The following is a 57,671-nucleotide window of genomic DNA, read 5'->3' as shown; positions in this document are numbered from 1 at the left end:
CTGATGCGTCATTTGGCCTCTCTTCTTCCAGTGTTTGCGCTCCTCTCAGCCTGTAGCAGTAAACCGACGCCGCCGCCCCCAGCGCCTCAGGGCAACCCTTTCAAAGGCGGTTTTTTGCTGGAGCCCGCTCATACGGGGCATCTGTTGAGCGGTGATTTCGCGTTTAATCCGGCGACGAGTCGCTTTGTCGATAAAATGGTGAATGAACACGGCTTCGACCGTCGGCAATTGCATGATGTGCTGGCCCAGACGCAGCGTCTGGACTGGGTCTTGCGGCTGATGGACAAACAAGCCCCCACACCGGCGGTTCCGGGGCCGTCCGTTCCTAACGGCGCCTGGCTGCGCTATCGCAACCAATTCATTACGCCGGATAACGTGCAAAACGGCGTGGTTTTCTGGAACCAGTATCAGGATGCGCTGCAACGCGCCTGGGAAACCTACGGCGTGCCGCCGGCGATCATCGTCGGCATTATCGGCGTGGAAACCCGCTGGGGCAGGGTGATGGGGAAAACCCGCATTATTGATGCGCTGGCGACGCTGGCTTTCGACTATCCACGTCGGGCCGAGTACTTTACCGGCGAGCTGGAAACCTTCCTGCTGATGGCCCGAACGGAAGGAAACGATCCGCTCAGCCTGCGCGGTTCTTACGCCGGCGCGATGGGATACGGCCAGTTCATGCCGTCATCGTTTAAAAACTATGCGGTCGATTTCGACGGCAACGGCCATGTCAATCTGTGGGATCCGGTGGACGCCATCGGCAGCGTCGCCAACTACTTTAAAGCGCATGGCTGGGTCAAGGACGGTCTGGTGGCCGTACCCGCGCTGGGTCAGGCGCCGGGGCTGAAAAACGGCTTCAATACGCGTTACTCGCTCGCCGAGTTGCAGGCCGCCGGGTTAAAACCGCTGAGCACGCTGGGCGGTTATGCCGAGGCCAGCCTGTTGCGTCTGGACATCGGCAGCGGCTATCAATACTGGTACGGCTTGCCCAACTTTTACGCGATTACCCGTTATAACCACAGCACCCATTATGCGATGGCGGTGTGGCAGCTCGGCGAAGCGGTCGCTCGCGCCAGACTGGGCGGCGCCTACTGATATTCAACGCAGTTCCGGCCCCGATTCTTTGCCCTGTAGAGCGCCGCATCCGCTGAACCATAGAGCGTATCAAAGCAGGTTTGGGACGGCGCCCAACTCACGCCGAAACTGGCCGTTACCGTCTGCTGGGGCAAAACCGGCAGCGGGGCGTCATTCAGGCTGTAATGGATACGCTCGGCGATAGCGACGGCCTGTTCAAGGGCGAAGTCATCCAGCAAAATCGTGAACTCTTCGCCGCCCACCCGGCCTACGCTGCCGCTCCCCTTGAGCACCTCCCGCACCCGTGACGTCAGCGCGCAGATCACGGCATCTCCCGTAGGGTGGCCGAAAGCGTCGTTGACCCGTTTAAAGTGGTCGATATCCAATACGATAAGCGCGGCCTGATTGCGTTTCAGCGTCTGATTGACGCGCTCAATGATCGCGCCGCGATTATAAACGTTGGTCAACGGATCGTGGCTGGCTTTGTATTCCAGTTCGTCCGCCAGTTTGTGCAGTTGCGCGTTCAGACGATTCAATTCCCTTTCTGCGCGGTCGCTGCGGGAAATCAGCCGGTGCGATTCCCTGACCAGACGTTGGTAGTGCTCGGTCAGCGTCAGCAGCGTATCCCGATAGACTTCGGCCGGCATATTCTGCTGGTTGGCGACATTGCGCGTCGCGATGAGAATATCGTATTCCGGCGTGAACAATTCAAACGCACGCATAGTCGGTTACTCCAGAACATGGCTGTGGAAGTCAAGCGCGGGAAAATCGATGTGCAACTCTTCACCGAATTCTTGCGCAATGTCGTCGTCTTTGTCGTAATACCAGTGCAACGTAATCGGCAGTCCCTGTTCCGCCGCCTGGTTCAGCGCGTTAAACAGGCTGAACAGCATTTTGGTGCTGGAACTGTTGAAGTAAACCAGCGACACATGGAATTCGATGGTCGACGGCGCGTCCGCCTGTGCGGCGGCGCTTTTTGCCGTTAACAGCCGGAGATAATCCTGAAGCCGTTCAAGCAACGGGCGATAAAACGCCGCCGCGTTTTCAGGGTAGGATTCGCCGGCCAGGGAAAGCCGATGCGTATCAAAGTAAAAATCGACGGTTGGTGTACAGGGCGTCCCTGCGATGTGGAGATTTTCCATATGAATAGTGTTCGCCATTTCAGATGATCGCCTTCAGATAAAACGTTGACAGCCCTGTTAGCGCATCCACCCGAAAGGTGAACTGCAACGGTTCGCTGGCATCGCGCGCAACGGTCAGTAATCCCATATCCGCCCCTTTGCTCCAGGCCGGCGTTTCATCGCGCAGAGAGGCTTTATAGGCGAGTTTGATTTCATCAAGGGTCATGTAACGCAACGGTTCAAGCCGGACGCGCAGTTTTTCAATATCGTCGGGGTGAACCTGATTGGCGCAAAGTAAAAAATATTTCCCGTTTTCATGACCGACGCACACCGAGCCGTGGCGTACTTCATGCGTCTGGTCGGCGGCGGTTAAAGGCGCGGCTGAATAGCGGGTGATGTTCTGTACCATTTCAACAAACGCGGAGAATAGCTTGCGGCGCACGCCGGCCGGCACCTGTTGCTTTTCAAGCTGCAAGCGCACGGTTTCAGCCAGCGAGCTGATGATGTTTTGCGAAAAATACCCGACGTAATACAACGTGATATCGCGTTGATGCGTGGAGTCGAAAAATTCGGCGTATTTGGTCTCTGGCATAATCCCGATTCACCTGATTAAATCAATGTCGAACAATGTCGGAAGCCCCAAAAGGTCAGGTCATCCCGCCTTACCTGATCGCCCTGATAGTCCCTGTGCGTCTGAAGCAACTGTTCGGCGAGGGCTTGCATGGGCCGCTGCCGCTGACTCAGCAGCAGCGCCTGGAGCCGGCGTTTGCCGAACATGGTCTGCCGCTCGCCGCCGATTTGGTCGGTCAGACCGTCGGTGGTGGTGAAAAAGAGGTCGTTGTCGTCCAGCGCTAACCGATGACAAGGCCAACGGTAATCGTAGGGCGTGTCGGTATAGCCGACGCCCGTGCGGTCGGCGGCGAGCGCCTCCAACTGGCCCGTTCGCTGTTTGAGCACAAAGGCGGCCATATGGGCGCTGGCCCAGACGAGGGTATTTTTCGTGGTATCGCAGAAGATCAGGATGGCGTCGCAGCCGTCGTTCGAGGCGGGCTGATGCCGCTTTTCGCTGCGCTGGCCCAGGGTATCCTTGATATGGCGGTTGATGCTTTGTAGCAATCGGTCGGGCATCTCCGGGCCATGTTGCGTCAGCGCCTGTTCCAGCGCCGAGGCGAAAATCAGGGTCATGAACGCGCCGGGGACGCCATGTCCGGTACAGTCCGCGACCACGGCCAGCCAGCCGTTTTGATAGGTTTTAAAGTAATAGCAGTCTCCGCCGACGCAGTCTCGCGGCTCCCATATCAGACACCAGTCCGTCAGCGAGCCGGACATCGCGCGTCGTGACGTGGTCAGCATCGCTTCCTGGATCACTCTGGCGTATTCAATGCTTTGCATGATCTGCAAATGCTGCTGCGAGTGCATGTCGGAAACCGCCTTGATCAGATCGATGCCGAGTCCGATGCCGATATATCGCTCATTTTCCGTAATGATGAAGCCGTCCGTCAGCGATTTATCCCCGATGATCACCGTTTGCGCGGCCACGTCATTCAACGAGGACGCCGCATCGACAATCAGCGGGTTTTTATCCATAAAAGCGATGCAGCTCTTTTTATCGTACAGCTCGTGATAGAAAGGGCGGGACATTTGCGACATGAAGATATGGCGGCTGATGAGCCCGAAGGGGCGGCCGTTTTCCACCACCGGCAGGCTGACCAGCTCCTTGTTTTTACTGAAGAGCTGCAATACCGCGGCGTTATCGGTGGTGGGAGAAACGACGGGAACCGGAATGCAGAGATCCAGCGCCTTGGTCGGCCCCCAGAGATAGTTTTGATCGCGTGAGACGGATAGAGAAGTCATGGGCCCTGTTTTAAAAGCTGATCATCCTTAACGGTAAAAAATAGCCGATGTTTATGAACGAATAATGACAACGCGTGGCAGGAACGGCATTATGTTATACTCCATCCAAATTGGATGACTTGTTGCGTTATTGGTCCTGCCAATTAATGGCTGCGGTAGTGGAATGGATGAAGGAACGGGGTGATATGCGGTTATATCAGCAAATAGGCGGTAACATCCGCGCGGAAATTCTGAATGGGAAATATCAGATCGGCGATCGTCTTTCTCCTGAACGCGATATCGCCGAGGCCTATGGCGTCAGCCGCAGCGTCGTGCGCGAAGCGCTGATCATGCTGGAACTGGAAAAACTGATTGAAGTGCGCAAGGGTTCCGGCGTTTATGTGATACAGATCCCCGACGAGCGGGAAAAGGATAACGCCGCCGACAGCGGTTACGGCCCGTTTGAACTGTTGCAGGCGCGTCAACTGCTGGAGAGCGAAGTGGCGGCGTTTGCGGCGATGCAGGCCACCAAGAGCGATATCGTCAAGATGCGTCAGGCCATTGAGCAGGAGAGGCTTTCTCTGGAAAACGGCAGCGTGGATGAGAGCGCGGACGAGCAGTTTCATTGCCTGTTGGCGCAGTCCACCCAAAACAGCGTGCTGGCCAATATGGTGTATGAAGTGTGGCAGGCGCGCAAACGCAGCCCGATGTGGCAGGGCATCCATTCCCATACCGATGATTTCAGCTATCAGCGGCAGTGGCTGGAAGACCATCAGAAAATCCTGCGGGCGGTATCGCGGCGGGATGCGAAAACGGCGCGTCAGGAAATGTGGCTGCATCTGGAAAATGTGAAAGATAAGCTGCTGGAGATCTCCAATATCGACGATCCGGCGTTCGACGGTTACCTGTTTGAATCCGTTCCTTCCCGCCTGGAGTCCTGACCGATTTCCGCCGTCGTCGCCCATTATCATCAAGCCCGAACCGGTCGGGCTTGGTCGGCTGGCCCATACTGAACTATAACAAAGCGGCAACCGCGGCTTTGGCGCCGTGCCGCTGAAGCGCGGCGTATGCCTGAATCAGCTGGTTAACGAAGGTTTCATTTTGCGGCAACGCGTCGCCAAATACGGCGTTCAGCGTCAGCAGCGCCCGCACGCGGGGCTCGCCGTCCTCGGTCGCGTCGACGATCTGTTGAAGCCGCTCGGCCATGGGGTCGCGCACATCGATGGTCTGCCCGGCGTCGTCAACGCCGCCGACGTAGCGCATCCAGCCGGCGACGCCCAGCAGCAGGCAGCGATAATCGCTGCCGTGGCTGATGTGCCAGCGGATCGAGTCCAGCAGCCGCTGCGGCAGTTTCTGGCTGCCGTCCATCGCGATTTGCCAGGTGCGGTGTTGCAGCGACGGGTTTTCATAACGGGTAATCAGCTGATTGGCGTAGTCCGCCAGATCGACGCCGGCAACCCGCAGCGTCGGCGCCTGCTCATTGAGCATCAGGCGGCGGGCCGCCCGGCGGTAATGGTCGTCCGTCATGCAGTCATTGATGTGCTGATAGCCCGCCAGATAGCCGAGATAGGCGAGAAAAGAGTGGCTGCCGTTCAGCATGCGTAACTTCATTTCCTCGAACGGCAGCACATCGTCGACCAGTTGTACGCCGGCGATATCCCAGTCGGGGCGACCGGCGACGAATTTGTCTTCCACCACCCACTGGATAAACGGCTCGCAGGCAATCCCGCAGGGATCGTAGACGCCCAGCGCGTCGGCAATCTGCTGCAAGGTTTCCGGCGTGGCCGCCGGCACGATACGATCGACCATGGTATTCGGGAACGCGCTATGGGCGGCAATCCATGTCGCTAATTCGCCGTCTCTGAGGGCCGCCAGTTCGAGGACGGCGCTTTTCACCACCTCCCCGTTTTCCGGCATGTTATCGCAGGAAAGAATGGTAAAAGGCGCGAGGCCGCGTTCCCGGCGCACGCGCAGCGCTTCCACCAGCACGCCCGGCGCGGAAGCCGGCGCATCCGGCGTATCCAGATCCATCTTGATGAGCGCATTTTCCCGATCCAGTTTTCCGCTGCTGCGGTCGATGCAGTAGCCTTTTTCCGTAATGGTTATCGAGACGATGGCGACCTGCGGTTCGGCCAGTTTTTCTATCACGGCGGTGATGCCTTCCAGACGGGCATGCAGCGATTCGTTGACCGCGCCGATAATGACGGCCCGATTCGCGTTAGCGCCTTTTTCCAATACGCTGTAACGATGCGCCTGTCGTCTCAGGCTGTTAAACAGGTTCTCATTACCGAACAGGCTGACTTCACAGATGCCCCAGTCGCCTCCCTGGCGATTAAGAACGCGGTCGGTCAACAGCGCCTGATGAGCACGATGAAAAGCGCCGAAGCCGATATGTACGATGCGGCTTTTCAGGATCTTGCGATCGTAGCGCGGTTGTTGAACCTCATCAGGTAAAGCGACGTTGGCGATGTTGTCCTCTTCGCCAGTCAGGGGGTCATGCAATGTGTTTTTTCCAGCGATAGTCGTTTTCATACGGGTTCTCTGAGTCTCTTTCCCTTGCCATAAAGCGGTTTGTCCGCCGTTGGAAATGCAAACCTATCAGACCAAAATGCGTGCATGGATGAAAAATACACATTATGGCGTCTTTTTCAGTAGATAATGTAAGACTTAACGCCTGAAAAGAGAATTTGTTTGTCCAAAATAGGTGATTTTTGTGTAACGGATCAACCAATTTACTATTTAATTTGACACTAAAAGCTGTTGATGTAGGCTCTGGTTGTATTTCTTTGAGAATTGGTCTGACATGAATCCGGCCTGATATAAACTTGCTCTGATATCAACAATGGCTATAGCGAAAAGGTAACTCTGTATGGAACAAACCTGGCGTTGGTACGGCCCGAAAGATCCGGTATCGCTTGACGATATCCGGCAAGCCGGGGCCACAGGCGTGGTGACGGCGCTGCATCACATTCCCAATGGGGAAGTGTGGTCGATTGACGAAATTGAAAAGCGCCAAGCGGAATTAAAGGCGAAAGGATTGGTGTGGTCGGTAGTGGAAAGCGTGCCGGTACATGAAGAGATTAAAACCCAGACCGGCGATTACCAACGGCATATCGCGAACTATCAGCAGTCGCTGCGCAATCTGGCGCAGTGCGGCATTGATACCGTTTGCTATAACTTCATGCCGGTGCTGGACTGGACCAGAACCGATCTTGAGTATCAACTGCCGAACGGCGCCAAAGCGCTGCGTTTCGATCAGATCGCCTTCGCGGCTTTTGAGTTGCACATCCTGCAACGCGCCGGCGCGGAGCGGGATTACACGGCGGAAGAGCAGGCGCAGGCCGCGGCGTATTTCAAGGCCATGAGCGAGGAGGATATTGCGCGTCTGACCGGCAATATCATCGCCGGGCTGCCGGGCGCGGAAGAGGGTTACACGCTGGATCAGTTCCGCGCCCGGCTGGCGGAATATGACGGCATCGATCACGCCGGATTGCGCGCGCATCTGGGATATTTTTTACAGCAGATTGTGCCGGTTGCGGAAGAGGTGGGGATCCGTCTGGCGATCCACCCGGACGATCCGCCGCGTCCGATCCTTGGCCTGCCGCGCGTGGTGTCGACCATTGACGATATGCGCTGGCTGAAACAGACCGTCGACAGCATCAATAACGGTTTTACCATGTGTACCGGCTCGTATGGCGTGCGGGCGGATAACGATCTGGTGCGGATGATCGAAACCTTCGGCGATCGTATCCATTTTACCCACCTGCGAGCGACCTGCCGCGAACAAAACCCCAAAACTTTCCACGAAGGCGCCCATTTGCAAGGGGATGTGGATATGGTGGCCGTGGTGAAAGCGATCCTGGCGGAAGAACTGCGCCGGCAGAAAGCCGGGGATCGTCGTCCGATCCCGATGCGGCCGGATCACGGCCATCAAATGCTCGACGATCTGAAAAAGAAAACCAATCCCGGTTATTCGGCGATCGGCCGCCTGAAAGGGCTGGCGGAAGTGCGCGGCGTTGAACTGGCGTTAAAGCGCATTCTGTTTCCCGAATTGAAACAGGAATAACGACGATCGCGATGTCCGCGCTGGCGGATATCGCAACCTTCCGCAACAGATTGAAAATACGTGACTTTTCTATCCTTCCGCCGGCCCCGCATGGGCCGGCGTTTACGTTATCGCCTGGCGCTGACTCATGACCTATATCAATGATTTTATGGCAAAAGCTATACAGCCATGCGGCGCTGGGGCATCATAAGCGCCGATGTCGGCCACGTCGCCGACGGACGATCGTTTATCACTCACCGGCGGCGTTCAGAAATGGATAACGCGGTTTCAGGAAGCCTGCCGTTTTAACATATTGGGTTATACAGGTTATGAAAAGGATATTTAACTCTCTGTTGGTGATCGTTTTTGTTTGTTTTTCTACGCTGGCGACGGCGGCGGAAAACTTGCCTCACGTTGTGATCCTGGCGACCGGCGGAACGATTGCGGGATCCGCCGCGGCGAATACGCAAACCACGGGCTATAAAGCCGGCGCGTTGGGCGTGGATACGTTGATTCAGGCGGTGCCGGAGCTGAAAACGCTGGCCGATATCAGCGGCGAGCAGATCGCCAATATCGGCAGCGAGAACATGACCAGCGATGTTTTGCTGAAGCTGAGCAAACGGGTCAATGAACTGCTGGCGCGCAGCGATGTGGATGGCGTCGTCATCACGCATGGTACCGACACGCTGGATGAATCCCCTTACTTTCTGAATCTGACGGTGAAGAGCGACAAACCGGTGGTTTTCGCGGCGGCGATGCGTCCGGCGACGTCAATCAGCGCGGATGGCCCGATGAACCTGTACGGCGCGGTTAAAGTGGCGGCGGATAAAAACGCGCGCGGCCGTGGCGTTATGGTGGTGCTGAACGACCGGATCGGTTCCGCCCGTTTTATCAGCAAAACCAATGCTTCGACGCTGGATACCTTTAAAGCGCCTGAAGAAGGCTATCTGGGCGTCATCATCGGCGATAAAGTCTATTTCCACAATCGGCTGGATAAAATTCACACCACCCGTTCCGTTTTCGATATCGCCAAACTGGAAAAACTGCCGACAGTGGATATTATTTATGGCTATCAGGACGATCCGGAATACATGTATGACGCGGCCATCGCTCACGACGTGAAAGGCATTGTGTATGCCGGCATGGGGGCAGGCACGGTGTCCAAACGCAGCGACGCCGGCATTCGTAAAGCGCAAAGCAAAGGTATTGTGGTCGTTCGCTCCAGCCGCACCGGCAGCGGCATTGTGCCGCCGGACGCCGCGCAGCCCGGTCTGGTTTCCGATTCGCTCAACCCGGCTAAATCACGTATTTTGCTGATGCTGGCGCTGACGAAAAGCTCGAACCCGGCGGTGATTCAGGAATATTTCCATCGCTACTGATATTCGTTGCGGATAAAAGATGATGGCCCCGTTATCTATTGCGGGGCCTTCTGTTTTAAGAAGCGGCTTTCATATTGCCGAGTTTTCTCGGTATGATTCAGCCATTCGTCTATATCCCTTCATCCTGAAATCTATTGGGTATAATAACCGTCTATCCGATAGCAGAATGATGTTGTTCAGTACGAGCTTGGTGAAAATAAGGAAACATCATTAGATGACACGACCCATTTTTATGGTTGGTGCCAGAGGTTGTGGTAAAACCACGATAGGAAAACAACTGGCGCAAGCGTTAGGGTATGACTTCGTCGATACCGATATTTTTATGCAACAGAATAGCAAGATGACGGTTGCCGAGGTTGTCGAGCAGGAAGGGTGGCATGGCTTTCGCCGGCGGGAAAGCCTGGCGTTGCAGGATGTGACAAAACCCGATCGCGTGATCGCCACCGGCGGCGGCATGGTGCTGGCGGAGGCAAACCGGCGATTCATGAACGACAACGGTTCGGTGATCTATCTGCGGGCTCCCGCCGAATTACTGGCTCAACGTCTGGTAAATAGCCCGCAGGCGCATCAGCGGCCAACGCTGACCGGGCGCCCCATCGCCGAAGAAATGGCCGAAGTGCTGGCGTCGCGCGAGGCGCTTTACCAGAGCGTGGCTCACCATATTATTGATGCGGCGCAGGATCCGCGCGCCGTCGTCGCGAATGTCATGCAGATTCTGCGTTTATCGATAGCCTAGCGTCATATTATTTGGATACCGCGCCTGCCGCTGGCAGGTTATTTCACCGGATAAGCCGTACTTATCGCCGAATAGAGAGTGACAGCGGCTCAACCTCCTTTTATGATGAATTTTTTCGACGATAGGTGCCTCAGCCATGCTGAATGTAAATGAGTATTTTGCCGGGAAAGTAAAGTCTATTGGTTTTGACAGCGATAGCATTGGCCGCGCCAGTGTCGGCGTTATGGAAGCAGGGGAATATACGTTCGGCACGGGTCAGCCTGAAGAGATGACGGTAATCAGCGGCGCGCTGAAGGTATTATTGCCGGGCGGAACCGACTGGCAGTTGTTCACCGCCGGCGATTCGTTTGCTGTTCCGGGGCAAAGCGAATTCAATGTGGAAGCGGCGGAACCCACATCCTATTTATGTAAGTATCTGTAGTTGACCGGGGCGGTTTCGGCCACCTGATATTATCTACAAATAAGGGCTGCTTTATTCGGGTAAAGCAGCCTTTTTACTTTTTATATTATTTTTATAATATAAAAAATCAGTCAATTAAAAAAACATCCTAAAGTTTAATTATTACCAGGCCGATGAGGTTAGCCAGAGAATAAAGGAGTAAGTTCGGCGCTCTTTATCTTACTTACCTTAAATAATTCGCGTCGCACGACAAACGTCGTCGTTTTGAACAGCGCGCCTGCGGCTTGAAGTATGCCGGGTATAAATAGTGATTTCTTATACCAGCAATGAAACGGTTTTCACTGAAAATAGTCATTTTTCTGGAAAGATAACCCAATGTTTTATCTCGGGTTATATTTAATGACTGCTTTTTGTTTTTAATACGCGATAACGCGCCACGCCTTTATTGTCAATTCGCCGTTTTAATCAACGCGCTGTTTTACCGGCTGTCTCAAGTTTCATTTTATTGTGCCGTTATGATTTGCATTCCCTTTGCATGTTGAGAGCCTCCGATGCTAAAAACGACCCGAGCCCGAATTTTGGCAGTTTGTACAACGATTGTGGTGCTGTCGCTGACAATTAACACGTTGCTTAATTACACCATCGTAAATAATGCGAATGAGAAATCCATCGACAATTTGCTGCATTCCGTCGCCAACAGCCATAGCATGGCGATTGGCGATTGGGTCGCGGCCAAAACATTGATGGTGACGTCGCTGCACGACGGCGTACTCACCGACGATAATCCTGTTGCCGTATTCCAGAAAATTGCCGCGGCCGGTGATTTTCTGAACGTCTACATGGGTTATGAGAACAAAACGGCGAAATTCTCCGATGCCGTCGGCATCCCCGCCGATTACGATCCCACCATCCGTCCCTGGTATCAGCAGGCGGTCAAAGAAGGAAAGCCTATTGTCACCGCGCCTTACGTCGATGTGTCGACCAAAGAGCTGATCGTCTCCTTTGCCGCGCCGGTAACGGAGGGCGGTTCGCTCAAAGGGGTGCTGGGCAGCGACGTGACGATGCAAAACGTGATTGAAAACGTGAAGTCAATCAACCCCACGCCTGCCAGCTTTGGGGTGCTGATAGGCCGGGACGGCACGATTATCGCGCACCCGGATGCCGCGCTGACGCTGAAAAAGATTGCCGAGATCGCACCGGATATCGATTTGAACGCATTGACGGCGGCAACGCGGCCGCTTGCCATTGATTTCAACGGCGTAACGAAACTGGTGCTCGCTCAGCCTATTCGCGGCACAGACTGGCAGATGCTGGTGGCGCTGGACAAAGCCGAAGCGACCGCGGGGATGCGCTCTTTGCTGGTGACCTCGCTGAGTACGCTGCTGGTGATCGCCTTACTGGGCTCGCTGGTCGTCGGCGTCATGATCACCTCGACGCTGAAGCGCTTGCTGCTGATTCGTGACGCGATGGACGACATCAGTCACGGCAACAATGATTTGACGCAGCGCCTGCCGGATGAAGGACATGACGAGGTCGCGCAGATCGCGCGCTCATTCAATCTCTTTATCGATAAGCTCGGTCAGGTGATGGCGCAGATCCGCGATATCAGCGCCTCGTTGCAGCTGGCGGCGGATGAAATCTCGGCCGGGAATAACGACCTGTCGTCGCGCACCGAGTCCGCGGCAGCCAGTATTCAGCAAACGGCGGCGGCATTAGAGCAGATTTCCGCGGCCGTTACGCAGTCCGCCGGGTCTGCCCGGCAGGTTAATGAAAAATCCCTGACGCTGGCGAAAGAGGCCGGGGTCGGCGGAAAAGTGGTGTCCGATGTGATTGTCACCATGGAGGATATCGTGGCGGCATCCGGCAAAATCGGCGATATTATCGGCGTGATTGACGGCATCGCCTTTCAGACGAATATCCTGGCGCTGAATGCGGCCGTGGAGGCGGCGCGGGCCGGCGAGCAGGGGCGTGGTTTCGCCGTGGTCGCCGGAGAAGTGCGTAATCTGGCGCAGCGCAGCGCGCAGGCGGCGAAAGAGATTAAAGCGCTGATTGAATCGACCGTGACCAGCGTGACGGCCGGTTCGACGCAGGTGCGTCAGGCCAGCAGCACCATGAATGAAATTGTCGGCGGGGTATCGACGGTCACGACGGTGATGTCCGAGATCACCCATGCGGCCGATGAACAGATGCGCGGCATTCATGAAATCAACCAGGCGGTCGCGCAGTTGGATTCGATGGTGCAGCAGAATGCGGCGCTGGTGCAGGAGTCAGCGGCGGCATCCGCGGCGTTGCAGTCTCAGGCCGACGATTTGACGGCGGTCATCGGCCACTTCAAAGTGTAATCATAACGCCCGCCGCGGCGGGCTTTATTTCAGCGTAAAATGGCGGGTTAGCGCTGGGCTTCTCCGCCTAGCGCTTCGATCAGATTGGCGATCAGCGCGGCCAGTTCACTGGTCATCAGAATAAAGTCGGCATCGAAACGCTGGGCAAAATCATCCCGATCGATATCGTCATTTTGCTCGCGCAGGGTATCGGAAAACTTCAGACGTTTCAGCGAACCGTCATCCGCCAGTACCAGTTGAACCCGTTCCTGCCAGTCCAGCGCCAGTTTGGTGACCAACTTGCCGGCTTCAATGTGAACGGCAATCTCATCGCAAACCAGATCCTGTTTTTTACAGCGGATAACGCCGCCATCTTCCAGAATCGCTTTCAGTTCCGCTTCATCCTGTAACGCAAAGCCCGCCGGCGGAGAGCCGGCGCGCACCCATTCGGTCATCGTCAGCTCGATTGGATTTTCCATCGTCAGCGGAACAACCGGCAAAGACCCCAGCGTCTTACGCAGCAGCGCCAGCGTATCTTCCGCTTTTTTGGCGCTGGCGGCATCGACCATGATCAGGCCGTTGACGGTATCGACCCACAGCCAGACCTGGCTGAAGCGGCTAAAAGCGCGCGGCAGCAGGCTGTGCAGCACTTCATCTTTCAGCGCGTCTTTTTCGGTTTTTTTCAGTTTGCGGTGTTGTTCCGCTTCCAACCGCTCGATTTTGGCCTGCAACGTTTGCTTAATGACCGGCGAGGGCAAGATCTTCTCTTCTTTGCGCGCGCAGATGATGATCTGGCCGTTGACGACATGCGTCAGCGCATCGCTGTGGGAGCCCATGGGCGATACCCACCCCGTTTTCATCATGTCCTGACTACCGCACGGCGTAAAAGCAAACGCGCTTAACTGTTTTTCCATCTCATCCGCAGAGAGGGCGATTTCCCGGCTTAAGCGGTAAATCATTAAATTTTTAAACCACAGCATGGTGTTATCTCTGACTGGGCGTGCCGGCTGGCACGCAGGTTCATTGAGGCAGCGGGCATAATAGCGAATTCGGCCGCTTTGTGTTGAATAAAATGAGATTATTCATTATTCAACGCGCCGACTACAGCGCGAACTCCGGCGCTAAGCGGCTGATACCTAAACCATTAATTTTTTCGACCTTGATCTGTACCGGAATACGTTCCTTCATGGCTTCAACGTGGCTGATGACGCCGATGGTTTTACCGGATGCGTTGAGGTTATCCAGCGCATCCAGCGCGGCATCCAGCGTTTCGGCGTCCAGCGTGCCGAAACCCTCATCCAGAAACAGCGAGTCAATGCTGGTTTTATTGCTCACCAGATCGGAGAGCGCCAGCGCCAGCGCCAGGCTGACCAGAAAACTTTCCCCGCCCGACAGCGTGCGGGTATCCCTGATGGCGTCGGCCTGCCAGGTGTCGATAATCTGCAATTTGAGTTCGTCGTTGATCTGACGTTGCAATAGATAACGACCGTGCAGGCGGGCAAGTTGCAGGTTAGCCAGATAGACCAGATGATCGAGCGTCAGCCCCTGGGCGAATTTACGGAATTTATCGCCTTTTTGCGAACCGATCAGTTCGTTCAGGCAGCTCCAGTCGTCATAGTGCCGCTGACTTTGCGCAATTTCGTTCAGCAATACCTGCTGATTCTGGCGATGGCGGTGGTCGGTGGTCAATTGCTGGCGTATTTCCCCCTGCTGCTGAAGATTGGTTTTTAACGCGTCGCCAAACCCGGTCAGCGCCTGCTGTATTGAGGGCAGGGCGGCGTCGGCCGCGAGTTTTTCCGGGCGCTGTTCCTGGTGCGCCGCCAGCAACTGTTCCGCCTGCTGATAAAGCGCGCGGGTTTGCTGCAACTGCTGGTACAGTTTTTCTTTCCAGTCGCGCAGTTCATTTCTTTCCTGCTCATCAAGCAGTGCGCGTTGGAATGCGTCTTCATCGGCAAAAATACTGCGCTGCAAAGCCTGGGTGAAATCTTGCGCGGCCTGTCGGCGTAATGCATCGACGCGGGTTTGCTGCTGTTCAATGCTGGTTAATTCGCCGGTGATGCGGCTCAGCGAGGATTCCGCCTGTTGGCGCTGTTCCTGCGCCTGCTGGGCGATCTGTTCATATTGCCGGCTGCGCAGACGCAGCTGGTTGCCGACCTCCGCGGTCTGTTGGTCGCCAAAAAGCTGTCGCCGCTGCTGCCGCGCCGTCGTCAGCGCTTGCAACTGAGATTCATATTGCTGTTGTAATGTCAGTCGCTGTTGTTCGCTTTCTTGCAGCGATGCCGTGAGGTGGCGGCATTCGGCCGCCAGAGCCGTCAGTTGGTTCGAGAGTTGCTGCTCCTCCTGTTCAATCTCTTTCCACTGCCGCCATTCTTCGCCGCGCTGCGTCAGCCAGAGGGATTGATCCGACGTCGCCGGCGCGCTCAGGCCGAAAGCGGTCAGGTTTTTTTCCAGCGCCGACTGATGCTCCGCCTGCTGCGCCTGCGTCTGTTGCAGGGACTGCGCCAGTTCGGTTTGCGCGGCTTTCAGCGTTTTCTGCTGCTGAGTGTTCAGCGCTATCTGCTGCATTGTCTGTTGCAGTTGGGTATTCGCCTGGGTCAGTGAATCCTTACTTTCCTGCCATTGCCGCTGTATCTGTTCATTTGCTGAAATTTGCTGTTGCATGCGCTGCTCATGCGCTTCGCGCTGCGCCAGCCATGCGGCGACTTCGGCGAATTGTTCGGGCGCGAAGTCCCCTTGTAAGCGCTTACTGACGTCTTGCCACTGTTGCAGCAAACGTTGCTCTTCCTCGTCGAGACGCGCGCGCGTTTGCTGTCGCTGCTGAAGCTGCTGCCGACATGCGGCCTGTTGCGCGTCGGTGCGCGCCAGCGCGCTTTCCAGCGCAGTAACGTCCTGCCGTAGCTGCTGCAAGCGTTGTTGCGTTTCTGAGGGCTGTATCGCCTGATAACGCTCAACGGCCGGGTGGTGCGTCGAGCCGCATAGCGGGCATTCTTCGCCGGGTTGAAGCCGTCGTCTTTCCTCTTCCAGTTGAACGATGCGCTGCTCCAACTGGTTATGTTTATCCAGATCGATCAAATGCTGATGGCGCTGTTCATACGTTTGGCTTTGTTGTTGGCGCAATGCGTCCAACTGTTCGAGCTGCGCCTGCGTTTGCGTCAGCTCGGTTTCCAACTGCCGCCGGTTGTCGTTCAGCCGCTTAAACAGCGCGCTGAGGGTGGCGAGCTGCTGACGAGCGGGACGCAGGGCGATGGACTGACTGAGTTGCTGGTGCAGATCGGCGGTGGACTGTTGCGCTTCCTGTTGTTGCCGCTGTTGCTGATGTTCGGCGAACCGCCGCTCTGCTTGATCGACTTCGCGCTGCCGTTCGGCGCGCTGTGCAGCCAGTTGAAGCGCCTGCTGATGAAGTTGCTCCGCCTGTTGCGCATAGTTCGCCTGCTTTTCTTTCAGCGTCGCCAGTTCGCCTTCCAACTGTTGCTGGCGCTGAAACTGCGTCCGCCATAGGGAAAGATTTTCCCCCCAGCGTTGATGATGCGGATGCTGCCGGCGATAGCGATGCAGTTGTTCGGTTCGTTGCTGTGCGAGCCGCTGCTGTTCTTCAGCCTGCGCCAGTTTGCGCTGCTCGTCCTGACGGCGTTTTTGCGCCTGTTCCAGCTCTAGCCGTTGCTTGTCGCTTTGTTGGCGCAGGCTGTCTATCTGGTGGTCCAGCGGGATGATTCGTTCGCGGATCAGCTCTTCCTGCCGTTGTCGCTCATCCGCGTGTTGACGCAAGTCCTGCAAGGCTTGCTCTTCCTGTCGGCGTAACGCGGTTGCCGCGGCTAGCTGCGTTTTCTGTTGTTCCAGCAGATGGGTCATAAGCTGAGACAGCGACGCGAATTCCTGCTGGTAACGCTCTCTGTTCTGCTGGAACGGACGGAGTTTTTCCGCCGGTTCATTTTGCGCCAGACGTTCGAGCCGCGGTTGCGCCTGTTGGATCGCCATTTCCGCGGCGTCGCGCCGCTCCTTGCCGGCGGCGAGCGATTGCTGATGCTGAGCGAGTTGTTCAAACCAACGCTGATAAGTTAGTACTTGCTCTCGCTCGGCAATGAGCGCTTGCTCCTGCTGCGTTAATGATGACAACTGCGTTTCCAGCGACTGGCGCTGCTCGTCATTCAATAACTCAATCCCGGATGCGCGCGCCTGTAGCGTATCCAACGCGATTCTGGCCTGTTTGTGGCGGTCGAAAACGCGCTCGGAAATCAGGCCGTAAATATCCGTGCCGGTCAGTTCTTCCAGCAGTTCGGCGCGGTCGTTGGCATCCGCATTCAGAAAGGCGGCGAATTGCCCCTGCGACAGCATCATCGAACGGGTGAATCGGCCGAAATCCAGTCCGGTGATTTCGGCGGTCATGCTCAGCTTTTCCGTGAGTTTTTCACTCAGTATTTTGCCGTCAGCCATCAGCGCCAGTTCCGCTTTCGGCGTTTGCAGGTTGCCGTCGGGGGAATTTCTGGCCCGGCGCTGGCTCCAGAACGCGCGATAACCGACGCCTTTGACCTCGAACTCCACTTCGGCCAGGCAGTCCGCGGCGTTGCGGGTCATCAATTCGTTCTGGCTGGCGGAGATGCTTTTTAACCGCGGCGTCTCGTGATACAGCGCCAGACAAATGGCGTCCAGCAGCGTGGTTTTCCCCGCGCCGGTCGGGCCGGTGATGGCGAACAGGCCGTTGCTGGAAAAGGGATCGCGGGTGAAGTCGATTTTCCATTCGCCTTGCAGGGCGTTGAGATTTTTTAATCGCAGACTGAGTATTTTCATTCGGCGCGCTCATCCTGTGCCAATTCTTCAATAACCTGATCGAACAGCACGCGCACGCGCTGTTGACGACTTTCCTCCAGATCGTCGGCCGTCGCCAGCCGCCGTTCAAAAACATCATGCACCGTCAGCTCGTTCAGCGTTTCCTTCTCCTGCCGCACGATGGTTTGCATGTGCTGTTCACGAGCTCGGCGCAACAACAGCACTTCGACGGGCAGGTCATCGGTTAGCGCCTGAATGCGTTTTTGTATGTCGTTGAGATATTCCTGCGTGGTGATTTCAATATCCAACCACACCGTTTTCTCCCCCTGATAATCGTGAAAGTCGGCGAGTTGGCGCTCTATATCGGCCAGATTGCCTTTGATCAACTGCATCGGCTGCGTCATGGGAACCGGAAGCGTCTCGATCGCCGGCGGGAGATCGGGCGTAAAACTGACCAGACAAACGGATTTGTCGCTGCCTAATTCGTCAAAACTCAGCGGAATAGGGGAGCCGCTGTAGCGAATATGTTCGCTTTTCGTCACGCGCTGCGGACGGTGGATATGCCCGAGGGCGATATAGTCCGCCGGCGGGAAAGCCTGCGCCGGGAACGCATCCAGCGTACCGATATAAATGTCGCGCACCGAGTCGGACGCGGTCGCGCCGACGGTGGTCAGATGACCGGTGGCGATGATGGGCAACGGCAGCCCTGCCGCCTCGCGTTTCCGGCAGGCCAACTGGTAACTCTGGTGGTAATGCGTGGCGATGGCATCCTGCAAGATCTGCTGTTTTTCATCGCCGGACTGGCCGGCCTGACTGGTGATCAGATCGCGCGGCCGCAGAAAGGGGATCGCGCATAATACGGCGCCGGGCCGTCCCTGACGGGTTTCCAGCACCATCACCTGTTGTTCGAGATCGCCGCCGGCGCTGGCGATGACCTGGGTATTCATGCAGGCCAGCAGATCGCGCGATTCATTCAGCGTGGCGACGGAGTCATGGTTGCCCCCCAGGATCACCAGCCGACAGCCCGTGCGCTGTAGCTCGACCACGAAGCGGTAATACATTTCCCGCGCATAACTGGGCGGCGAGCCGTTATCAAAGATATCTCCCGCGACGATTACCGCATCCACCTGATGCTGTTCGACCTGAGCAATCAGCCAGTGCAGAAAGGCCTGATGCTCGGCTGCACGGCTCTTGGTGTAAAAATATTGCCCCAGATGCCAGTCGGCGGTGTGGATAATACGCATGGAACTCCTTGAACGATAAGTCTTCGCTGTGGCATCTAGTATAAACAGCCGCAGGCGTGCCTGTCCTTGCGAATACCCGACTTTGGAAATCGGCTCGAAAATATGCTGCGTGACGTTGAAAAATGCTCCTGCATTTTTTTACTCGCCCCGTCCATGGGGCTCGCCCTGCGGGCCGTCACTGCGTGACGTTGAAAAATGCTCCTGCATTTTTTTACTCGCCCCGTCCATGGGGCTCGCCCTGCGGGCCGTCACTGCGTGACGTTGAAAAATGCTCCTGCATTTTTTTACTCGCCCCGTCCATGGGGCTCGCCCTGCGGGCCGTCACTGCGTGACGTTGAAAAATGCTCCTGCATTTTTTTACTCGCCCCGTCCATGGGGCTCGCCCTACGGGCCGTCACTGCGTGACGTTGAAAAATGCTCCTGCATTTTTTTACTCGCCCCATCCATGGGGCTCGCCCTGCGGGCCGTCACTACGTGACGTTGAAAAATGCTCCTGCATTTTTTTCATAAATCTGTCACAAAACTGACGCATAATGCTCTGCGCATGCTAACAGCGACGATGATTAACGGCAGGATAAACAATGGCAAGACGCATATTGGTCGTGGAAGATGAAGCACCGATTCGTGAAATGATCTGTTTTGTACTGGAACAGAATGGTTATCAGCCTGTCGAAGCGGAAGATTACGACAGTGCGGTCATGCAATTGTCGGAGCCTTTTCCTGAACTGGTGTTACTGGACTGGATGTTGCCGGGCGGCTCTGGTTTGCAATTCATCAAGCATATGAAACGCGAGGCGCTGACGCGCGACATCCCCGTTATGATGCTGACCGCCCGCGGCGAGGAAGAGGATCGGGTGCGCGGGCTTGAGGTCGGGGCGGATGATTACATCACCAAACCTTTTTCGCCCAAAGAACTGGTGGCGCGTATCAAAGCGGTGATGCGCCGCATTTCCCCGATGGCGGTTGAAGAAGTGATTGAAATGCGCGGATTGAGTCTGGATCCCTCCTCTCATCGGGTCACGACGGAAGATCTTGCGCTGGATATGGGGCCGACGGAATTTAAACTGTTGCATTTCTTTATGACGCATCCTGAACGGGTTTACAGTCGTGAACAGTTGCTTAACCACGTTTGGGGCACTAACGTTTATGTTGAAGATCGCACCGTTGATGTTCATATCCGCCGATTGCGTAAAGCGCTGGAAACCAGCGGTCATGATAAAATGGTGCAGACCGTTCGCGGAACGGGATATCGTTTTTCGACGCGTTATTGAAGGCTGCCGTAGCGGGGAAACATCAACGTGCTAGAACGTTTATCATGGAAGAGGCTGGCGCTGGAGCTGGCTTTCTTTTGTCTGCCAGCGCTCCTGTTGGGGTTGATCGTCGGCTATCTGCCCTGGTTTTTACTGGCAGCGGTTCTGATTGTACTCTGCTGGAACTTTTACAATCAGCTTAAACTTTCCTACTGGCTGTGGGTCGATCGCAGTATGACGCCGCCTCCCGGGCGCTGGAGCTGGGAACCGCTATTCTACGGCCTGTATCAGATGCAATTGCGCAACCGGCGACGGCGGCGCGAATTGGCGTTATTGATCAAACGCTTTCGCAGCGGAGCCGAGTCGCTGCCGGATGCGGTGGTGATCACCACCGAAGAGGGCGCCATCTTCTGGTGTAATCGCCTGGCCCAGCACCTGCTTAGCTTTCGCTGGCCGGAAGACAGCGGGCAGAATATCCTCAATTTGCTGCGTTACCCTGAATTCGCCGCCTATCTGAAAGGCAAGGATTTTAGCCGTCCGTTAACGCTGCAACTGAATAACGCCCATCACGTTGAGTTTCGCATTATGCCCTATTCCGAAGGGCAACTGCTGATGGTGGCGCGCGATATTACTCAAATGCACCAGTTGGAAGGGGCGCGGCGTAACTTTTTCGCCAACGTGAGCCATGAACTGCGCACGCCTTTGACCGTGTTGCAGGGATATCTGGAAATGATGCAGGATGAAACGCTGGACGGCGCTCTGCGCAGTAAGGCGTTGAATACCATGCAGGAACAGACGCGACGCATGGACGGATTAGTCAAACAGCTGCTAACTCTGTCGCGGATAGAAGCCGCCGCCGCCATCGATCTGAGCGAGAAGGTCGACATGCCGCTGATGCTGCGCGTATTGCAGCGCGAGGCCCAGACGTTGAGTCAGGCGCGTCACGAGATTGTCTTTCGCGTAAATGAAAATCTCCAGGTGTTCGGTAATGAAGAACAACTGCGCAGCGCCGTTTCCAATCTGGTGTATAACGCCGTCAACCATACGCCGGCGGGAACGCGCATCGAAGTTTGCTGGCAAAAAACGCCGGCAGGCGCGCAGTTTCTGGTCAGCGATAACGGACCGGGGATCGCCGCGGAGCATTTGCCGCGTTTGACGGAACGCTTTTATCGCGTCGATAAAGCGCGCTCGCGGCAGACCGGCGGCAGTGGATTAGGTCTGGCGATTGTGAAACACGCATTGAGCCACCATGACGCCCGTCTGGAGATCATGAGTGAGGATGGTTTAGGTTCCCGTTTTGCCTTTACCTTGCCGAACAGGTTGATTGTGCCTGCCTCTCTGGCCGAGAATACCGCGAATCCTTCAGTCTGACGGAAAATGTTATTCATGAAATCCGGCTTGGTCTGGCGGCAATGGACAGCGCCTCTCGACGCTGAATTCGCACGGGGTATGAAAATGAATATTTTTCACCAGCAGTGAAAAATATTCCATTGCGCCGCTCGCGGCGCTGTGCAACGATAGCGCTCAATTATAGACGTCCAGATGTCCAATCCGTCTGCCGGCATGCGGCAGGTCGACGAATATTCCATTACCTCATTGATGCCGGCCGTCGCGTCTTGTGCGCGCCGACCGCTACCCGGGAGTGACCTATCATGGCTAACACACATCCTCCGTTTCGCGCCGATGTCGTCGGCAGTTTGCTGCGTCCGGCGGCCGTCAAGCAGGCTCGTTTACAGTATCAGGCCGGCGAGATTGATGCGTTGCAACTGCGGCAAATAGAAGATCGGGAAATCCTGCGCATTGTCGAGCGGCAGCGCGCCACCGGCTTGCAGGTGGTGACGGACGGCGAACTGCGTCGCAGCTGGTGGCACTTTGACTTCTTCGCGCAGTTGAACGGCGTTGAACGCTATGAAGCGGAGCAGGGGATTCAGTTCCACGGTATTCAGACCAAGTCGCACGGTATTAAAGTCACGGGCAAAGTGAGTTTTAATCCGCGGCATCCGATGCTGGAGGATTTTCGCTATCTGAACAGCATTGCAGGGGATGCGGTGGCGAAAATGACGATTCCCAGCCCCAGCGTGATGCATTTTCGCGGCGGCCGCGAGGCGATAGACCGTCGGGTTTATCCCGACCTGAACGCCTATTTCGCCGATTTGGCGCAAACCTGGCGCGATGCGATCCACGCATTTTATGATGCAGGCTGCCGCTATCTGCAACTGGATGACACCGTATGGGCCTATCTGTGTTCCGACGATCAAAAGCGTCAGATCCGCGAGCGGGGCGAGGATCCCGAACAACTGGCGCGCATATACGCCGAGGTGTTGAATCAAGCGCTGGCGGATAAACCCGCCGATCTGGTGATTGGTCTGCATGTGTGCCGGGGGAATTTCCGCTCTACCTGGATTTCGGAAGGCGGATACGAACCCGTGGCGAAAACGCTGTTCGGCGAAGTGAACGTGGATGCATTCTTCCTGGAGTATGACACGGAACGCGCCGGGGGTTTTGAGCCGTTACGGTTTATCAAACCGGGTCATCAGCGGGTGGTGCTTGGGTTGATCACCAGCAAAAACGGCGAGTTGGAAAATGTGGATAGCGTGCAGGCGCGTATTGCGGAAGCGGCGAAATTTGTGGATATCAACCAGCTTTGCCTTAGCCCGCAGTGCGGTTTCGCCTCCACCGAAGAGGGCAATAGTCTGACGGAAGAGCAGCAGTGGGATAAGCTGAGGCTGGTGGTCGAGATAGCCCGTCGGGTTTGGTGATCGTCTCGCTTTTATACTGAACATCGTCCGCGCCGGAAGCGACGTTGAAAAACGCGCCCGGCGCGCGCACGAAACCCTCACCAAGTTGACAGACATTCCTTTCCCTGATTTGTGGCGATGCCTCAGGCACCCGGCGATTTTTTGCTGTATAAGATTATTTTATGGCTTCATCATGCATTTTTTATAATTTAATTACAGTTTATTGCAATGTTTCGCCGCTATATGCACAAATCATGTATCAGGTAATTATCGATAACTAATATTATATGTTGCTTGTGTTGATTAATTTGGTTTAAAGCTCCGGTTTTTCGCGATCGGCTTGTCTTTTTGCGCTATAAACGTTCTAATTGCCCCCCAATATGGCTGTGCGCCAAAAAATATACTCCTATAAATCTGCTCGCTGTTTCTGTCGACAACGATGGGCAGTCGTTAGCAGCACAGTTTTTCCTCTTTTTCTCGATTTATACAGGCAACGCGACATAACTATGAGTCATCGTTTAACTTCCAAAGATATCATGGCATTGGGTTTTATGACCTTTGCCCTGTTCGTCGGCGCGGGGAACATCATTTTCCCCCCCATGGTGGGTCTGCTGGCGGGTGAACATGTCTGGATCGCCGCGGTTGGCTTTCTGCTTACTGCCGTGGGGCTGCCGGTATTGACCGTTATTGCGCTGGCGCGCGTCGGCGGCGGTATTGATGCATTAAGCTCCCCGATCGGTAAAAACGCGGGCCTGGTATTGGCGACGGTCTGCTATCTGGCGGTCGGCCCGCTGTTCGCCACGCCGCGCACGGCGACGGTCTCGTTCGAAGTAGGGCTTGCGCCGCTGCTCGGCAATGGCGACTCCCCGCTATTGATCTATAGCCTGATCTACTTTTCGGTCGTCATCGGCATTTCGCTGTATCCGGGACGCCTGCTGGATACCGTGGGCCATGTGCTGGCTCCGCTGAAAATTATCGCCCTGGCGGTACTGGGCGTCGCCGCGGTGCTGTGGCCGGCCGGTTCGCCTCTGCCGGCGACGGAAACCTATCAGCATATGCCGTTCTCCAACGGTTTTGTGAATGGCTATCTCACGATGGATACCCTGGGCGCGATGGTGTTCGGCATTGTTATCGTCAATGCCGCCCGCTCGCGCGGCGTTGAGGACACCAGACTGCTGACGCGTTATACCATATGGGCCGGCATTATCGCGGGTATCGGCCTGATGCTGGTGTATCTGAGTTTATTCCAGCTCGGTTCCGTCAGCGGTATCCTCGCGCCGGAAGCGCAGAACGGCGCCGAAATTCTGCATGTCTACGTCCAGCACACGTTCGGCAGCATGGGAAGCAGCTTCCTGGCGTTGCTGATTTTCATTGCCTGCATGGTCACGGCGGTCGGCCTGACTTGCGCTTGCGCCGAGTTCTTCTCTCAGTATCTGCCGTTCTCATACCGCACGCTGGTCTTTATACTGGGCGGTTTTTCCATGGTGGTGTCGAATCTGGGCTTAAGCCATCTGATCCAGCTTTCCATTCCGGTGATGACGGCGATTTACCCTCCCTGTATCGTGTTGGTTTTACTGAGTTTTACGCGATCATGGTGGAATAACTGCTCGCGTGTAGTGGCCCCGGTCATGTTGATTAGCCTGTTGTTCGGCATTATTGATGGGATAAAATCGTCGCACTTCAAACCGCTGTTGCCCGAGTGGAGCCTGCACCTGCCGTTAGGCGGACAGGATCTGGCCTGGCTGCCGCCATCCTTGCTGGTTTTGCTGGCGGCGGCGATTTACGACCGGCTGTGCGGCCGTCAGGAAGTCACTGTACATCAATAGCGCGGTGATCGTTGATTTATACGCCACAGACCACGGTCTGTGGTTTTTCTTTTTAACAGGGTTGCTTATTTATGGAACAACAATCCGCCAGACTTAAGCGTGGATTAAGTACGCGGCATATCCGTTTTATCGCCTTGGGTTCGGCGATCGGGACCGGGCTTTTTTATGGTTCGGCCAGCGCCATTCAGATGGCCGGGCCCAGCGTCCTGCTGGCTTATCTGATTGGCGGCGTTGTCGCTTATATCATTATGCGGGCGCTGGGCGAAATGTCGGTGAACAATCCGCAGTCCAGCTCCTTTTCCCGCTATGCGCAGGATTATCTCGGGCCGTTGGCCGGCTATATCACCGGCTGGACCTACTGCTTCGAGATGCTGATTGTCGCCATCGCCGATGTCACCGCGTTCGGCATTTACATGGGCGTATGGTTCCCGGCGGTGCCTCACTGGGTGTGGGTGCTGAGCGTGGTGTTGATCATCGGCGCCATTAACCTGATGAATGTCAAAGTCTTTGGCGAACTGGAGTTCTGGCTCTCTTTCTTCAAGGTGGCCACCATCATTATTATGATTTTGGCGGGGATCGGCATTATCGTCTGGGGCATCGGCAACGGCGGCGAACCCACCGGCATCCATAACCTGTGGACCAACGGCGGATTCTTCAGTAATGGCGTGATGGGGATGATCCTCTCGTTGCAGATGGTGATGTTCGCCTATGGCGGGGTGGAAATTATCGGCATCACGGCGGGTGAAGCCAAGGAGCCGCACAAATCGATTCCGCGCGCCATCAATTCCGTACCCTGGCGTATTCTGGTGTTCTATGTGGGTACGCTGTTTGTGATCATGTCGATTTACCCCTGGAATCAGGTCGGCACCAACGGCAGCCCGTTTGTCCTGACGTTCCAGCATCTGGGGATCACCGCCGCCGCCGGTATCCTGAATTTTGTGGTGATTACCGCCTCGCTGTCGGCGATTAACAGCGATGTGTTCGGCGTCGGCCGCATGCTGCACGGTATGGCCGAACAAGGCCATGCGCCGCAAGTCTTTACCCGCATTTCCCGGCGCGGCATACCCTGGGTCACGGTGCTGGTGATGATCACGGCGCTGCTGGTGGCGGTGTATCTGAACTACATCATGCCGGGTAAAGTCTTCCTGGTTATCGCTTCGCTGGCGACTTTCGCCACCGTTTGGGTCTGGATTATGATCCTCTGCTCCCAGATCGCGTTTCGCCGCCGCCTGAGTCAGGAACAGGTGAAGGCGCTGGCGTTTCCGTTACGGGGCGGCGCGGCGACGTCGATATTCGCGATCGTCTTCCTGTTTTTTATCATCGGGTTGATTGGTTATTTCCCGGATACCCGCGTGTCGCTTTATGTCGGCATTGTCTGGATTGTATTGCTGCTGGCGGGTTATGCGATCAAGCGGCGATATCAGCGGCGCTAGGCTGAACATCGACAAGCATACGGGGATGAAGGTTTCATCCCCGTTTTACTTTGCGCGCGCGGCGGGCTAACGGGTCGTCACGACCTGCCGCGCCAGCGCCTGCATGTCATAGCCGGTCGGCGTCTGATGCACGCGCAAATCGAACTCCGGCATCACGGCGAAGATATGGTCGAAGATATCCGCCTGTATGCTTTCATATTCCACCCAGGCGGTGGTATTGGTGAAGGCGTAAATTTCCAGCGGTAAGCCTTCCGGCGTCGGCGCCAGCTGGCGCACCATCAACGTCATGCCTTTATGAATCCCCGGATGCGCTTGCAGATAAGCCTGAAGATAGGCGCGGAACGTCCCCAGGTTGGTCAGCCGGCGTCCGTTGAGCGGCGAGGAGAGATCGAGGTCGTCCTGCGCATTATGTTGCTGCAATTCATTGGTTTTTTGGGCGATATACGGTGAGAGCAACCTGCTGCGCAGCAGCCGCTGCTGTTCGTCTTCGGTCATAAAATGCACGCTGGTGGTATCGATGTTGACGCTGCGCTTGATGCGGCGGCCGCCCGATTCCGACATGGCGCGCCAGTTTTTGAATGAGTCCGATATCAGGGCGTAAGTGGGGATGGTGGTGATGGTATTGTCCCAGTTTTTGACCTTAACCGTGGTCAGACCGATATCGATGACCGCGCCGTCCGCGCCGTATTTCGGCATTTCCAGCCAGTCTCCCAGCAACAGCATATTGTTGGCCGAGAGCTGAATTCCCGCCACCAGCCCCATAATCGGATCTTTGAACACCAGCATCAGGACGGCGGTCATCGCCCCCAGACCGCTGATCAGAATCAACGGCGATTTTCCGATCAGCAGCGACACCACCATAATGCCGATCACGATGGTGGCGATCAGCTTCAGGCTTTGAAAGATCCCCCGCAGCGGCAACTGGGTGGCGACTTTTGAACGCGCGGAAACGGTCAGCAGGATATCAAGCAGCGAAAACAGCGCCAGCAAAGCGAAAATCATAATCCAGACCTGGGAACAGATCACCAGCGCTTCACGGGTTTCACTTTGGGACGGCAGCCACAGCACCACCTGAATATTGAGAATGATGCCCTGGAGCAGAAAGGCCAGGCGATTAAACAGGTTATGCTGCGTTAACGCCTGCTTCCAACCCGTGGCGTCGGTACTGTTCGCTTTGTTTGACGAGCGCAATACCATCCTTTTTAGCACCACCTGATGGAGAATCAGATGAATGACGGCTGAAATCAGCAATATCAGCCCCAGAACAATCAGTAGCGCAATGATGCCGGTGTGTTGCATTCCCGCGTTTTCCAGCCACAGAGCAAGATTTTGTTGCATGCGTCCCTCTTTGATATGCCAGCAAACCGGCCAGATGTTAACGATAGCTATCGTTTAAGGCTAAGGATTTGGCGCACTCAGTCAACTTTTTGTTTTGAAGACGCGGAATAGCGGGGTTGAGCTGCGGGACGATTTAACGGGCGATGAGAACGTCGTCGGAAAGCAAAGAAGCCAGCTGCTGCGGGCAACTGGCTTCGGCGGGATGACGTACGGGGCGATTACAGTTTGTCGGCGTTTTCCGACAGATATTTCGCGACGCCGTCCGGGGAGGCGCCCATGCCGGTTTTACCTTTTTCCCATTGAGCAGGGCATACTTCGCCGTGTTCTTCATGGAATTGCAGCGCATCGACCATACGCAGCATTTCATCAATGTTGCGGCCCAAAGGCAGGTCGTTGACCACCTGATGGCGCACGATGCCTTCTTTGTCGATCAGGAACGAGCCGCGCAACGCTACGCCGGCTTCCGGATGTTCGATACCGTAGGCTTTCTGTATCTCGCGTTTCACGTCGGCGACCATGGCGTATTTCACTTCGCCGATGCCGCCTTTGGCGACCGGCGTTTGACGCCAGGCGTTATGCACGAACTCGGAGTCGAAGGACACGCCAACCACTTCAACGCCGCGCTCCTGGAATTCAGCATAGCGGTGATCAAACGCGATCAGCTCCGACGGGCAAACAAAGGTAAAATCCATCGGCCAGAAGAAGAGCACCGCCGGTTTTCCATTGATGTGTTTTTTCAGGTTGAAATTTTCAACGATTTCGCCACTGCCGAGAACGGCTGCGGCGGTGAAGTCAGGGGCTTGACGCGTAACCAGGACCATAATTACTCCTGTAATTTATTGTTAATAATGGATTGATGTAAAAAACAATAACGATTATAGGGACTTTGCCCGAGTGAAGACAGGTAAAGAGACCAATCGATAAGATAGTTTTTAGCTATCGATCTAATCGGCGGTTTATATCATAACCTTATATACCCGTCATCTTGCAAATTGCCGGCGCGCGGGCCGGGCAATTTCGTTCCAGACGAATTCGTCGCTCGGCGCGCCTCGAAATCCATTGGGGGCTGTTCGTCGGTCGCGCCGTTAAATTTGCCGCGATTGCGCCAGTTTCATCATCCTGGGATAAAACTGCCAGAAGAGCGTTTCAAATTGCGGATAGTGTTGTTCAATATCGCCGAACGAGCCGGAAAGCGCCGCCAGTTTAGGGCGACGAATCGACATTCTGTGCAGCACATCGGCAATGAACGGCAATTCGGCGTAGCGTTCCAGCCAGCGTTCCGGCCATAGGTAGCGATTCAGATTCTGAAAACGATCGGGCGTTTGCGCCAGATGCGGCGCGATCTGCGACTGCGCCCGCTCGACAAACGAAGACAGCGGGATCAGCGGTTCAAGCTGGAGCCAGTGGCGGGCGAGAAAGTGATCCCACAAGACATCCAGCGTAATCGGCGCGACGCGGCGGTAATCGGCGCTGAAATACTGACGGGCCTGCTTCACTTCCGGCAGGCTGTCGGTCAGGGTATCGACCCGGCGGTGCAGACGGATGCCCGCCACGATATCGTCGGAGTAGCTGTCCTGAGGATTTCCACGGACAAAATCCGCCATCAGATTACCTAACAGCGAGCTGTCGGCCAGCGTGGCCAAATGCAGGTGAGCAAGAAAATTCATCCGCACAGTATAAAGCATTCCGCTTTCCGCGTGCTTATTTCTTGCAGCCGGGTGCTTGCGGCTCTAGACTAGGCCGCCTTTTTTAATCAATAAACAGCTAAGTGAATTGTCATGCGCGTCGCCGATTTTTCGTTTGAACTTCCCGAATCGTTAATTGCCCATTATCCGCAGGCTCAGCGTAGCGGTTGCCGTTTGCTGTCGCTGGACGGGCCGACGGGAAATCTGACGCACGGCGTATTTACCGATTTACTGAATAAGCTGGAAGCCGGCGATCTGCTGGTATTCAACAATACGCGCGTGATCCCGGCCCGGTTGTTCGGGCGCAAAGCCAGCGGCGGCAAGCTGGAAGTGCTGGTTGAACGCGTGCTGGATGAACATCGGGTGCTGGCGCATGTGCGCGCCTCAAAAGCGCCAAAACCCGGCGCCGAACTGCTGCTGGGCGATGACGACAGCGTGCGGGCGACCATGACCGCCCGCCACGATGCGCTGTTTGAGCTGCGTTTCGACGACGCGCGCGACGTGTTGTCGATTCTGAATGATATCGGCCATATTCCGCTGCCGCCTTATATCGACCGGCCGGACGAAGAATCCGACCGCGAACTGTATCAGACGGTCTACAGCCAGCGCCCCGGCGCGGTGGCGGCGCCCACCGCGGGTTTGCACTTTGATGAGCCCATGCTGGCCGCGCTGCGTGAAAAGGGGGTGGAAATGGCATTCGTCACCCTGCACGTCGGGGCCGGCACATTCCAACCGGTGCGCGTAGAGACCATTGAAGACCATATCATGCACGCCGAATACTCCGAAGTGCCGCAGGAGGTGGTTGACGCGGTGCTGGCCTGCAAAGCGCGCGGCAACAAGGTGGTGGCGGTCGGCACCACCTCGGTCCGTTCGCTGGAAAGCGCCGCGCAGGCCAGCGGCGGCGAACTGATTGCCCCTTTCTTTGGCGACACGCGGATCTTTATCTATCCTGGTTATCACTACCGGATTATCGATGCGCTGGTGACCAATTTCCATCTGCCTGAGTCCACGCTGATTATGTTGGTATCGGCCTTTGCCGGCTACCGGCACACCATGTCGGCCTACCGGCAGGCGGTGGCTGAGCAATATCGTTTTTTCAGCTACGGGGACGCGATGTTTATTACGCGTAACCCGCAGGCTGAGCAGGAGAAAATCGGCTAGTTTTTGGTCCGAACCTGTTGCGTACGCCGCAGACCAGGCTCTGTCAGGCGTTTATCTGGCATTATCAACATCAACATCAGACTGTTTTTCTGATGCTGGAGGCTAAGTGAAGTACGAATTACAAAAAACCGATGGCCGCGCCCGGCGCGGCAGATTGATTTTTGAACGCGGCGTGGTGGAAACCCCGGCGTTTATGCCGGTGGGCACCTACGGCACGGTGAAAGGGATGACGCCGGAGGAGGTCAAGGACACCGGCGCGCAGATCCTGCTGGGCAATACCTTTCACCTGTGGCTGCGTCCCGGCCAGGAAATTATGAAATTGCATGGCGATTTGCATGATTTCATGCAGTGGCACGGGCCGATCCTGACGGACTCCGGCGGTTTTCAGGTGTTCAGCCTGGGCGATATCCGCAAGATCACCGAGGAAGGCGTCCATTTCCGCAATCCCATCAACGGCGACGCCATCTTTCTTAGCCCGGAAAAGTCGATGGAGATTCAGCATGACCTGGGCTCCGACGTGGTGATGATCTTTGATGAATGCACCCCTTATCCCGCCGATTGGGACTACGCCAAGCGCTCGATGGAAATGTCGCTGCGCTGGGCGCAACGCTGCCGCCGGCGTTTTGACGAATTGAATAATAAGAACGCGTTGTTCGGGATTATTCAGGGCGGCGTTTACGAAGATTTACGCGACGTGTCGGTAAAAGGACTGGTAGACATTGGCTTTGATGGGTACGCTGTGGGCGGTTTGGCGGTGGGCGAGCCTAAAGAAGATATGCACCGTATTCTGGAGCATGTCTGCCCGCAGATCCCGGCGGATAAACCACGTTATCTGATGGGCGTCGGCAAGCCGGAGGATTTGGTGGAAGGCGTGCGTCGCGGCATTGATATGTTTGACTGCGTGATGCCGACGCGTAACGCGCGCAACGGCCATTTATTTGTTACCGACGGCGTGGTTAAAATCCGTAATGCGAAGCATAAGGATGATGTAAGCCCGCTTGATGAACATTGTGATTGCTATACCTGCCGCAATTACAGCCGGGCATACTTGCATCATCTTGACCGTTGCAACGAAATACTCGGCGCGCGACTCAATACCATCCATAATTTGCGTTATTATCAGCGTTTGATGGCGGGTTTACGTCAGGCCATCGAAGAGGGTAAATTAGAGCACTTTGTGGTGGATTTTTACCAACGTATGGGTAAACCGGTTCCGCCGCTTGCTGAAAAAGACGTTGCCGACAGCGACTGACTGCCGGTATTGCGGTGATTTTTATTCACTTTTGTCATACCTATAACTTATCTTTTTGATAACAATGAGGAAATTTAAATGAGTCTTTTTATCTCCGATGCTGTAGCCGCGACTGGCGCTTCGGCTCAGGGAAGCCCGTACTCTCTGGTTATTATGCTGGCCGTATTTGGTCTGATTTTTTACTTCATGATCCTGCGTCCTCAGCAAAAACGCGCCAAGGAACATAAAAAGTTGATGGATTCCATCAGCAAGGGTGATGAAGTCTTAACGACCGGCGGTCTGGTCGGGCGTGTGACGAAAGTGTCTGAAACCGGCTATATCGCTATTGCCTTGAATGACACCAATGAAGTTGTTATCAAACGTGATTTCGTGGCTGCCGTGCTGCCGAAGGGCACTATCAAAGCCCTGTAATTTTTCGATTTTCCCGAAGGGAACTGCCGTGTTAAACCGTTATCCTTTGTGGAAGTACCTGATGCTGATCGTGGCTTTGGTCATCGGTCTGCTCTATGCGCTTCCTAACCTGTATGGTGAGGATCCGGCGGTACAAATTACTGGCGCGCGAGGCATCGCCGCCAGTGAAACGACGCTGATCCAAGTCCAAAATGTATTAAAAGAGCAAAACATCACCAGTAAGTCGATTGCATTGGAAAATGGTGCGATTCTGGCTCGCTTCTCCAACCCGGATATTCAGATCCGCGCGCGCGAAGCTCTCCTCAATGAGCTGGGCGATAAGTTTGTCGTGGCGCTTAACCTTGCTCCCGCAACCCCGACGTGGTTACGCGTCCTGGGGGCCGAGCCGATGAAACTGGGGCTTGATTTGCGCGGCGGCGTTCACTTCCTGATGGAAGTGGATATGGATACCGCGCTGAGCAAGCTGCAAGAACAATCGATGGATTCTCTGCGCAGCGATTTGCGTGAAAAAAATATTCCTTACGCCGCGGTGCGTAAAATCGATAACTACGGCGTTGAAGTGCGTTTCCGCGATGCGCAGACCCGCGACGCGGGTGTGAGTTATCTGACGAGCCGCCACCGCGATCTGGTCATCAGCACCAGCGGCGGCAATCTGCTGCGCGCGGCAATGAGCGATGAGCGTCTGCGTGAGGCGCGTGAATATGCGGTGCAGCAAAACATCAATATCCTGCGTAACCGCGTCAACCAGCTTGGCGTCGCCGAGCCGCTGGTTCAGCGCCAGGGCGCCGACCGCATCGTGGTTGAATTGCCGGGCATTCAGGATACCGCTCGGGCGAAAGAAATTCTGGGGGCTACCGCCACGCTGGAATTCCGTCTGGTCAATAGCGACGCCGATGTGACCGCCGCTGCCAATGGGCGCGTGCCGGGCGATTCCGAAGTGAAGAACATGCGCGATGGCGCGCCGGTCGTGCTGTTCAAGCGCGTGATCCTGACCGGCGATCACATCACCGACTCCACGTCGAGCAATGATGAATACAACCGTCCGCAGGTGAACATCTCGCTGGATAGCGCCGGCGGCAACGCCATGTCCAACTTCACCAAAGACAGCATCGGCAAACCGATGGCGACGCTGTTCGTCGAATATAAAGACAGCGGTAAGAAAGACGCCAACGGTCGCTCGATACTGGAGAAACAGGAAGAAGTGATCAACGTGGCGACGATTCAGTCTCGCCTGGGCAACAGCTTCCGCATCACCGGTATCGATAATCCGAACGAAGCCCGTCAGCTTTCCCTGCTGCTACGCGCCGGCGCGCTGATTGCGCCGATCCAGATTGTGGAAGAGCGTACCATCGGGCCGACATTGGGTATGCAGAATATCACCCAGGGTCTGGAAGCCTGTCTGTGGGGTTTGATCGCGTCAATCGTCTTTATGGTGGTTTACTACCGTAAGTTCGGCGTGATCGCCACCACCGCGCTGATCGCCAACCTGGTGATGATCGTCGGCGTGATGTCGCTGCTGCCGGGTGCCACGCTGACCATGCCGGGGATTGCCGGGATCGTGCTGACGCTGGCGGTGGCCGTCGATGCCAACGTGTTGATTAACGAGCGTATCAAGGAAGAGCTGAAAAACGGACGCAGCGTCCAGCAGGCGATTCATGAAGGGTATAAGGGCGCGTTCTCCAGTATTGTGGACGCCAACCTGACCACTCTGATCACCGCCGTTATCCTTTACGCTGTCGGTACCGGTTCGATCAAAGGCTTTGCCATCACTACGGCTATCGGGGTAGCAACGTCGATGTTTACGGCGATCGTCGGTACTCGTGCCATCGTTAACCTGCTTTACGGCGGCAAACGCATTAACAAGCTGTCTATCTGAGGAGTGCGTTGTGGCACAGGATTATACTGTTGAACAACTGAACTATGGACGCCGGGTCTATGACTTTATGCGTTGGGATAACGTCGCGTTTCTGATATCAGGAACGCTACTGATCCTTTCGCTGATCGTGATGGGCGTACGGGGTTTTAACTGGGGATTGGATTTCACCGGCGGTACGGTGATTGAAATCAATCTTGAAAAACCTGCCGATCTGGATTTGATCCGTGATTCGTTACAGAACGCCGGCTTTCACGATCCACTGATCCAAAACTTCGGCAGCAGTCGCGACGTGATGGTGCGGATGCCGCCGAGCGTCGGCACCTCCGGTCAGGAACTGGGTAATCGCGTACTGAGCGTGATTAATCAGGGTACCGAACAGCATGCGACGGTAAAACGTATTGAGTTTGTCGGCCCCAGCGTCGGGAGCGATTTGGCGCAGGCGGGCGGCATGGCGCTGCTGAGCGCGCTCATCTGTATCCTGATCTATGTCGGCTTCCGTTTTGAATGGCGGCTGGCGTTAGGGGCGGTGCTGGCGTTGGCGCATGACGTGGTCATCACTATGGGCGTGCTGTCGCTGTTCCATATCGAGATCGATCTGACCATCGTCGCATCGTTGATGTCGGTGATTGGCTACTCGCTGAACGACAGCATCGTGGTCTCCGACCGTATCCGCGAGAATTTCCGTAAAATTCGCCGCGGCACGCCTTATGAGATCATGAACGTTTCCCTGACGCAGACGCTGAGCCGTACCATTATGACGTCGGCCACCACACTGGTGGTGGTGCTGATGCTGTATATCTTCGGCGGCGCGATGCTGGAAGGCTTCTCGCTGGCGATGCTGATCGGCGTATCCATTGGTACGGTGTCTTCTATCTATGTCGCTTCGGCTTTGGCTTTGAAATTGGGCATGAAACGCGAGCATATGCTGGTGCAGAAAGTCGAGAAAGAGGGCGCCGATCAACCCTCGATTCTGCCTTAAAAAACTATGCAATCGGCGTTTTAGCATCGTCGAAAACATGGCGTTGTCCGCCCCATCCGCGCTCCCTGAGTCGGGTGGGGGGAAGACGGTTCGCCGGTAGTCTGAAACCCCATGGTATGGGGTTTTTTTTATGGCGAACATTTCCGTCCGCCACTCTCAACGCCGCTGCCGGCGGCGTTGAACATCGCACCCCGAATCAAGGCGCTTCGATAGCGGCGACCGGCGGCGGCGTCTGTTCTTCCTCGATTACCTGATACAACCGGACAAAACCCAGCTGTTCCGGCGTCAGCCCGCTGAGTCGAAGTTCAATCACGGCCGCGGTTTTTGGCAGCAATGGCGGCAGGAATTTGAACGCCTGCGTTTGCGTATCGTTGGTTAACGGTTTACCACTCGCGGGGTCGATTTGCCCCCAGTCGATGTGCGCGCTGAACGCGGGCAACCGCGCCGTATCAAGCGTGCGGATATGCAGCAGCGCACGCGTGCCGTTGGCTTCCGCTTCGATATTATCGAGCGATACGCCGAGTTGGCCGATAGCGCTCTGCAATAGGGCGCGGTTTTGCGCCTCGGGCAATAAATACACGCCGGCGTCCGATTGCGCATTCAGCGCATTTTGCCGTTCCAGCGCCGTAGCTTGATCGGTCAGCGTTTGTAACCGATGGTTCAACTGACTCAATTGATTTTGCAACTGCGGCGTCTGGCGTTGTTGCGCACAGCCGGCCAGAACGGCCAAAACCGGTAAAACGGCGAGCATACGGTATCGGGTTGTCATTTCTGTTTTTCCCCCTGCGTGGAATCCTTCGGTGTTCTTTTTTGACAGTGTAGTCGCGATTGCAGGCGAGACATATACCCCAGACGACTTCGACGGCGGTTTCCGGTTTTTCGCGCCGCTCGCGGCGGCGGCGGCCTGGTATTTTCATTCTATTGCCGGGGGATGCGAATCGGTTCGCAACAACACTCAGGAGTTTTGGTTAGTCTGATAATTCAGGGTAAACTGTCTTTATGTTAAGGATTACTGGTCAGGACGCATTATGCATTGCCCATTTTGTTCGGCTGTGGATACCAAAGTTATCGATTCCCGTCTGGTTGGCGAAGGTTCTCAGGTACGCCGGCGTCGGCAGTGTCTGGTTTGTAATGAACGTTTCACCACGTTTGAAGTGGCGGAGTTGGTGCTACCCCGGATTATAAAAAGTAACGACGTACGCGAACCCTTCAATGAAGATAAATTGCGCAGCGGCATGCTCAAGGCTTTGGAAAAAAGGCCGGTCAGCTCCGATGATGTCGAAATGGCGATTAATCATATTAAATCCCAGTTGCGCGCCACCGGTGAACGTGAAGTGACGGCCAAGATGGTGGGCAATCTGGTGATGGATGCGCTGAAAAAACTGGATAAGGTGGCTTATATCCGGTTTGCGTCGGTGTATCGCAGTTTTGAAGATATCCGGGAGTTCGGCGAAGAGATTGCGCGTTTGCAAGATTAAGCCTGATGTTGAGAATATCGTCAGTAGAGAAGGGGCGCAGGGAATGGTGGGGCAGCAGGACGAATTAGTACTTCCGCAGGATGAACGCTATATGGCGCTGGCGCTTGAGCTGGCGCGTCGCGGGCGGTTTACCACCTCGCCTAATCCCAATGTCGGCTGCGTGATAGTGAAAGACGGCGTGATTGTCGGGGAAGGGTATCATTTCCGCGCCGGCGAACCGCATGCGGAAGTTCATGCCTTGCGTATGGCCGGCGATCGGGCGCGCGGCGCAACCGCCTATGTCACGCTGGAGCCGTGCAGTCATCACGGCAGAACTCCGCCTTGCGCCGATGCGCTGATTGCGGCGGGCGTTTCCCGCGTCGTCGCCGCCATGCAGGATCCGAATCCTCAGGTGGCCGGGCGAGGGCTGCATCGTTTGCAACAGGCCGGCGTCCTGGTAAGCCATGGGGTGATGGCGTCTGAAGCGGAGAAGATCAATCAGGGTTTCCTGAAGCGCATGCGCACCGGGTTTCCCTATGTGCAGCTTAAAATGGCCGCCTCGCTGGACGGACGAACGGCGATGGCCTCCGGCGAGAGCCAGTGGATCACCTCTGCGCAGGCGCGGCAGGATGTGCAGCGCTTTCGGGCGGAAAGCGCCGCGATACTGAGCAGCAGCGCGACGGTATTGGCGGACGATCCCTCGTTAACGGTGCGCTGGCAGGAACTGGATGCCGAGACGCGGCGGATTTATCCCGTCGAACATCTGCGCCAGCCGGTGCGCGTTATCGTCGATAGCCGACAGCGGGTGACCCCGCGACATCGGATCGTTGCGCAGCCGGGGCGAACCTGGCTGGCGCGCCCGCACGCGGATGAACAGGCGTGGCCTGAAAATGTCGAGCAGCTTGGGCTGCCGCTGCACAATGGCGGCATTGACCTGGTGGCGCTGATGATGGTGCTGGGCAAGCGGCAGATTAATTCCGTCTGGGTTGAGGCCGGCGCGAACCTGGCGGGCGCCCTGTTGCAGGCGGGCGTGGTGGACGAGCTTATCGTCTATCTGGCGCCGAAACTGTTGGGCGACGATGCGCGCGGGCTTTGCGTCCTGCCGGGATTGAGTCAATTGTCGCAGGCGCCTGAGTTTACGCTAACCGACGTACGCCAGGTCGGGTCAGATTTGCGGCTGCGCTTAAAACCGAATACGTAACCGGAAGAATATGATAGAATCCGCCCCCCTGCGGGGTATAAAGACCAGATAAAGGAAAGCTATGAACGTTATTGAAGGTGTTGTCGCTACTCCTGATGCCCGCGTGGCGATTGCAATTGCTCGTTTTAACCATTTTATCAACGACAGCCTGTTGGAAGGCGCGATTGATGCGCTGAAACGCATCGGTCAGGTTAAAGACGAGAATATTACCGTGGTTTGGGTTCCTGGAGCCTACGAGCTGCCGTTAGCCGTTCGCGCGCTGACCAAAAGCACGGCAAACGGCGGTTATGATGCGGTGGTTGCGCTGGGAACGGTTATCCGTGGTGGAACAGCCCATTTTGAATTTGTTGCCGGCGAATGCAGTTCCGGTTTGTCTCAGGTCGCAATGAGTAGCGATGTTCCTGTTGCCTTCGGCGTATTAACCACCGAAAGCATTGAACAGGCCATTGAGCGCGCCGGCACGAAAGCGGGTAATAAAGGCGCAGAAGCCGCCCTGACCGCGCTAGAAATGATTAATGTATTGAAAGCTATTAAGTAAGCCTGATTAAGTAAGGGGAATTCCGTGAAACCTGCTGCTCGTCGCCGCGCCCGTGAATGTGCGGTTCAAGCGCTTTATTCCTGGCAGTTGTCTAAAAATGATATTGCCGATATTGAACACCAATTCCTGAGCGAGCAGGATGTCAAAGACGTCGACATCACCTATTTCCGAGAGCTGCTGGCTGGCGTCGCCACTCAGGCTGAAAAGCTGGATCAACTGATGGCGCCTTTCCTGTCCCGCCAGCTTGACGAACTGGGTCAGGTTGAAAGAGCGATTCTGCGTTTGGCGATGTTTGAACTCAGCAAACGCGACGATGTTCCTTACAAAGTCGCCATCAATGAAGCCATCGAACTGGCGAAGGTGTTTGGCGCTGAGGATAGCCATAAGTTTGTGAACGGCGTGCTCGACAAGGCTGCGCCTTCCGTGCGGAAAGGTAAGAAGTAAATGAGTCAGGGCCGGATATCCGGCCCTGGTCTTTTGAATTAAACGCTGGCTGGAAAGGTTATGGTTGAAGGTGAGTTTGACCTTATTGCCCGCTATTTCAATCGGGTCAGAAATTCACGTCGGGATGTTGAGTTGGGCATCGGCGACGATTGCGCATTGCTGTCGGTGGCGGAGAAACAATTACTGGCGGTGAGCACCGATACATTGGTGTCCGGAATTCATTTTTTGCCGGATATCGATCCTGCCGATCTGGGTTACAAATCACTGGCGGTCAATTTAAGCGATTTAGCCGCCATGGGCGCCGATCCCGCCTGGTTATCCCTGGCGATTACCCTGCCTGAAACGAACAGCGACTGGTTGGCAAAATATAGCGACAGCCTGTTTGAACTGCTCGACTATTACGGCATGCAGCTGATCGGCGGCGATACCACTCGCGGCCCGCTGAGCCTGACGTTGACGATTTATGGTTTAGTCCCTGTCGGCAGAGCATTAACCCGCCGGGGCGCGCGAATCGGGGACTGGGTGTATGTGACCGGCTCGTTAGGCGACAGCGCCGCCGGGCTGGCGATCCTACAGAATCAACTGTCGCTCGATGATGGCGATGCCCGTCAGGCATTAGTTCAACGCCACCTGCGCCCGCAGCCCCGGATATTGCAAGGTCAGGCGTTGCGCGGTTTAGCCAGCTCGGCGATTGATATCTCAGACGGCCTGATTGCCGATTTACAGCACATTCTGAAAAGCAGCGAGTGCGGCGCCCGCATCAATCTGGATGCTATTCCGCGCTCTCACTGGCTGCGCGATCTGGTGGACGAAGAACAGGCGCTGCGCGGGGCGCTATCCGGCGGCGAAGATTATGAACTGTGCTTCACCGTACCTGAAATTAATCGCGGCGCGCTGGATATCGCCTTAGGCCATTTGGGCGCCGATTATACCTGTATCGGGCAAATCGCGCCTTCATCCGAAGGATTGCGTTTCTTCCGGAACGAGCAAGAGATCGAACTGAACTGGAAGGGATATGACCATTTTAGCCGGCAAAACTGAAGGGGCGCAGACGGCGAAAAGTCGGCTGAATTTGCGCAATCCGTGGCACCTGCTGGCGACGGGATTCGGCAGTGGTTTGGCGCCCTGGATGCCAGGCACGTTCGGCTCGCTGGCGGCGATCCCGCTGTGGTATGCGCTGTCGTTTCTCCCTACCGAACTTTATTCGCTGGTGGTGATGTTCAGCATCTGCATCGGCGTCTATCTGTGTCATCGAACGGCAAAGGATATGGGCGTTCACGATCACGGCAGTATCGTCTGGGACGAATTCGTCGGTATGTGGATTACCCTGATGGCGATACCGGTTAATGACTGGCCGTGGGTCGCCGCCGGATTTGTGGTGTTTCGCTGTCTGGATATCTGGAAGCCCTGGCCGATCCGCTGGTTCGATCGCAATGTGCATGGCGGAATGGGCATTATGATCGACGATATCATCGCCGGGGTGATTGGCGCAGGCATGATTTATTGGGTGGGCCACCACTGGCCGTTATTCTAAATCCTGTCCAGACTCCCTGCGCGGACAACCTATTCGTCACAGGAACAGCAAGCGCATCGCCCACTCTTCATACGTCAATCTTGACTTACCAGTCGTAGCCTGATTCCTGCCATTCCCGCTGGGCGGCCTTTTGCCGATCAACGGTGGCGCTGGCAATCTCATCCATCGATACCGCATTGAAAAAATTGCTGGAATAGCGTGTGCTGGGATCTTTGGCGACGTTTTTCTCATCGAACATATGTTGCGTCTCACCGCTGTCGTTGATCCAGTCGAGCAGCTCGACGCCGATCGGGGGAATGCCTTCTTCCTGCATAAACTGTGAAACTTCGGCGCTGGTGACGTGTTTGATGTGATGCAACGCCTGGGATCCTGGTAAAGGATCGGCATTTCTGGCAATTTGATATAGGGCGGGAAAATCAGGATTACGATTGTGCGCTTGCGCCAGCGTTACCGCCGTTGGGAATCGAACCCAGGGATCCACCACAACGGTGTGTTGATCGCCCCAGAACTGATCGCGCGGATCGCCAATCAATACATATTCGTGGTCCCAGTTTTTATCGGATACATATTGCACGGGCGCATTGACCCGTTGTCCGGCCAACAGTGTGTAGCTCAGTTCCGCCTGTTCCCCGCAATTTCCTGCCTGATGGCGGGCCACTTCTTTGGCATTGACCACAGGAAACGGCGAAGCGGCTCGTTCTCGCAGCATCAGCAGACGCATGGCGCTTTCTCCCTTGGTATAAATCACGTCCGCCTTTTGGTTTCCTGCGCCGTAGGGCAGCATTCTTTTCACCTTGCGCAGCGTTTCCTGCGCCAGCTTAAGATTTTCCATCGTCGATGCATCAACCCTGATATTCTTGCCTGTAAACCGGGTGATGCCGAGGTAATCCGCGCTCACCACGTCGTGTAATTTCACCACCGATTCCTGCCTGATATCAGCCAGAGGATCGACGGTACTCTCGCCGCTGAAATAACGGTTATGTACAGGGTTCATCATCAATGCATCCTTGTTGTCGCTGAACGTTTATTACGACGCCGTATCGTTGTTCATCGCGGGGAACCTGGGCGGTACGGTATCGTCGGCCATTTTCTTAGCGCCAGTCGAGCTGGTCATCTGCTGGTGTATCCAGACTTTGAGGGTTGATACCGTTTCAATGAATGTGCTAACCAACTTATGGGTTTCGCCTTCGTCCAGTTCAATGAGCGGTTGGCGAGATGAAAGCGTGACTTTCTTCTTGCGCGTATCAATAGCAAGCGTAAAAACGGGATGCCTGGCGTTCCAGTTATTCATGGACAAAAGGGATAACAGGACGTTGGCCGGCGGGACGACGTCGGGTTCCAGAGAGATAAAAGGGCTCATTATATTCAGATAACCCGGCTGATTGCCCATCAGGAAGATTGGCGTTTCATCGTCCAGCGTAATAATGTAAACGTCATGCCCTTTCTGTTCTGCTTTTGCCGTATCGATATGGTACGGCTTCATCAATCTGGATATGACGATGTGAAAAGCGCGGTTATGATTCATTTATCTCTTCTCGGTTTTTTCTTCTGAGTAGAGAAAACGGTCTGCGGGTTCCCTGTACTGCGTGAATTAAAAGTGAGATACCGCGGTTGTGGCGACAGGCGCTAAAGGCCGGGCGCTTTATCAGATGGAAATATGTTTGATATCAGCGGGGTTGCCGATGTGGGGAAGGCAAGGCAGGCCGGGCAAAACCCGACCTGCTTATTTTATTGCGCCAGCCATTGGCTGATGCTGAGTTCAATGCCCGCGGCGTCCAGTCCCATATCCGCGCGAATTTCTTCCTGTCCGCCCTGGGGTACGAATCTGTCCGGCAGGCCGAGGTTCAATACGGAAACGGCGATACGTTTCGCCATCAGTAATTCGTTCACGCCGCTGCCTGCGCCGCCCATAATCGCGTTTTCCTCCAGCGTCACCAGCACATTATGGCTGCCTGCCATTGCCAGAATCAGCGCGTCGTCCAGCGGTTTGACGAACCGCATATCCACCAGCGTGGCGTCCAGTTTATCCGCGACTTTTTGCGCTTCCGGCAACAGCGTGCCGAAATTAAGGATGGCGATCTCTTTACCCTGACGGCGAACCACGCCTTTGCCAATCGGCAATTCGTCCAGCGGCGCTAAAGCCGCGCCGGTGCCGCTTCCGCGCGGATAACGCACCGCCGCCGGCCCTTTATCATAGTGATAACCGGTATACAGCATCTGGCGACACTCGTTTTCGTCGCTTGGCGTCATAATCACCATGTTGGGAATACAGCGCAGGAACGACAGATCGAAAGCGCCCTGATGCGTCTGCCCGTCGGCGCCGACAATGCCGCCACGGTCGATGGCGAACAGCACGGGCAGGTTTTGAATGGCGACGTCGTGGATCACCTGGTCGTAGGCGCGCTGCAAGAACGTGGAATAAATCGCCACCACCGGACGGTAACCGCCCACGGCCAGGCCGGCGGCGAAGGTCACCGCGTGTTGTTCGGCAATCGCCACGTCAAAATATTGCTGCGGGTATTCACGCGAAAACGGCACCATGCCGGACCCTTCTCGCATGGCGGGGGTGATAGCCATCAGTTTGCTGTCTTTCGCCGCCGTTTCCTGTAGCCATTGGCCGAAGATCTTGGAGTAGGTCGGCAGATTGTCTTTGCTTTTCGGCAAGGTGCCGCTGGCGGGGTCGAATTTGGGCACCGCATGCCAGCTTATCGGATCCTGCTCCGCCGGCGCATAGCCTTTCCCTTTCTTGGTCATGATGTGCAGCAACTGCGGGCCTTTCATGCTACGCATATTTTTCAGCGTTTGCGCCAGCGCCTGCACATCGTGACCATCCACCGGACCGATATAATTAAAACCCAGTTCTTCAAATAGGGTGCCGGGAACCACCATGCCTTTCAGGTGCTCTTCCGTCCGCTTGACCAGTTCCTTGATGGGCGGCAGTCCGGACAGCACCTTTTTGCCCCCTTCGCGCAGGCTGGCGTAGAGTTTGCCTGACAGCAATTGAGCCAGATGGTTATTCAGCGCGCCGACGTTTTCTGAAATCGACATTTCGTTGTCATTCAGCACCACCAGCAGATCGGTGTTAATGTCGCCTGCGTGGTTCATGGCTTCAAAGGCCATGCCCGCGGTGATGGCGCCGTCGCCAATCACGCAAACGGTACGGCGGCCTTTTCCTTCACGCTCCGCGGCGACGGCCATACCCAGCCCGGCGCTGATTGACGTCGATGAATGGCCGACGCTCAATACGTCGTATTCGCTTTCTTCCCGCCACGGGAAAGGATGCAGGCCGCCTTTCTGGCGGATGGTCGCAATGCGGTCGCGGCGGCCGGTCAGAATTTTGTGCGGATAGGCCTGATGCCCGACATCCCAGATCAGGCGATCGAAAGGCGTGTTGTAGACGTAATGCAGCGCGACCGTGAGTTCGACGGTCCCTAACCCCGAGGCGAAATGACCGCTTGAACGGCTGACGCTGTCCAGCAGATATTGGCGAAGTTCGTCACACAGCTTCGGCAGGCTTTCTTTCGGTAGCAGACGCAGTTCATCAGGTGTTTCCACTAACGATAATGTAGGGTATTTCGCTGTATCAAAACTCATTAGAGACTCATTCAGAGATTTTATTTGTTGCGCTCGACGATGAAATTCGCCAAGGCTTGTAATGGCTCAATATTCAATGGGATCGGGCTGGACAGGGCTAAATCATCCAGCGACGCCAGTGATTCCCGGTAAAGCTCCCTGGCTTTTTCCCGCGCGCCTGCCAACCCCAGTAAAGCGGGGTAGGTGCTCTTACCCAACTGCTGATCGGCGCCCTGACGTTTTCCCGTCGTGGCGCTGTCGCCGACGACATCCAAAATATCGTCCTGCACCTGAAAGGCCAGGCCGATAGCGTCGGCATAGCGATCGAGATAGGGCATCGCGGCCCGGCCCGATTCACCGGCCGCCAGCGCCCCCAGTCTAACCGCGGCGCGGATCAGCGCGCCGGTTTTATGACGGTGAATTTGCTCCAGCGCCGCCAAATCGACCTGATGACCCTCCGCCGCCAAATCCAATGCCTGGCCGCCGCACATGCCGGCGACGCCGCTGGCCTGCGCCAGCTCGGACAGCATCGCCAGACGATTCTGCGCCGTGACGTGCGGCATCGGCGCATCGGCTAAAATCGAGAATGCTAAGGTTTGCAAGGCATCTCCGGCTAAAACGGCGCTGGCTTCGCCGAACTTGATATGACAGGTCGGCTGGCCGCGGCGCAGATCATCATCGTCCATCGCCGGGAGATCGTCGTGGATTAATGAATAGGCATGAATGCATTCCACCGCCGCGGCGGGCGCATCCAGACTTTCCAGCGGCATGCCGAACAGTTCGCCGGTAGTATAAACCAGGAATGGACGCAGCCGCTTGCCGCCTAACAATGAACCATACCCCATGGCATTAACCAGAGGACTACTCTGAAAGGGCAGCGCGGAAATAAAATGGCTTAAGATGCGATTCGTCCGCTGGCAGTGCGCGGTTAATTGTTCGGAGAAATCTGTCATAGCTATTCACTGTCCGGCGTAAACGGCGACAGCGCCGCATCCGGCTCATCACTCAGCAGAATCTGTACCCGTTGTTCCGCCTGTTGCAATTTTTGCTGCCCCTGACGCGCAAGCTGTATGCCATGCTCAAATTCATTCAGCGCCTCTTCCAACGGCAATTCGCCAGACTCAAGGCGGGTCACGATTTTTTCCAGTTCGTTCAGGGAGTTTTCAAAGCTCACTGGCTGCTCGGTTTTCTTGGGCATAGTATTTTCAGAATCCTGGTTTATACGCTGCTGCGTTGCGACCGCACAGCGCTATCTTACATTTGAATACCAACCAATGCCGATGGATTATACGGCTAAAGCGTGCGGTAATCTCTATACGTCGAGTATTTGTCGCCGCCGCGTTGTCGGCCGCAACGCCAATTACTTTGGGTATAGATAATGATATACTCCGCGCCCTGGATGCTATTGGTAAAATCATCCCGTTCGGATGAGTTTAGCGATAACGTGATTTTAGCGCTCAGGGTGAATTTATTTACACCTTATCTGATCAAGTAACGACAGCCACCATGAAGTTTATCATTAAATTGTTCCCGGAAATCACTATCAAGAGCCAATCTGTGCGGTTGCGCTTTATCAAGATCCTGACCGGGAACATCCGCAACGTCTTAAAATCTTATGATGAAACGCTGGCGGTTGTCCGTCACTGGGATCATATCGAAGTTCGCGCGCAGGACGAAAGCCGGCACGAGGCGATTCGCGATGCGCTGACGCGTATTCCCGGCATTCACCACATTCTGGATGTTGAAGAGCGCACCTATACCGATGTTCACGACATTTTTGAGCAGGCGCTGGCGCTGTATCGCGAGCAGGTGGAGGGCAAAACGTTCTGCGTACGGGTAAAACGCCGCGGCAAGCATGAATTTAGCTCGCAGGACGTGGAGCGATATGTCGGCGGCGGTTTGAATCAGCACATCGAAAACGCCCGGGTGAAGCTTACCGCGCCGCAGGTTACCGTCCATCTGGAAATCGATCAGGATCGGCTGTTGCTGGTTAACGGCCGCTATGAAGGGATCGGCGGTTTCCCCATCGGCACGCAGGAAGATGTTTTGTCGCTGATCTCCGGCGGCTTTGATTCCGGCGTCTCCAGCTATATGCTGATGCGCCGCGGTTGCCGGGTGCATTACTGTTTCTTCAATCTGGGCGGCGCGGCGCATGAAATCGGCGTTAAGCAGGTGGCGCATTATCTGTGGAATCGCTTCGGCAGCTCGCACCGGGTACGTTTCATCGCTATCGATTTTGAACCGGTGGTCGGCGAGATCCTGGAAAAGGTCGATGACGGTCAGATGGGCGTGGTGCTCAAGCGCATGATGGTGCGCGCGGCCTCCAAAATGGCCGAGCGCTACGGCGTACAAGCACTGGTGACCGGCGAAGCGTTAGGGCAGGTTTCCAGTCAGACGCTGACCAACCTGCGTCTGATTGATAATGCTTCCGATACGTTGATTCTGCGGCCGCTGATTTCCCATGACAAAGAGCACATCATCAAACAGGCGCGTGAGCTGGGAACCGAAGACTTCGCCAAAACGATGCCGGAATACTGCGGAGTGATCTCCAAAAGCCCGACGGTGAAAGCGGTGAAAGCCAAAATCGAGCATGAAGAGAGCCGGTTTGATTTCTCCATTCTGGAGCGGGTGGTTAGCGAAGCACGGAATATCGATATCCGCGAGATCGCCGAGCAAACCCGCGAAGAAGTGGCGGAAGTGGAAACCGTGGCGGCGTTTGCGCCGACGGATGTCCTGCTGGATATCCGCGCGCCGGACGAGCAGGAAGACAAACCGCTGGCGTTGGATAATGCCGAGATTAAATCGTTGCCGTTCTACAAACTGAGCACTCAGTTCGGCGATCTGGATCAGAGCAAAACCTATCTGCTCTACTGCGAACGCGGGGTGATGAGCCGCTTACAGGCGCTGTACCTGCGCGAGCAGGGGTTCAGCAATGTGAAGGTGTATCGTCCCTGATTGACTTGTCGATGCCGCCGATATCCGGCGGCATCGCGTATTGTCGGTTAAAACCGATAATCCTTTTTATCAATGCCGTATTTCTTCATTCTCAGATAGAGCTTCTTACGCGGCACCTGAAGGTATTCCGCCACATCGTTAATCCGCCCCTGATGAATATCCAGCGCCTCGGTAATGATCTGACACTCGTATTGTTCGATGCGATCGTCCAGCGGGGTGGGATTGGCGTTTTGACTCAGCCACGCCTTTTTTTCGCTGACGATAGGCATCACGCCGACGGCGAACAGTTCCGCCGCATTGCGCAACGCTTTGATATTCCCGCTCCAGTCGCGCCGACACAGGCTTTTGGCAAAGGCGTCGCTCAGCGTGGGATATTCCCGGTTGAGCCGTTGGCAGGCCAGCTTCAAATAGTGGCGGAACAGCGGTTCAATATCGCCCGGACGCTTGCATAACGGCACACACTCTATCTGGGTCATGGAAAACAGATAATAAAGCTCCGGTATGATTTTTTGCTGCGTCGCCAACAGGGTTGCGCAATACCGGCCGATCGCCAGCAGTCTGAAAGCGCTCTCCTCCGCGTTTTGTCTCTGAGCCAGAAAATATTGCTGCTTGTGGCTGAGTTGTTCAATATTACGTACGATCAGCGTGCCTTGTCGCACCTGCTCGCATTGTTCTTCCAGCGTTTCCGCCGGGTCGCTGGCGGCGTCAAAAATGATCAGCGGCAAATGACGGTTCATGCTGAGCTGGTGCAGATGGCGAGCCGCCAGCGCCCGGCCCGTACCCAGTTCGCCATAAAAGAAAGCGGACATCCGCGTTTCGGCCAATACGCGCAGCCGCTCGCGCAATTGCTTGCTCCATCCGCTCACGCCAATAAAATTTTCCGTCAACTGGTTGCGTTGCCAGTGGCGGCGTTTGATCAACTGGCGGCGTTCTTTCAGCGCCTGCTGCAAACAGTGCAGCAGTTTTTCCGGCATGACGGGTTTTTCGAGAAAATCGTACGCGCCTTTTTTAACGGCCTCGACGGCCATAGGCACATCCCCGTGACCGGTGATCAGCAATACGGGCAGCTGTTTATCCCGGTTTAATAAATGTTCCAGCAACGACAGGCCGGAAAGTTGCGGCATATAAACGTCGCTGATGACCACGCCCGGCCATTCATCCGGGATCATATCAGCGGCGAACTGGGGCGTGTTACAGGGAACGACCTGATAGCCCGCCTGCTTAAGCATCTGACAGTAGGCATCAAGCACATCGCTATCATCATCAATTAAAAGGACTTGTTGTTCTTCAGTTAACGTCATCTGATTTCCTGAACCGTAGAATGACCAGAGCATGCCGATCTAACGTTGAGGCCAGATACAGTTCTCCACCGCATTGTTGCATGATGGATTGACTGATGGATAGGCCGATACCCAGACCGATATCCTTACTGGTGGTAAAAGGTTTCAACAACCGGGGAGCCAATACCAGCGGCCAGCCGGGGCCGTTGTCTTCGATCAGCAACAGGCTTTCGTCACCTTGCGTGATTTGGTTGATGGTGATGCGCGGCGTGGTCTCGGTCACCGCTTCCAGCGCGTTGGTCAGCAGATTGACCAGGATCTGTTGCACCCGGATAGTTTCGCCAATCACCCGATCCAGCTTCTCCGGCAGGATTAACTGAGCGTTGAGCGGCCGATGACGCAGGGCCAAGAGTTCCCAGGAAGAGAGGATGTCTTGATGCAAATCGATGGGACCCAGCGGGGTATCGCTGTCGCTGCGGCGCGAAAACTGCCGCAGATGACGAATAATGCCGTCAATACGTTGCAATAAACTGCGCATTTTCGCGAGGTTAGCGGATACGGTGTCCCGATCGCGCCGTTTCACCGCCTGTTCGCTGGTAAACAGATACAGAGAAAGGGCATTGAGCGGCTGGTTGATTTCATGCGCCAGGGTGGTCATGGTTTGCCCGACCGTCGCCAGTTTGGCCGCCTGAATCAACTCGTCTTGGGCGGTACGCAGATTATTTTCAATGGCCTTACGCTCGGTAATTTCCTGTTCAAGTTGCGATCGCTGATGTTTGATCTGCGCCAGCGTGTTGCGCAATAAGCCGGCAATGCGCCCCAGTTCGTCTCGCCCATATACCGGGATCGCGGCATTCAGATCGCCATAGCCCAGGCGGCCGACCGCCTGATTAAGCAGAGTGAAGCGTTTAATCAGCTTCGAGCGGATATAGACATGGTTAAGGATAAAAGCGAACAGCAATGCCAGCAGCGTAGCTATCACTATCACCATGCCGCTGATATTCATAATCTGTTCAAGGCGCAGGTTAAAGGTCTGCAATTGCTGGTGGCTATTACCCAACTGCTGTTCAATCTGTTGGCGAAACTGGTTTAGCGCCACGTCCTTGCTGCCGGTCGTTTGCCGCAGAGCCGTCTGAATCTGGTTTCGTCCGTTCAAAATGGCCGGTAATTTGTTTTCACTCAGTCCCAGCGCAAAGAGTTCATCGATGGTTTGCCGCAGCGTGATGGTGCTGGGATGGCGGGATAATGATTGAATACGTTCATCGGCGGATTGCTTGAGATAATTCAGATAGCGGATATGGCTGTCTTTGTTTTCACTATTTTGATCGGCCAACTGTTCCCGCAAATCGTCGACGATCTGGTTTTCGATATGCGCTAATGCGTAAATCAGTTCCAGTTCATCCTGAATATTTTGTAACGTGGCCTGCAAACGCTGATTGTTATTTGCTTTCGGATTTTGGGTGAACTGATCCAGCAATGAGCTCTGCTGCCAACTGATATCCTGGGATAACGACGTTAATTCAAGATTAAAATCATCATGCAGCCAGTTAATGCGGGTGGTAATTTCATTCGCTTTTTCCCGGACGACAAAACTGGCCGCCAATATATCGTCAAGCCGGGTCAATAGACTGTACATTTGCTGGAGGGTCGCATCCAGAGAATGGCGATCGTCCAGGGTTAATTGCCGGCTGGCTTGGCGAATGATATCGAGTCGGGAAACAATTTGTTCCCGCCGCTGTAGTCTGAGGCTGGTGCTCTCCGCCGTCAGAAATTCGTTCAGCTCTTTAATCAGAATATTAAGATTATCCTCAAGCTGAAAAGAGGCCTGAATCTTGGGGAAATAATCGTTCAGCGCATAGCGAATCTGCGAGCTCTGTTCACGCCATGAATAAAGGCTGACGGCGCTGACGGCGAGCGTCAAAATGGCGCCAAAAGCAAACGCCCAGCGTAAGCTGCTGCTGATGGTCATGGTTTTAAAGAATTTAATCACTGCGCCGCCTCCAGTAGCTGAAGCGCCGACTGCTGTTGATGCTGAAAAAACTGCTGCCATTCTATTAAGCGTGATTCAAGCGGCGCGGTATTGTCCGTCGACGGGTTGAACTGCCGCAGGTATTCGGCATCGTCGGCTTGTTGCGCGCTGACGGGCATGGCGGTCAGTAGGGCGCGAATGTCGGGCAACGGGCGATGAAGACGCGCTTCCGCGTTATGCAGCGCTTTCCAGACATCCTGAGACTGATTCAGGCGGAAGGTAATGGCGGTATCGAACAGCCGCTGAACCAATTTCTGGCGTAGTAAAATGCGGCGGTAATCGGGCGGCGATGATTGCAGCAGAATATATTGTTGCTGGGCGCGCGGATTGGTTGTCGGCAGAGGAAAAACCGGGAATTTACCCGTATCGGTATCGGAGAGGATCTCCTGCCCCTGTTTGCCGAGTAAAAAGTGAATAAAACGTATCGCCTGCTCTTTATTCGCGCTATTACGGGCAACGGCGATAAACGTAGGAGCGGCGCCGGAGTGGGGAATATAACGAAATATCAGATAGGGATCTTTTAACAGCGGCGTGGCGTAATTATCAATTATCGGACCGGCCATGCCCAACCCGGTTTTTATTTTGCTGGCGACGCCAAAACTGCGTGAGGAAATGGTCGCCAGGTTGCCGGAAATTTCCATTAGCGTCGACCAGCCTTCTCGCCATCCTTGTTTTTGCAGCAACATTTCAATCATCAGATGGCTGGTATCCGAGCGGGAAGGGTTGCTCATCAGAATCAACGACTGATAGCGAGGATCTTTTAGCCGATCCCAGCTATCCGGCGGCGGCAGGTTTCTCTCTTGCAGCGCGGCGGCATTAGCCAGAATGCCGAACCCGGAGATGGCGATAGCGGCGGCGCTGCCGCGGATAGAGTCGGGAACCAGCCGCTGACTTTCCGGGGGAAGCGCCGGAAGCGGCGATAGCAGTTGCTGATCCTGTAAATGCTGCATCAGCATGGGGGATGACGTCAGGATCAGATCGACGCCGTCGTTTAATGGCGTATCCATCAAACGCTCCAGCGAAGAGCTGGTGCGGTTTAGCGCGCGAACAGGGATGGATGGCGATTGCCGTTGCCAGTGAGACAGAATATTCGCCGTTGCCTCGGGCGAGAAGGTGGTGGCGATAACCAATTCATTCGCCCACAGCGGCGACAACATCAGAAAGTTTATAAGCCAGAGCGTTACCAGCCGGAACGAACGCATTTTTACACCTGTTTTGTGTGACTCGCATCAAAAAAATAAAAAATAGAGAATAAAGGATTTAACGCGTATTTGTTCCATTTTTTACCATTTTAACCGGGGTGATGTGAAATAAAAAAATTGAATTGAGATAATATCGACGCGTGATTTTTTATTTTTGAGTCAAATTTGACTCAATATCGGGCGGTTGCATCCGCGCCGCAATCTATTCATGCTGTGCGCATGCCGTAGTGGAGTCGAATGAAACCTCAGTTTATGTGATTTTTATCTAGCTTCGTTTATTCCATTCATATTTCACCCAAGCGTTTTACTTGGGTTGATGGCTATTTGTCTTTATTATTAGTCGTACCAGGGGAAATTATGTTTTCATTTATTAAACCCAAAGTCGCAACGCATAAAGTTCCTGATAGTAAAATTATGGCAGTTTATCAGCGTAATCGAATTCAGGCGCTTTTGGGCGTTTTTCTTGGTTATTTATCTTATTATATTGTTCGTAATAACTTCACGCTTTCCACGCCGTATTTAAAAGAACACTTACATTTAAGTGCGACGGAGATTGGCTTGCTTAGCAGCTGTATGCTGATTACCTATGGCATCAGTAAAGGCGTGATGAGCAGCCTGGCGGATAAAGCGAATCCGAAAGCGTATATGGCTATCGGGCTGTTGCTGTGCGCATTGGTCAATATCGGCATGGGCTTCAGCGGCGCGTTCTGGCTCTTCAGCCTGCTGGTGATATTTAATGGCGTTTTCCAGGGTATGGGCGTCGGGCCGTCCTTTATCACCATTGCGAACTGGTTCCCCCGGCGCGAGCGGGGACGCGTCGGCGCGATGTGGAATATTTCTCATAATGTGGGCGGCGGGGTGGTCGCGCCGATAGTCGGCACCGCATTCGCTTTTCTGGGCAGCGAACACTGGCAGACCGCCAGCTATATCGTACCCGCCCTGATTGCGATGTTAATGGCGGGCGTGGTGCTGCTGATTGGCAAAGGTTCGCCCGTTAGTGAAGGCTTGCCTCCGCTGCCCGAGATCATCAAGGACGAAGTTGTCATTGATGGCGCGAAACAGGTTCATGCCGCGCCGGAAAATATGACCACCTGGCAGATCTTCTGTACCTATGTGTTGAAAAACAAACACGCCTGGTACATCTCTTTTGTCGATGTCTTTGTCTATATGGTGCGCTTTGGCGTCATTAGCTGGTTGCCCATCTATCTGTTAAGCGAAAAACATTTCAGCAAAAGTGAAATGGGCGTCGCGTTTCTGTTTTTTGAATGGGCGGCGATCCCGTCAACCTTATTCGCCGGATGGCTGTCGGATAAATTATTCCGTGGACGTCGTATGCCGCTGGCGATGATTTGTATGGCGTTGATATTCATTTGTCTGTTCGGATACTGGAAATCGGATTCATTGCTGGTGGTCACTTTCTTCGCCGCGGTTGTGGGCTGCCTGATTTATGTGCCGCAATTTCTGGCTTCCGTGCAAACCATGGAGATTGTTCCCAGTTTTGCCGTGGGGTCTGCGGTCGGCCTGCGCGGATTTATGAGCTATATCCTGGGGGCCAGCCTTGGCACCAGTCTGTTTGGTTTTATCGTCGATAAGTCAGGCTGGCATGGCGGTTTTTATCTGCTGATGGGCGGCGTCATTTGCTGCATTATTTTCTGCTATCTGTCTCACCGGGGCGCGCTGGAATTGGAACGGCAACGCGCCCGATAAAACAGCATGATGATTGATCAATGCCGCCTCGCCCGTGGGGCGGCATTGTCGTCCCTGGCGAGTCAATCTGCAAAGTTATAGATACCGGGCGGCAGAATCAGCTGCGCCGCTACCTCGGCCGCTTTCGCTTTGCCCAGCAGCAGGTCAATCAGCTTCAGGGCGAAATCCATGCTGGTACCCGGCCCTTGCGAGGTCAGCAGGCTGACGCGCGGATCGTAGACCACCCGTTTATCCATCCATTTCTCCGGCGCGATTTTATCCTGCAACGCCGGGTAACCGGTCATGTTTCCGACAGGAAACAGCTGGTGATGTTCCAGCACCAGCGCCGGGCTGGCGCATATCGCGGCGACGATTTTTCCTTCCTGATGCATCTGACGAATGCACTCCACCAGTAGCGGACTATCGCGAAAACATTCGGCGCCCTGTAGCCCGCCGGGTAAAACCAGCGCGTCGAAATGGCGATCGGCAACAGCGACCAGCGGGGCATCGGCCAACAGTCTGACGCCGCGGGAACAGGTTATTTCAAGGTCGCCGTCGCTGGCCACGCTGGCGGTGGTGACCTGAATACCCGCCCTGACCAGCAGATCTATCGTCGTGACCGCCTCGGTTTCTTCGCTACCAGGAGCCAGACACACCAGTGCTGATGCGCTCATATTCATTTTCCTTACGCTTGATGGTTTCAAACAGGCGGCTATTTTCAGGCAGCGTCAGGCCGTGAATACGCGCCCGCCGCAGCAGATAACCGGTGATATAGTCAATTTCGGTATGCCGCTGCGCCAGGATGTCCTGTAGCATGGACGACGTATTGGCCGCAGTGTTCTGAAGGATCTGATTAATGTAGATCAGCAGACTCTCCGTTGAGGTATGAAAGCCTTCCCGCTCCATCACTTCCACAATTTCCTGACAAAGCGACGCCAATTGCGGCTGGCGATCCCGCAGGTCGCCGTTTTTGCAATGATAGAGGACGGTGAGCGGGTTGATGACGCAGTTAGCCGCCAGCTTCAACCAGCAGGTCACGGTAATGCTGTTATGCCAGGCGACGTCGGGTAAGGCCTGATGCAGAATCTCCGCCAGGCCGCTTTGCGCATCGGCATTGTTAAGCGAATTAACCGAACCGATGTGGGTGGTGCCTGCGGCGACATGAACGACGGTCGTGGCATCCCGGCGAGCGGCATGCGTCGTTACCCCTAAAATGACCGGTTGACTGAGCGGCGGCAGTTCTTCATACGTCCCCATCCCGTTGTGTAATAACAAAATAGTGCAATGCGGATTCAACTGCGGCAGTAATGAGATAATGGCATCGGAAACCTGCCAGGCTTTTAGCGTAACCAATAACAGCTCGCTGTGCGCCAGATGATCGGGATCGTTCGCGGTCAGATTCAGATTACAGTGCTGTCCATTCAGTTGGACCACATTAACCGGGCAAAAAGGTTGTGGAATACGCAGCCACCCCTGAACATCATGACCCTGTTGATGCAAGGCCGCCAGCCATAGCTGCCCGATCGCACCGCAACCAAGAACGGTTATTTTCATGTGATTCTCCCTTAATTGACTCGGGAACAAGCGTTCTTAATATAGGCTACTATCCGTTTATAACCTTCACCTTTCAAGCTGCGGGTGTCTTGGCTCCCCGAATGTCCGGCATCAGGGATATGCGCATTTGACGCAGTCTCGCATCATGAAATCTGTTGGGTATAGAGAAAAGGAGCGGTTATTATGCTTGCCGGTCAAAATTGTCAGGAGATTGATTATGCCATCTTTCGATATTGTTTCGGAAATTGATATGCAGGAAGTCCGTAATGCGGTGGATAACGCCACGCGTGAGCTGAGCACCCGTTGGGATTTCCGCAATGTGCCGGCCAGCTTTGAACTGAACGAAAAATCACAAAGCATCAAAGCCGCCAGCGAATCGGATTTTCAGGTTCAGCAACTGGTTGATATTTTGCGTGAAAAGCTGTTGAAACGCGGCATTGAGGGCAGCGCGCTGGAGGTCCCTGAAGAGATGGATCATAGCGGCAAAACCTATAGCGTCGACGCCAAATTGAAACAGGGCATAGAAAGCGCGCTGGCGAAAAAAATCGTTAAGCTGATTAAAGACAGCAAACTGAAGGTGCAGGCGCAGATTCAGGGCGAGCAGGTGCGGGTGACCGGGAAATCGCGCGACGATTTGCAAAGCGTGATGGCGTTGGTGCGCGGCGCCGATCTGGGGCAACCTTTCCAGTTTACCAATTTCCGTGATTGAGTCTTTATTGGCCGCTATCATCGCGCGCGGACGGTTGCGAAACCACGCCGCGCAAGCAGAACGGTGAGGACGGGGGGAAGCGTACAGAGAGATAAGGCGCTGAACGTTAGCTGCGCCGTCCTGCAAGGGAGAATCCCAGGGATGAGATGGCAGTCGGCGTAAGGGGTGATTCAACGCGTCGGGCGAACCATCACGGTTGGCCCGACGCCTGGGGTTTGAATCATTCGCTCATAGCGTCATCAGACGGGTGTTTCCTCCCGCCGCGGCCGTGTTCACACAGGTGGCGCGTTCGATAAGAAGACGTTCAAGACGGATAGCCGTTTCGCCGCTATTCAGCCCTTGCACCGACACAATCGCGCCCTTGCGTTCGGCGACCTTGATGCAGACATCTTGCCGCGATGCCGCGTCGCCGTGGTGTATCACCGAGTCAAAGTCGTGTGTGAAAAGCGTTGCCTCAGGCACAATATCAACAATCTCTTTAACCGCATCAGGCAATGAGTTATAGGCCGCCTTATTCTGTGCGCTATCCGGCCACAGCACCCGGCAACCCACGCTGGTTACCGCAGCCAACTGCGTCAGCAGGTCTTGCTGGTTTGCCGCCAGACATAACACCCGTTTTCTGGGCAACAGTTTATAGGTGTTTTCTTCTCCGGTTGGACCGGGTAAATGGCTATTGGTGTAGCTCGCGCTGTTTTCTTTGAACGCCTGGCATAACTGATGGATTTTACCGTCGTGTTGCTGCGACCATGCCAAGAGCGCGGTATGCGCGCGGCGTTGCGCGTATCCGGCGTCCAGTTTTTCCGGCTCGGCTACGGCGGTATAGCGCAATCCTTGTATTTGCGCGTCGGCAGGACACTGCGCCAGTAAGCGATAAACGTAGAGCGGCCCGCCCGCTTTCGGCCCGGTTCCGGATAAACCTTCGCCGCCGAAAGGCTGAACGCCGACCACGGCGCCCACCACATTACGGTTAATATATAAATTACCGACGTTGATCCGTTTGGCCACGCCGCCGATGGTGTCGTCAATCCGCGAATGAATGCCGAAGGTCAGGCCGTAACCTAAGCCGTTAATTTTTTCAACCAGTTCGGGAAGCTGCCGACTGTCATAACGCAGAAGGTGAAGTACCGGGCCGAATATCTCTTTATTGAGGTCTTCGATGGTTTTTATTTCAATTAATGTCGGCGTGATAAAATAGCCCTGTTTTTTCTCCGCATTATTCCGCTCGGCGTTATGGCTGGCCTGATAAACATAAAAACCTTTATTTTTCATCTGGTCGATATAGGACTCAATATTGCGCATGGCGTCCGCATCGATGACCGGCCCGATATCGGTGGCGATTTGTTCCGGATTCCCCATCCGGTATTCAATCATGGCGCCGCGTAATGCGGTTAACATCTGGTCGGCAACGTCGTTTTGTACGCAAAGCAAACGCAGTGCCGAACAGCGCTGACCGGCGCTGTCGAATGCTGAAATGATGCAGTCATTGATGACTTGCTCCGGCAGCGCCGAAGAATCAACAATCATGGCGTTAATGCCGCCCGTTTCCGCGATAAGCGGTATCGGTTTTCCCTGTGCGTCTGAGCGAGTGGCGATCTTTCTTTGAATAATGGCGGCGACGTCGGTAGAGCCGGTAAACATAACCCCGTTCACGCTTGCAGCCGTAATCAGTTTTTCACCAACCGTTTCACCCTGACCGGGCAACAGTTGCAGCACATCAATCGGAATGCCGGCCTCGTGCAGAATTTTTACCGCCAGATAAGCGATAAGCGGCGTTTGCTCGGCGGGTTTGGCGATAACGGTATTCCCGGTCGCCAGCGCGGCTGCTATTTGCCCGGTAAAAATGGCTAAGGGGAAATTCCAGGGGCTGATGCAAACAATCACCCCCAGTGGGATATGCGTATCATTGGAAAATGCGCTTTTCACCTGTTCGGCATAGTAATGCAGGAAATCCACCGCCTCGCGGATTTCGGCGATGGCATTAGTGACTGTTTTTCCTGCTTCCCTGATCAGCACGCCGATCAGTTCGCACATGCGCTGTTCCATCATGTCGGCGGCTTTACCCAACATTTCCGCCCGTTGCGCGGGAGCGACGTTTGCCCAACCGGCGCAGGCCCTTGCCGCCGCCGTCAGCGATGTTGAGATATCGGTATCGGTCGCTTCGCTCACGAAGCCAATTATGTCTCGCGATTCCGCGGGATTGATAACCGGCGTTCGCGGCGCGAGCGCGGATTTTTCCGCGGCGATCGGTTCCGCGTTAACCGGCGTCTGAGCGCTTTTTAGCAATATCGCGGCTAAATGACGCAGGCATTTTTCGCTATATAAATTCAAACCGGAAGAATTCTTTCTGCCCGCGCCATAAATATCTTTGGGCAATGGAATCCTGGGATGCGGCAAGCCAATGGCGTTCTCGTGCCTGGCTAAATTTTCAACTTCCGCCACCGGGTCGGCAACCAAATCATCAATTGAGATCGCAGGGTCGGCGATTTTGTTGACGAAGGAACTGTTCGAACCATTTTCCAGTAAGCGCCGAACTAAATAAGGCAGCAGGGTTTCGTGTGAGCCGACAGGCGCATAAATACGGCAAGGACGGTTCAGTTTTTCACTGCCGACCACTTCCTGATAAAGCGGTACGCCCATGCCATGTAA

Annotated in this window: 49 protein-coding genes (1 of these 49 running past the window's edge); 26 read left to right on the top strand and 23 right to left on the bottom strand. The window is 55.1% G+C overall.

The features are described from left to right. The first annotated feature begins 3 nt into the window (after positions 1 to 3). The gene (gene mltB, locus ABRZ26_RS07395; RefSeq protein WP_319603605.1) at positions 4 to 1,092 is read left to right on the top strand and encodes a lytic murein transglycosylase B; all 1,089 of its coding nucleotides are present in this window, start codon (positions 4 to 6) and stop codon (positions 1,090 to 1,092) included. Here the strand turns inward: mltB and ABRZ26_RS07390 are convergent. From ABRZ26_RS07390 to ABRZ26_RS07375, 4 genes are read right to left on the bottom strand one after another with little or no spacing between them, the layout of a single operon-like run. Next, positions 1,086 to 1,793 carry a GGDEF domain-containing protein gene (locus tag ABRZ26_RS07390; protein ID WP_319603604.1) on the bottom strand — a complete coding sequence of 236 codons (708 nt, stop codon included), beginning with the start codon at positions 1,791 to 1,793 and terminating at the stop codon, positions 1,086 to 1,088. The two genes, mltB and ABRZ26_RS07390, sit on opposite strands and share 7 nt — an antisense overlap. Positions 1,794 to 1,799: 6 nt before the next feature. Continuing rightward, a complete protein-coding gene (locus ABRZ26_RS07385) occupies positions 1,800 to 2,231 on the bottom strand; it encodes a DUF1987 domain-containing protein (RefSeq protein WP_319603603.1) in 432 nt (143 codons plus the stop codon). A gap of 1 nt (position 2,232) precedes the next feature. Continuing rightward, positions 2,233 to 2,787, bottom strand: coding sequence for a SiaB family protein kinase (locus ABRZ26_RS07380; protein WP_319603703.1), 555 nt, complete (start codon positions 2,785 to 2,787; stop codon positions 2,233 to 2,235). A gap of 14 nt (positions 2,788 to 2,801) precedes the next feature. Continuing rightward, positions 2,802 to 4,046, bottom strand: a complete 1,245-nt coding sequence (locus tag ABRZ26_RS07375; protein WP_319603602.1) for a SpoIIE family protein phosphatase — start codon at positions 4,044 to 4,046, stop codon at positions 2,802 to 2,804. Between the two features lie 185 nt (positions 4,047 to 4,231). On the opposite strand from ABRZ26_RS07375, the gene ABRZ26_RS07370 reads away from it, so the two are divergent. Further along, entirely contained in the window at positions 4,232 to 4,966 is a 735-nt protein-coding gene (locus ABRZ26_RS07370; protein ID WP_319603601.1) for an FCD domain-containing protein, read from the top strand. 73 nt (positions 4,967 to 5,039) lie between these two features. Here ABRZ26_RS07370 and ABRZ26_RS07365 read toward each other — a convergent pair whose 3' ends face one another. Then, complete coding sequence (locus tag ABRZ26_RS07365; protein WP_319603600.1) at positions 5,040 to 6,557, bottom strand: mannitol dehydrogenase family protein; 1,518 nt, start codon at positions 6,555 to 6,557, stop codon at positions 5,040 to 5,042. A 337-nt stretch (positions 6,558 to 6,894) separates the two neighbouring features. Between ABRZ26_RS07365 and uxuA the strand changes: the two genes are divergently transcribed. The 5 genes from uxuA (at position 6,895) to ABRZ26_RS07340 (ending at position 12,927) form a co-directional block, all read left to right on the top strand. Further along, positions 6,895 to 8,091, top strand: a complete 1,197-nt coding sequence (gene uxuA / locus ABRZ26_RS07360; RefSeq protein ID WP_319603599.1) for a mannonate dehydratase — start codon at positions 6,895 to 6,897, stop codon at positions 8,089 to 8,091. A gap of 308 nt (positions 8,092 to 8,399) precedes the next feature. Then, positions 8,400 to 9,449 carry a type II asparaginase gene (locus tag ABRZ26_RS07355; protein ID WP_319603598.1) on the top strand — a complete coding sequence of 350 codons (1,050 nt, stop codon included), beginning with the start codon at positions 8,400 to 8,402 and terminating at the stop codon, positions 9,447 to 9,449. A gap of 214 nt (positions 9,450 to 9,663) precedes the next feature. Next, complete coding sequence (gene aroL, locus ABRZ26_RS07350; protein ID WP_319603597.1) at positions 9,664 to 10,185, top strand: shikimate kinase AroL; 522 nt, start codon at positions 9,664 to 9,666, stop codon at positions 10,183 to 10,185. A gap of 136 nt (positions 10,186 to 10,321) precedes the next feature. Further along, the gene (gene ppnP, locus ABRZ26_RS07345; RefSeq protein WP_319603596.1) at positions 10,322 to 10,606 is read left to right on the top strand and encodes a pyrimidine/purine nucleoside phosphorylase; all 285 of its coding nucleotides are present in this window, start codon (positions 10,322 to 10,324) and stop codon (positions 10,604 to 10,606) included. A gap of 530 nt (positions 10,607 to 11,136) precedes the next feature. Continuing rightward, the gene (locus tag ABRZ26_RS07340; RefSeq protein WP_319603595.1) at positions 11,137 to 12,927 is read left to right on the top strand and encodes a methyl-accepting chemotaxis protein; all 1,791 of its coding nucleotides are present in this window, start codon (positions 11,137 to 11,139) and stop codon (positions 12,925 to 12,927) included. Between the two features lie 47 nt (positions 12,928 to 12,974). On the opposite strand, the gene rdgC is transcribed toward ABRZ26_RS07340, so the two are convergent. The 3 genes from rdgC to sbcD form a co-directional block, all read right to left on the bottom strand. Next, the gene (gene rdgC / locus ABRZ26_RS07335) at positions 12,975 to 13,886 is read right to left on the bottom strand and encodes a recombination-associated protein RdgC (protein WP_319603594.1); all 912 of its coding nucleotides are present in this window, start codon (positions 13,884 to 13,886) and stop codon (positions 12,975 to 12,977) included. Positions 13,887 to 14,007: 121 nt separating this feature from the next. Continuing rightward, positions 14,008 to 17,691, bottom strand: coding sequence for an AAA family ATPase (locus tag ABRZ26_RS07330; protein WP_319603593.1), 3,684 nt, complete (start codon positions 17,689 to 17,691; stop codon positions 14,008 to 14,010). After that, the gene (gene sbcD / locus ABRZ26_RS07325; RefSeq protein ID WP_319603592.1) at positions 17,688 to 18,914 is read right to left on the bottom strand and encodes an exonuclease subunit SbcD; all 1,227 of its coding nucleotides are present in this window, start codon (positions 18,912 to 18,914) and stop codon (positions 17,688 to 17,690) included. The genes ABRZ26_RS07330 and sbcD overlap by 4 nt, the downstream gene beginning before the upstream one ends. Positions 18,915 to 19,495: 581 nt before the next feature. Between sbcD and phoB the strand changes: the two genes are divergently transcribed. The 5 genes from phoB to proY all read left to right on the top strand — a co-directional run bounded on the left by phoB (position 19,496) and on the right by proY (position 26,161). Continuing rightward, positions 19,496 to 20,185 carry a phosphate response regulator transcription factor PhoB gene (phoB, locus tag ABRZ26_RS07320; protein ID WP_319603591.1) on the top strand — a complete coding sequence of 230 codons (690 nt, stop codon included), beginning with the start codon at positions 19,496 to 19,498 and terminating at the stop codon, positions 20,183 to 20,185. Positions 20,186 to 20,212: 27 nt separating this feature from the next. After that, positions 20,213 to 21,535 carry a phosphate regulon sensor histidine kinase PhoR gene (gene phoR, locus ABRZ26_RS07315; RefSeq protein ID WP_319603589.1) on the top strand — a complete coding sequence of 441 codons (1,323 nt, stop codon included), beginning with the start codon at positions 20,213 to 20,215 and terminating at the stop codon, positions 21,533 to 21,535. A gap of 281 nt (positions 21,536 to 21,816) precedes the next feature. Continuing rightward, complete coding sequence (locus ABRZ26_RS07310) at positions 21,817 to 22,923, top strand: cobalamin-independent methionine synthase II family protein (protein WP_319603588.1); 1,107 nt, start codon at positions 21,817 to 21,819, stop codon at positions 22,921 to 22,923. Positions 22,924 to 23,408: 485 nt separating this feature from the next. Continuing rightward, entirely contained in the window at positions 23,409 to 24,728 is a 1,320-nt protein-coding gene (brnQ, locus tag ABRZ26_RS07305) for a branched-chain amino acid transport system II carrier protein (protein WP_319603587.1), read from the top strand. A 71-nt stretch (positions 24,729 to 24,799) separates the two neighbouring features. Continuing rightward, on the top strand, positions 24,800 to 26,161 hold the full coding sequence (proY, locus tag ABRZ26_RS07300) for a proline-specific permease ProY (protein ID WP_319603586.1): 1,362 nt from the start codon (positions 24,800 to 24,802) through the stop codon (positions 26,159 to 26,161). Between the two features lie 66 nt (positions 26,162 to 26,227). Here proY and ABRZ26_RS07295 read toward each other — a convergent pair whose 3' ends face one another. The 3 genes from ABRZ26_RS07295 to ABRZ26_RS07285 form a co-directional block, all read right to left on the bottom strand. After that, positions 26,228 to 27,499 carry a mechanosensitive ion channel family protein gene (locus ABRZ26_RS07295; protein ID WP_319603585.1) on the bottom strand — a complete coding sequence of 424 codons (1,272 nt, stop codon included), beginning with the start codon at positions 27,497 to 27,499 and terminating at the stop codon, positions 26,228 to 26,230. 218 nt (positions 27,500 to 27,717) lie between these two features. Further along, the gene (locus ABRZ26_RS07290) at positions 27,718 to 28,320 is read right to left on the bottom strand and encodes a peroxiredoxin C (protein WP_319603584.1); all 603 of its coding nucleotides are present in this window, start codon (positions 28,318 to 28,320) and stop codon (positions 27,718 to 27,720) included. A gap of 264 nt (positions 28,321 to 28,584) precedes the next feature. Next, positions 28,585 to 29,166 carry an acyl carrier protein phosphodiesterase gene (locus ABRZ26_RS07285; RefSeq protein WP_319603702.1) on the bottom strand — a complete coding sequence of 194 codons (582 nt, stop codon included), beginning with the start codon at positions 29,164 to 29,166 and terminating at the stop codon, positions 28,585 to 28,587. Between the two features lie 111 nt (positions 29,167 to 29,277). On the opposite strand from ABRZ26_RS07285, the gene queA reads away from it, so the two are divergent. From queA to secF, 5 genes are all read left to right on the top strand, one after another. Next, complete coding sequence (queA, locus tag ABRZ26_RS07280; RefSeq protein ID WP_319603583.1) at positions 29,278 to 30,345, top strand: tRNA preQ1(34) S-adenosylmethionine ribosyltransferase-isomerase QueA; 1,068 nt, start codon at positions 29,278 to 29,280, stop codon at positions 30,343 to 30,345. A 106-nt stretch (positions 30,346 to 30,451) separates the two neighbouring features. Continuing rightward, positions 30,452 to 31,597, top strand: coding sequence for a tRNA guanosine(34) transglycosylase Tgt (gene tgt / locus ABRZ26_RS07275; RefSeq protein WP_319603582.1), 1,146 nt, complete (start codon positions 30,452 to 30,454; stop codon positions 31,595 to 31,597). A gap of 78 nt (positions 31,598 to 31,675) precedes the next feature. After that, complete coding sequence (yajC, locus tag ABRZ26_RS07270; protein WP_319603581.1) at positions 31,676 to 32,008, top strand: preprotein translocase subunit YajC; 333 nt, start codon at positions 31,676 to 31,678, stop codon at positions 32,006 to 32,008. A 28-nt stretch (positions 32,009 to 32,036) separates the two neighbouring features. Further along, positions 32,037 to 33,884 (top strand): protein translocase subunit SecD, encoded by a 1,848-nt coding sequence (secD, locus tag ABRZ26_RS07265; RefSeq protein ID WP_319603580.1) that lies wholly within the window; start codon positions 32,037 to 32,039, stop codon positions 33,882 to 33,884. 10 nt (positions 33,885 to 33,894) lie between these two features. After that, complete coding sequence (gene secF, locus ABRZ26_RS07260) at positions 33,895 to 34,863, top strand: protein translocase subunit SecF (RefSeq protein ID WP_319603579.1); 969 nt, start codon at positions 33,895 to 33,897, stop codon at positions 34,861 to 34,863. Between the two features lie 196 nt (positions 34,864 to 35,059). Here the strand turns inward: secF and ABRZ26_RS07255 are convergent, their stop codons facing one another. Then, positions 35,060 to 35,632, bottom strand: a complete 573-nt coding sequence (locus tag ABRZ26_RS07255; protein WP_319603578.1) for a SadB/YajI family lipoprotein — start codon at positions 35,630 to 35,632, stop codon at positions 35,060 to 35,062. Between the two features lie 259 nt (positions 35,633 to 35,891). Here ABRZ26_RS07255 and nrdR point away from each other — a divergent pair, with 259 nt between their 5' ends. The 6 genes from nrdR to pgpA all read left to right on the top strand — a co-directional run bounded on the left by nrdR (position 35,892) and on the right by pgpA (position 40,037). Beyond that, positions 35,892 to 36,341 carry a transcriptional regulator NrdR gene (gene nrdR / locus ABRZ26_RS07250; RefSeq protein ID WP_319603577.1) on the top strand — a complete coding sequence of 150 codons (450 nt, stop codon included), beginning with the start codon at positions 35,892 to 35,894 and terminating at the stop codon, positions 36,339 to 36,341. Positions 36,342 to 36,384: 43 nt separating this feature from the next. Continuing rightward, complete coding sequence (gene ribD, locus ABRZ26_RS07245; RefSeq protein WP_319603576.1) at positions 36,385 to 37,521, top strand: bifunctional diaminohydroxyphosphoribosylaminopyrimidine deaminase/5-amino-6-(5-phosphoribosylamino)uracil reductase RibD; 1,137 nt, start codon at positions 36,385 to 36,387, stop codon at positions 37,519 to 37,521. Between the two features lie 61 nt (positions 37,522 to 37,582). Continuing rightward, complete coding sequence (gene ribH / locus ABRZ26_RS07240) at positions 37,583 to 38,059, top strand: 6,7-dimethyl-8-ribityllumazine synthase (RefSeq protein WP_319603575.1); 477 nt, start codon at positions 37,583 to 37,585, stop codon at positions 38,057 to 38,059. Positions 38,060 to 38,083: 24 nt separating this feature from the next. Continuing rightward, positions 38,084 to 38,503 carry a transcription antitermination factor NusB gene (nusB, locus tag ABRZ26_RS07235; RefSeq protein ID WP_319603574.1) on the top strand — a complete coding sequence of 140 codons (420 nt, stop codon included), beginning with the start codon at positions 38,084 to 38,086 and terminating at the stop codon, positions 38,501 to 38,503. A 60-nt stretch (positions 38,504 to 38,563) separates the two neighbouring features. Then, entirely contained in the window at positions 38,564 to 39,544 is a 981-nt protein-coding gene (gene thiL, locus ABRZ26_RS07230; protein WP_319603573.1) for a thiamine-phosphate kinase, read from the top strand. Then, on the top strand, positions 39,519 to 40,037 hold the full coding sequence (gene pgpA, locus ABRZ26_RS07225) for a phosphatidylglycerophosphatase A (protein WP_319603572.1): 519 nt from the start codon (positions 39,519 to 39,521) through the stop codon (positions 40,035 to 40,037). The genes thiL and pgpA overlap by 26 nt, the downstream gene beginning before the upstream one ends. Before the next feature lie 85 nt (positions 40,038 to 40,122). Here pgpA and ABRZ26_RS07220 read toward each other — a convergent pair whose 3' ends face one another. From ABRZ26_RS07220 to xseB, 5 genes are all read right to left on the bottom strand, one after another. Further along, the gene (locus ABRZ26_RS07220) at positions 40,123 to 41,034 is read right to left on the bottom strand and encodes a hypothetical protein (RefSeq protein ID WP_319603571.1); all 912 of its coding nucleotides are present in this window, start codon (positions 41,032 to 41,034) and stop codon (positions 40,123 to 40,125) included. Between the two features lie 30 nt (positions 41,035 to 41,064). Then, entirely contained in the window at positions 41,065 to 41,562 is a 498-nt protein-coding gene (locus tag ABRZ26_RS07215; protein WP_319603570.1) for a CesT family type III secretion system chaperone, read from the bottom strand. Positions 41,563 to 41,765: 203 nt separating this feature from the next. Then, entirely contained in the window at positions 41,766 to 43,631 is a 1,866-nt protein-coding gene (gene dxs, locus ABRZ26_RS07210; RefSeq protein ID WP_319603569.1) for a 1-deoxy-D-xylulose-5-phosphate synthase, read from the bottom strand. A 20-nt stretch (positions 43,632 to 43,651) separates the two neighbouring features. Next, positions 43,652 to 44,563 (bottom strand): (2E,6E)-farnesyl diphosphate synthase, encoded by a 912-nt coding sequence (gene ispA, locus ABRZ26_RS07205; protein ID WP_319603568.1) that lies wholly within the window; start codon positions 44,561 to 44,563, stop codon positions 43,652 to 43,654. Between the two features lie 2 nt (positions 44,564 to 44,565). Further along, positions 44,566 to 44,808 (bottom strand): exodeoxyribonuclease VII small subunit, encoded by a 243-nt coding sequence (gene xseB / locus ABRZ26_RS07200; protein WP_319603567.1) that lies wholly within the window; start codon positions 44,806 to 44,808, stop codon positions 44,566 to 44,568. 308 nt (positions 44,809 to 45,116) lie between these two features. Between xseB and thiI the strand changes: the two genes are divergently transcribed. Continuing rightward, entirely contained in the window at positions 45,117 to 46,565 is a 1,449-nt protein-coding gene (thiI, locus tag ABRZ26_RS07195) for a tRNA uracil 4-sulfurtransferase ThiI (RefSeq protein WP_319603566.1), read from the top strand. A 47-nt stretch (positions 46,566 to 46,612) separates the two neighbouring features. Here the strand turns inward: thiI and pgtA are convergent, their stop codons facing one another. The 3 genes from pgtA to ABRZ26_RS07180 are packed head-to-tail and all read right to left on the bottom strand — an operon-like array spanning position 46,613 to position 51,076. Next, the gene (pgtA, locus tag ABRZ26_RS07190) at positions 46,613 to 47,866 is read right to left on the bottom strand and encodes a two-component system response regulator PgtA (protein WP_319603565.1); all 1,254 of its coding nucleotides are present in this window, start codon (positions 47,864 to 47,866) and stop codon (positions 46,613 to 46,615) included. Continuing rightward, positions 47,853 to 49,814 carry a sensor histidine kinase gene (locus tag ABRZ26_RS07185; RefSeq protein WP_319603701.1) on the bottom strand — a complete coding sequence of 654 codons (1,962 nt, stop codon included), beginning with the start codon at positions 49,812 to 49,814 and terminating at the stop codon, positions 47,853 to 47,855. Before ABRZ26_RS07185 ends, pgtA begins: the two co-directional genes overlap by 14 nt. A 17-nt stretch (positions 49,815 to 49,831) precedes the next feature. Then, positions 49,832 to 51,076 (bottom strand): ABC transporter substrate-binding protein, encoded by a 1,245-nt coding sequence (locus ABRZ26_RS07180; protein ID WP_413556151.1) that lies wholly within the window; start codon positions 51,074 to 51,076, stop codon positions 49,832 to 49,834. Between the two features lie 357 nt (positions 51,077 to 51,433). Here ABRZ26_RS07180 and pgtP point away from each other — a divergent pair, with 357 nt between their 5' ends. Next, the gene (gene pgtP, locus ABRZ26_RS07175) at positions 51,434 to 52,783 is read left to right on the top strand and encodes a phosphoglycerate transporter PgtP (protein ID WP_319603564.1); all 1,350 of its coding nucleotides are present in this window, start codon (positions 51,434 to 51,436) and stop codon (positions 52,781 to 52,783) included. 62 nt (positions 52,784 to 52,845) lie between these two features. Here pgtP and yajL read toward each other — a convergent pair whose 3' ends face one another. Together yajL and panE are read right to left on the bottom strand one after the other, a co-directional pair. After that, positions 52,846 to 53,436, bottom strand: coding sequence for a protein deglycase YajL (gene yajL, locus ABRZ26_RS07170; RefSeq protein WP_319603563.1), 591 nt, complete (start codon positions 53,434 to 53,436; stop codon positions 52,846 to 52,848). Beyond that, entirely contained in the window at positions 53,399 to 54,316 is a 918-nt protein-coding gene (panE, locus tag ABRZ26_RS07165) for a 2-dehydropantoate 2-reductase (RefSeq protein WP_319603562.1), read from the bottom strand. Before panE ends, yajL begins: the two co-directional genes overlap by 38 nt. A gap of 217 nt (positions 54,317 to 54,533) precedes the next feature. Between panE and ABRZ26_RS07160 the strand changes: the two genes are divergently transcribed. After that, positions 54,534 to 55,025 (top strand): YajQ family cyclic di-GMP-binding protein, encoded by a 492-nt coding sequence (locus ABRZ26_RS07160; protein WP_319603561.1) that lies wholly within the window; start codon positions 54,534 to 54,536, stop codon positions 55,023 to 55,025. A 228-nt stretch (positions 55,026 to 55,253) separates the two neighbouring features. Here ABRZ26_RS07160 and putA read toward each other — a convergent pair whose 3' ends face one another. Beyond that, positions 55,254 to 57,671, bottom strand: partial view of a trifunctional transcriptional regulator/proline dehydrogenase/L-glutamate gamma-semialdehyde dehydrogenase gene (gene putA / locus ABRZ26_RS07155; protein ID WP_319603560.1) — the 3' portion only. It continues 1,365 nt past the right edge of the window; the window shows 2,418 of its 3,783 coding nt (coding positions 1,366-3,783); its start codon lies beyond the right edge, outside the window; the stop codon is at positions 55,254 to 55,256.

Source organism: Brenneria sp. L4-2C (assembly GCF_040240335.1).
Lineage (GTDB): Bacteria > Pseudomonadota > Gammaproteobacteria > Enterobacterales > Enterobacteriaceae > Brenneria.
This window is presented reverse-complemented; position numbering and strand designations above follow the sequence as displayed.

Bases quoted from the DNA above. Each gene is read 5' to 3' on its own strand.
- xseB (WP_319603567.1), bottom strand. From the start codon at position 44,808: ATGCCCAAGAAAACCGAGCAGCCAGTGAGCTTTGAAAACTCCCTGAAC.
- yajL (WP_319603563.1), bottom strand. From the start codon at position 53,436: ATGAGCGCATCAGCACTGGTGTGTCTGGCTCCTGGTAGCGAAGAAACC.
- ABRZ26_RS07180 (WP_413556151.1), bottom strand. From the start codon at position 51,076: ATGCGTTCGTTCCGGCTGGTAACGCTCTGGCTTATAAACTTTCTGATG.
- mltB (WP_319603605.1), top strand. From the start codon at position 4: ATGCGTCATTTGGCCTCTCTTCTTCCAGTGTTTGCGCTCCTCTCAGCC.
- ABRZ26_RS07340 (WP_319603595.1), top strand. From the start codon at position 11,137: ATGCTAAAAACGACCCGAGCCCGAATTTTGGCAGTTTGTACAACGATT.
- ABRZ26_RS07160 (WP_319603561.1), top strand. From the start codon at position 54,534: ATGCCATCTTTCGATATTGTTTCGGAAATTGATATGCAGGAAGTCCGT.
- proY (WP_319603586.1), top strand. From the start codon at position 24,800: ATGGAACAACAATCCGCCAGACTTAAGCGTGGATTAAGTACGCGGCAT.
- ABRZ26_RS07185 (WP_319603701.1), bottom strand. From the start codon at position 49,814: ATGACCATCAGCAGCAGCTTACGCTGGGCGTTTGCTTTTGGCGCCATT.
- ppnP (WP_319603596.1), top strand. From the start codon at position 10,322: ATGCTGAATGTAAATGAGTATTTTGCCGGGAAAGTAAAGTCTATTGGT.
- ribD (WP_319603576.1), top strand. From the start codon at position 36,385: ATGGTGGGGCAGCAGGACGAATTAGTACTTCCGCAGGATGAACGCTAT.
- ABRZ26_RS07390 (WP_319603604.1), bottom strand. From the start codon at position 1,793: ATGCGTGCGTTTGAATTGTTCACGCCGGAATACGATATTCTCATCGCG.
- ABRZ26_RS07330 (WP_319603593.1), bottom strand. From the start codon at position 17,691: ATGAAAATACTCAGTCTGCGATTAAAAAATCTCAACGCCCTGCAAGGC.
- uxuA (WP_319603599.1), top strand. From the start codon at position 6,895: ATGGAACAAACCTGGCGTTGGTACGGCCCGAAAGATCCGGTATCGCTT.
- thiI (WP_319603566.1), top strand. From the start codon at position 45,117: ATGAAGTTTATCATTAAATTGTTCCCGGAAATCACTATCAAGAGCCAA.
- rdgC (WP_319603594.1), bottom strand. From the start codon at position 13,886: ATGCTGTGGTTTAAAAATTTAATGATTTACCGCTTAAGCCGGGAAATC.
- ABRZ26_RS07355 (WP_319603598.1), top strand. From the start codon at position 8,400: ATGAAAAGGATATTTAACTCTCTGTTGGTGATCGTTTTTGTTTGTTTT.
- queA (WP_319603583.1), top strand. From the start codon at position 29,278: ATGCGCGTCGCCGATTTTTCGTTTGAACTTCCCGAATCGTTAATTGCC.
- ABRZ26_RS07215 (WP_319603570.1), bottom strand. From the start codon at position 41,562: ATGAATCATAACCGCGCTTTTCACATCGTCATATCCAGATTGATGAAG.
- brnQ (WP_319603587.1), top strand. From the start codon at position 23,409: ATGAGTCATCGTTTAACTTCCAAAGATATCATGGCATTGGGTTTTATG.
- ABRZ26_RS07365 (WP_319603600.1), bottom strand. From the start codon at position 6,557: ATGAAAACGACTATCGCTGGAAAAAACACATTGCATGACCCCCTGACT.
- ABRZ26_RS07370 (WP_319603601.1), top strand. From the start codon at position 4,232: ATGCGGTTATATCAGCAAATAGGCGGTAACATCCGCGCGGAAATTCTG.
- nrdR (WP_319603577.1), top strand. From the start codon at position 35,892: ATGCATTGCCCATTTTGTTCGGCTGTGGATACCAAAGTTATCGATTCC.
- ispA (WP_319603568.1), bottom strand. From the start codon at position 44,563: ATGACAGATTTCTCCGAACAATTAACCGCGCACTGCCAGCGGACGAAT.
- yajC (WP_319603581.1), top strand. From the start codon at position 31,676: ATGAGTCTTTTTATCTCCGATGCTGTAGCCGCGACTGGCGCTTCGGCT.
- sbcD (WP_319603592.1), bottom strand. From the start codon at position 18,914: ATGCGTATTATCCACACCGCCGACTGGCATCTGGGGCAATATTTTTAC.
- phoB (WP_319603591.1), top strand. From the start codon at position 19,496: ATGGCAAGACGCATATTGGTCGTGGAAGATGAAGCACCGATTCGTGAA.
- ABRZ26_RS07310 (WP_319603588.1), top strand. From the start codon at position 21,817: ATGGCTAACACACATCCTCCGTTTCGCGCCGATGTCGTCGGCAGTTTG.
- thiL (WP_319603573.1), top strand. From the start codon at position 38,564: ATGGTTGAAGGTGAGTTTGACCTTATTGCCCGCTATTTCAATCGGGTC.
- pgtA (WP_319603565.1), bottom strand. From the start codon at position 47,866: ATGACGTTAACTGAAGAACAACAAGTCCTTTTAATTGATGATGATAGC.
- pgpA (WP_319603572.1), top strand. From the start codon at position 39,519: ATGACCATTTTAGCCGGCAAAACTGAAGGGGCGCAGACGGCGAAAAGT.
- ABRZ26_RS07375 (WP_319603602.1), bottom strand. From the start codon at position 4,046: ATGACTTCTCTATCCGTCTCACGCGATCAAAACTATCTCTGGGGGCCG.
- aroL (WP_319603597.1), top strand. From the start codon at position 9,664: ATGACACGACCCATTTTTATGGTTGGTGCCAGAGGTTGTGGTAAAACC.
- panE (WP_319603562.1), bottom strand. From the start codon at position 54,316: ATGAAAATAACCGTTCTTGGTTGCGGTGCGATCGGGCAGCTATGGCTG.
- ABRZ26_RS07295 (WP_319603585.1), bottom strand. From the start codon at position 27,499: ATGCAACAAAATCTTGCTCTGTGGCTGGAAAACGCGGGAATGCAACAC.
- ABRZ26_RS07255 (WP_319603578.1), bottom strand. From the start codon at position 35,632: ATGACAACCCGATACCGTATGCTCGCCGTTTTACCGGTTTTGGCCGTT.
- ABRZ26_RS07285 (WP_319603702.1), bottom strand. From the start codon at position 29,166: ATGAATTTTCTTGCTCACCTGCATTTGGCCACGCTGGCCGACAGCTCG.
- ABRZ26_RS07290 (WP_319603584.1), bottom strand. From the start codon at position 28,320: ATGGTCCTGGTTACGCGTCAAGCCCCTGACTTCACCGCCGCAGCCGTT.
- ribH (WP_319603575.1), top strand. From the start codon at position 37,583: ATGAACGTTATTGAAGGTGTTGTCGCTACTCCTGATGCCCGCGTGGCG.
- dxs (WP_319603569.1), bottom strand. From the start codon at position 43,631: ATGAGTTTTGATACAGCGAAATACCCTACATTATCGTTAGTGGAAACA.
- ABRZ26_RS07385 (WP_319603603.1), bottom strand. From the start codon at position 2,231: ATGGCGAACACTATTCATATGGAAAATCTCCACATCGCAGGGACGCCC.
- ABRZ26_RS07220 (WP_319603571.1), bottom strand. From the start codon at position 41,034: ATGATGAACCCTGTACATAACCGTTATTTCAGCGGCGAGAGTACCGTC.
- pgtP (WP_319603564.1), top strand. From the start codon at position 51,434: ATGTTTTCATTTATTAAACCCAAAGTCGCAACGCATAAAGTTCCTGAT.